Origin of the sequence: Klebsiella sp. RC2 (genome assembly GCF_014192815.1) — a bacterium.
Lineage (GTDB): Bacteria > Pseudomonadota > Gammaproteobacteria > Enterobacterales > Enterobacteriaceae > Klebsiella > Klebsiella variicola.
Genome location: NZ_JACHYL010000006.1, coordinates 343903 through 401246, shown reverse-complemented (window position 1 = coordinate 401246; position 57344 = coordinate 343903). Strand labels below are relative to the sequence as shown.

General features: G+C 58.4%; 53 protein-coding genes, 1 rRNA gene and 1 pseudogene (1 of these 55 running past the window's edge). 19 read left to right on the top strand and 36 right to left on the bottom strand.

The genetic code is table 11. From position 1 onward, the window contains the following. The 3 genes from rrf to FHW76_RS20090 all read left to right on the top strand — a co-directional run. Window positions 1-89: ribosomal RNA gene (rrf, locus tag FHW76_RS20100) — 5S ribosomal RNA — on the top strand; the annotation flags it as partial. Window positions 90-451: 362 nt separating this feature from the next. Then, window positions 452-727: a DUF2574 family protein gene (locus tag FHW76_RS20095; RefSeq protein WP_012542998.1), complete on the top strand. Its 276-nt coding sequence runs from the start codon at window positions 452-454 to the stop codon at window positions 725-727. A 323-nt stretch (window positions 728-1050) separates the two neighbouring features. Then, window positions 1051-1368 carry a hypothetical protein gene (locus FHW76_RS20090; protein WP_012969041.1) on the top strand — a complete coding sequence of 106 codons (318 nt, stop codon included), beginning with the start codon at window positions 1051-1053 and terminating at the stop codon, window positions 1366-1368. 40 nt (window positions 1369-1408) lie between these two features. Here the strand turns inward: FHW76_RS20090 and FHW76_RS20085 are convergent, their stop codons facing one another. The 3 genes from FHW76_RS20085 to FHW76_RS20075 are packed head-to-tail and all read right to left on the bottom strand — an operon-like array spanning window position 1409 to window position 6341. Next, window positions 1409-2533, bottom strand: coding sequence for an ABC transporter permease (locus tag FHW76_RS20085; protein WP_012542996.1), 1125 nt, complete (start codon window positions 2531-2533; stop codon window positions 1409-1411). Further along, a complete protein-coding gene (gene rbbA, locus FHW76_RS20080; protein WP_183476916.1) occupies window positions 2533-5277 on the bottom strand; it encodes a ribosome-associated ATPase/putative transporter RbbA in 2745 nt (914 codons plus the stop codon). Before rbbA ends, FHW76_RS20085 begins: the two co-directional genes overlap by 1 nt. Then, window positions 5274-6341: an HlyD family secretion protein gene (locus tag FHW76_RS20075; RefSeq protein ID WP_012542994.1), complete on the bottom strand. Its 1068-nt coding sequence runs from the start codon at window positions 6339-6341 to the stop codon at window positions 5274-5276. Before FHW76_RS20075 ends, rbbA begins: the two co-directional genes overlap by 4 nt. 403 nt (window positions 6342-6744) lie before the next feature. Here FHW76_RS20075 and FHW76_RS20070 point away from each other — a divergent pair, with 403 nt between their 5' ends. Beyond that, the gene (locus FHW76_RS20070; RefSeq protein WP_012542993.1) at window positions 6745-8139 is read left to right on the top strand and encodes a diguanylate cyclase; all 1395 of its coding nucleotides are present in this window, start codon (window positions 6745-6747) and stop codon (window positions 8137-8139) included. A 48-nt stretch (window positions 8140-8187) separates the two neighbouring features. On the opposite strand, the gene trpS is transcribed toward FHW76_RS20070, so the two are convergent. The 18 genes from trpS to FHW76_RS19980 all read right to left on the bottom strand — a co-directional run bounded on the left by trpS (window position 8188) and on the right by FHW76_RS19980 (window position 23766). Then, entirely contained in the window at window positions 8188-9195 is a 1008-nt protein-coding gene (trpS, locus tag FHW76_RS20065) for a tryptophan--tRNA ligase (RefSeq protein ID WP_032740388.1), read from the bottom strand. 200 nt (window positions 9196-9395) lie between these two features. Continuing rightward, on the bottom strand, window positions 9396-9725 hold the full coding sequence (locus FHW76_RS20060; RefSeq protein WP_004204123.1) for a multidrug efflux SMR transporter: 330 nt from the start codon (window positions 9723-9725) through the stop codon (window positions 9396-9398). Between the two features lie 17 nt (window positions 9726-9742). Then, the gene (locus FHW76_RS20055; RefSeq protein WP_104458080.1) at window positions 9743-10156 is read right to left on the bottom strand and encodes a multidrug efflux SMR transporter; all 414 of its coding nucleotides are present in this window, start codon (window positions 10154-10156) and stop codon (window positions 9743-9745) included. Window positions 10157-10187: 31 nt separating this feature from the next. Beyond that, the gene (locus tag FHW76_RS20050; protein WP_114500758.1) at window positions 10188-10871 is read right to left on the bottom strand and encodes a hypothetical protein; all 684 of its coding nucleotides are present in this window, start codon (window positions 10869-10871) and stop codon (window positions 10188-10190) included. 12 nt (window positions 10872-10883) lie between these two features. After that, window positions 10884-11504: a phosphate propanoyltransferase gene (locus FHW76_RS20045; protein WP_012969035.1), complete on the bottom strand. Its 621-nt coding sequence runs from the start codon at window positions 11502-11504 to the stop codon at window positions 10884-10886. Then, window positions 11501-11899: a BMC domain-containing protein gene (locus FHW76_RS20040; RefSeq protein ID WP_012542988.1), complete on the bottom strand. Its 399-nt coding sequence runs from the start codon at window positions 11897-11899 to the stop codon at window positions 11501-11503. The genes FHW76_RS20045 and FHW76_RS20040 overlap by 4 nt, the downstream gene beginning before the upstream one ends. Before the next feature lie 12 nt (window positions 11900-11911). Continuing rightward, the gene (gene cutD / locus FHW76_RS20035) at window positions 11912-12859 is read right to left on the bottom strand and encodes a choline TMA-lyase-activating enzyme (protein ID WP_064166361.1); all 948 of its coding nucleotides are present in this window, start codon (window positions 12857-12859) and stop codon (window positions 11912-11914) included. 85 nt (window positions 12860-12944) lie between these two features. Next, window positions 12945-16331 carry a choline trimethylamine-lyase gene (gene cutC / locus FHW76_RS20030; RefSeq protein ID WP_022065979.1) on the bottom strand — a complete coding sequence of 1129 codons (3387 nt, stop codon included), beginning with the start codon at window positions 16329-16331 and terminating at the stop codon, window positions 12945-12947. A gap of 131 nt (window positions 16332-16462) precedes the next feature. Continuing rightward, entirely contained in the window at window positions 16463-17644 is a 1182-nt protein-coding gene (locus tag FHW76_RS20025; RefSeq protein ID WP_110196619.1) for a 1-propanol dehydrogenase PduQ, read from the bottom strand. Between the two features lie 8 nt (window positions 17645-17652). Next, window positions 17653-17919, bottom strand: a complete 267-nt coding sequence (locus FHW76_RS20020) for a EutN/CcmL family microcompartment protein (protein WP_023339529.1) — start codon at window positions 17917-17919, stop codon at window positions 17653-17655. A 25-nt stretch (window positions 17920-17944) separates the two neighbouring features. Further along, complete coding sequence (locus FHW76_RS20015) at window positions 17945-19546, bottom strand: acetaldehyde dehydrogenase (acetylating) (protein WP_183476914.1); 1602 nt, start codon at window positions 19544-19546, stop codon at window positions 17945-17947. A gap of 53 nt (window positions 19547-19599) precedes the next feature. Next, window positions 19600-19878 carry a BMC domain-containing protein gene (locus FHW76_RS20010; protein WP_004146125.1) on the bottom strand — a complete coding sequence of 93 codons (279 nt, stop codon included), beginning with the start codon at window positions 19876-19878 and terminating at the stop codon, window positions 19600-19602. Between the two features lie 12 nt (window positions 19879-19890). Beyond that, window positions 19891-20175 (bottom strand): BMC domain-containing protein, encoded by a 285-nt coding sequence (locus FHW76_RS20005; protein ID WP_002442227.1) that lies wholly within the window; start codon window positions 20173-20175, stop codon window positions 19891-19893. A 17-nt stretch (window positions 20176-20192) separates the two neighbouring features. Next, window positions 20193-20471, bottom strand: coding sequence for a BMC domain-containing protein (locus FHW76_RS20000; protein WP_012542984.1), 279 nt, complete (start codon window positions 20469-20471; stop codon window positions 20193-20195). Window positions 20472-20917: 446 nt separating this feature from the next. Further along, complete coding sequence (locus tag FHW76_RS19995) at window positions 20918-21436, bottom strand: FidL-like protein (RefSeq protein WP_004182811.1); 519 nt, start codon at window positions 21434-21436, stop codon at window positions 20918-20920. Then, the gene (locus FHW76_RS19990; RefSeq protein WP_012542983.1) at window positions 21433-22236 is read right to left on the bottom strand and encodes a winged helix-turn-helix domain-containing protein; all 804 of its coding nucleotides are present in this window, start codon (window positions 22234-22236) and stop codon (window positions 21433-21435) included. The genes FHW76_RS19995 and FHW76_RS19990 overlap by 4 nt, the downstream gene beginning before the upstream one ends. Before the next feature lie 21 nt (window positions 22237-22257). Next, window positions 22258-22842, bottom strand: coding sequence for a TetR/AcrR family transcriptional regulator (locus FHW76_RS19985; protein WP_012542982.1), 585 nt, complete (start codon window positions 22840-22842; stop codon window positions 22258-22260). A 141-nt stretch (window positions 22843-22983) separates the two neighbouring features. Next, the gene (locus FHW76_RS19980) at window positions 22984-23766 is read right to left on the bottom strand and encodes an NAD(P)H-dependent oxidoreductase (RefSeq protein ID WP_183476912.1); all 783 of its coding nucleotides are present in this window, start codon (window positions 23764-23766) and stop codon (window positions 22984-22986) included. 86 nt (window positions 23767-23852) lie between these two features. Between FHW76_RS19980 and FHW76_RS19975 the strand changes: the two genes are divergently transcribed. From FHW76_RS19975 to FHW76_RS19960, 4 genes are all read left to right on the top strand, one after another. Continuing rightward, entirely contained in the window at window positions 23853-24761 is a 909-nt protein-coding gene (locus FHW76_RS19975) for a LysR family transcriptional regulator (protein ID WP_012542980.1), read from the top strand. Next, window positions 24755-25174, top strand: coding sequence for a FosA5 family fosfomycin resistance glutathione transferase (gene fosA, locus FHW76_RS19970; protein ID WP_032740393.1), 420 nt, complete (start codon window positions 24755-24757; stop codon window positions 25172-25174). Before FHW76_RS19975 ends, fosA begins: the two co-directional genes overlap by 7 nt. A 166-nt stretch (window positions 25175-25340) precedes the next feature. Further along, window positions 25341-25628, top strand: coding sequence for a BrnT family toxin (locus tag FHW76_RS19965; RefSeq protein ID WP_012542979.1), 288 nt, complete (start codon window positions 25341-25343; stop codon window positions 25626-25628). Next, on the top strand, window positions 25615-25917 hold the full coding sequence (locus FHW76_RS19960; RefSeq protein ID WP_012542978.1) for a BrnA antitoxin family protein: 303 nt from the start codon (window positions 25615-25617) through the stop codon (window positions 25915-25917). The genes FHW76_RS19965 and FHW76_RS19960 overlap by 14 nt, the downstream gene beginning before the upstream one ends. A 79-nt stretch (window positions 25918-25996) precedes the next feature. Here FHW76_RS19960 and FHW76_RS19955 read toward each other — a convergent pair whose 3' ends face one another. Then, window positions 25997-27409 carry a PLP-dependent aminotransferase family protein gene (locus FHW76_RS19955; protein WP_183476910.1) on the bottom strand — a complete coding sequence of 471 codons (1413 nt, stop codon included), beginning with the start codon at window positions 27407-27409 and terminating at the stop codon, window positions 25997-25999. Window positions 27410-27586: 177 nt separating this feature from the next. Here FHW76_RS19955 and FHW76_RS19950 point away from each other — a divergent pair, with 177 nt between their 5' ends. The 4 genes from FHW76_RS19950 to FHW76_RS19935 all read left to right on the top strand — a co-directional run bounded on the left by FHW76_RS19950 (window position 27587) and on the right by FHW76_RS19935 (window position 30509). Continuing rightward, on the top strand, window positions 27587-27751 hold the full coding sequence (locus tag FHW76_RS19950) for a DUF1127 domain-containing protein (RefSeq protein ID WP_008807599.1): 165 nt from the start codon (window positions 27587-27589) through the stop codon (window positions 27749-27751). A 165-nt stretch (window positions 27752-27916) separates the two neighbouring features. Continuing rightward, a complete protein-coding gene (locus tag FHW76_RS19945) occupies window positions 27917-28381 on the top strand; it encodes a MarR family winged helix-turn-helix transcriptional regulator (RefSeq protein WP_008807598.1) in 465 nt (154 codons plus the stop codon). Between the two features lie 6 nt (window positions 28382-28387). Beyond that, window positions 28388-29455 carry an HlyD family secretion protein gene (locus FHW76_RS19940; protein ID WP_008807597.1) on the top strand — a complete coding sequence of 356 codons (1068 nt, stop codon included), beginning with the start codon at window positions 28388-28390 and terminating at the stop codon, window positions 29453-29455. After that, entirely contained in the window at window positions 29445-30509 is a 1065-nt protein-coding gene (locus FHW76_RS19935; RefSeq protein ID WP_167341457.1) for a DUF2955 domain-containing protein, read from the top strand. Before FHW76_RS19940 ends, FHW76_RS19935 begins: the two co-directional genes overlap by 11 nt. A gap of 2 nt (window positions 30510-30511) precedes the next feature. On the opposite strand, the gene FHW76_RS19930 is transcribed toward FHW76_RS19935, so the two are convergent. Next, a complete protein-coding gene (locus FHW76_RS19930; protein ID WP_008807595.1) occupies window positions 30512-31426 on the bottom strand; it encodes a LysR substrate-binding domain-containing protein in 915 nt (304 codons plus the stop codon). Between the two features lie 363 nt (window positions 31427-31789). Here FHW76_RS19930 and FHW76_RS19925 point away from each other — a divergent pair, with 363 nt between their 5' ends. The 3 genes from FHW76_RS19925 to FHW76_RS19915 are packed head-to-tail and all read left to right on the top strand — an operon-like array spanning window position 31790 to window position 34057. Further along, window positions 31790-32473, top strand: a complete 684-nt coding sequence (locus FHW76_RS19925; protein WP_008807594.1) for a nucleoside recognition domain-containing protein — start codon at window positions 31790-31792, stop codon at window positions 32471-32473. Next, on the top strand, window positions 32466-32933 hold the full coding sequence (locus tag FHW76_RS19920) for a YjiG family protein (protein WP_038422074.1): 468 nt from the start codon (window positions 32466-32468) through the stop codon (window positions 32931-32933). The genes FHW76_RS19925 and FHW76_RS19920 overlap by 8 nt, the downstream gene beginning before the upstream one ends. A 20-nt stretch (window positions 32934-32953) precedes the next feature. Next, window positions 32954-34057 (top strand): M20 peptidase aminoacylase family protein, encoded by a 1104-nt coding sequence (locus FHW76_RS19915; protein WP_032732454.1) that lies wholly within the window; start codon window positions 32954-32956, stop codon window positions 34055-34057. A 134-nt stretch (window positions 34058-34191) separates the two neighbouring features. Here FHW76_RS19915 and FHW76_RS19910 read toward each other — a convergent pair. The 8 genes and pseudogenes from FHW76_RS19910 to FHW76_RS19875 all read right to left on the bottom strand — a co-directional run. Beyond that, a pseudogene (locus tag FHW76_RS19910) lies at window positions 34192-34443 on the bottom strand (DUF3343 domain-containing protein); the annotation flags it as partial. After that, window positions 34440-35207, bottom strand: a complete 768-nt coding sequence (gene yjiL / locus FHW76_RS19905) for a putative 2-hydroxyacyl-CoA dehydratase activator YjiL (protein ID WP_008807591.1) — start codon at window positions 35205-35207, stop codon at window positions 34440-34442. The gene yjiL and the pseudogene FHW76_RS19910, both read right to left, overlap by 4 nt. Window positions 35208-35216: 9 nt before the next feature. Further along, window positions 35217-36368: a double-cubane-cluster-containing anaerobic reductase gene (locus tag FHW76_RS19900; protein WP_023322019.1), complete on the bottom strand. Its 1152-nt coding sequence runs from the start codon at window positions 36366-36368 to the stop codon at window positions 35217-35219. A gap of 97 nt (window positions 36369-36465) precedes the next feature. Next, window positions 36466-36705, bottom strand: coding sequence for a DUF2164 domain-containing protein (locus tag FHW76_RS19895; RefSeq protein WP_008807589.1), 240 nt, complete (start codon window positions 36703-36705; stop codon window positions 36466-36468). Window positions 36706-36730: 25 nt separating this feature from the next. Then, window positions 36731-37978: a multidrug efflux MFS transporter MdtM gene (gene mdtM, locus FHW76_RS19890; RefSeq protein WP_012969015.1), complete on the bottom strand. Its 1248-nt coding sequence runs from the start codon at window positions 37976-37978 to the stop codon at window positions 36731-36733. Window positions 37979-38031: 53 nt separating this feature from the next. Then, the gene (locus FHW76_RS19885) at window positions 38032-39324 is read right to left on the bottom strand and encodes a DUF445 domain-containing protein (protein ID WP_008807587.1); all 1293 of its coding nucleotides are present in this window, start codon (window positions 39322-39324) and stop codon (window positions 38032-38034) included. After that, window positions 39317-39979 (bottom strand): LysE family translocator, encoded by a 663-nt coding sequence (locus FHW76_RS19880; protein ID WP_040972727.1) that lies wholly within the window; start codon window positions 39977-39979, stop codon window positions 39317-39319. Before FHW76_RS19880 ends, FHW76_RS19885 begins: the two co-directional genes overlap by 8 nt. Before the next feature lie 47 nt (window positions 39980-40026). Continuing rightward, window positions 40027-40842, bottom strand: a complete 816-nt coding sequence (locus FHW76_RS19875) for an AraC family transcriptional regulator (protein WP_049140015.1) — start codon at window positions 40840-40842, stop codon at window positions 40027-40029. Window positions 40843-41059: 217 nt separating this feature from the next. Between FHW76_RS19875 and FHW76_RS19870 the strand changes: the two genes are divergently transcribed. Both FHW76_RS19870 and FHW76_RS19865 read left to right on the top strand, forming a co-directional pair. Next, window positions 41060-41974 (top strand): Rpn family recombination-promoting nuclease/putative transposase, encoded by a 915-nt coding sequence (locus FHW76_RS19870; RefSeq protein ID WP_022065035.1) that lies wholly within the window; start codon window positions 41060-41062, stop codon window positions 41972-41974. 158 nt (window positions 41975-42132) lie between these two features. Then, the gene (locus FHW76_RS19865; protein ID WP_012542967.1) at window positions 42133-43503 is read left to right on the top strand and encodes an NAD-dependent succinate-semialdehyde dehydrogenase; all 1371 of its coding nucleotides are present in this window, start codon (window positions 42133-42135) and stop codon (window positions 43501-43503) included. Between the two features lie 49 nt (window positions 43504-43552). Here FHW76_RS19865 and FHW76_RS19860 read toward each other — a convergent pair whose 3' ends face one another. From FHW76_RS19860 to FHW76_RS19840, 5 genes are all read right to left on the bottom strand, one after another. Beyond that, window positions 43553-43873, bottom strand: coding sequence for a hypothetical protein (locus FHW76_RS19860; protein WP_016160232.1), 321 nt, complete (start codon window positions 43871-43873; stop codon window positions 43553-43555). Further along, window positions 43873-44418: a YfaZ family outer membrane protein gene (locus FHW76_RS19855; RefSeq protein WP_008807582.1), complete on the bottom strand. Its 546-nt coding sequence runs from the start codon at window positions 44416-44418 to the stop codon at window positions 43873-43875. The genes FHW76_RS19860 and FHW76_RS19855 overlap by 1 nt, the downstream gene beginning before the upstream one ends. Before the next feature lie 393 nt (window positions 44419-44811). Continuing rightward, window positions 44812-45768: a GTPase gene (yjiA, locus tag FHW76_RS19850; protein ID WP_008807581.1), complete on the bottom strand. Its 957-nt coding sequence runs from the start codon at window positions 45766-45768 to the stop codon at window positions 44812-44814. An 11-nt stretch (window positions 45769-45779) separates the two neighbouring features. Further along, on the bottom strand, window positions 45780-45983 hold the full coding sequence (locus FHW76_RS19845; protein WP_002887451.1) for a YbdD/YjiX family protein: 204 nt from the start codon (window positions 45981-45983) through the stop codon (window positions 45780-45782). A 110-nt stretch (window positions 45984-46093) separates the two neighbouring features. After that, window positions 46094-48244, bottom strand: coding sequence for a carbon starvation CstA family protein (locus FHW76_RS19840; RefSeq protein WP_008807580.1), 2151 nt, complete (start codon window positions 48242-48244; stop codon window positions 46094-46096). Window positions 48245-48784: 540 nt separating this feature from the next. On the opposite strand from FHW76_RS19840, the gene FHW76_RS19835 reads away from it, so the two are divergent. Continuing rightward, window positions 48785-50467, top strand: coding sequence for a ShlB/FhaC/HecB family hemolysin secretion/activation protein (locus tag FHW76_RS19835; RefSeq protein ID WP_110221240.1), 1683 nt, complete (start codon window positions 48785-48787; stop codon window positions 50465-50467). Window positions 50468-50600: 133 nt separating this feature from the next. Beyond that, window positions 50601-57344 carry the 5' portion of a hemagglutinin repeat-containing protein gene (locus FHW76_RS19830; RefSeq protein WP_409338965.1) on the top strand. It continues 849 nt past the right edge of the window, so the window shows 6744 of its 7593 coding nt (coding positions 1-6744); it begins with the start codon at window positions 50601-50603; its stop codon lies beyond the right edge, outside the window.

Below are 57344 nucleotides of genomic sequence, written 5' to 3'. Positions count from 1 at the left end.
CCTGACCCCATGCCGAACTCAGAAGTGAAACGCCGTAGCGCCGATGGTAGTGTGGGGTCTCCCCATGTGAGAGTAGGGAACTGCCAGGCATCAAACAAGTGAAGAGCCCATCCTTACGGATGGGCTTTTTGCGTTTCTGTGGACCGGGCAGCGTGCCGGTATGTCTCCCCGGTGGCGCTGCGCTTACCGGGGCTACGGATTCGCACCCGCCCTGCACGACCTGTAGCCCGGACAAGGTGCGCAGCACCGCCTCCGGGGAAACATCCGGCCCGACCGCCGGGTTCGTTAACATCAGTAATACCTATCACATTAATAGGTTATCCTGGAATTGTCCTTATTAATTATATGGATTATATTCCCTGCGTGATGAATCAACGCATCATCTCTCCCGAGGGAGAAAAATAGAAAGCAACTCGCTTATTTCTCATCCTGTTAACTGGTTATAAATTCAATGAAAAAACCGCTAATTGGGATTCTGGCTTTCGCTTATGGACTAAGCTTACCTCTGTTTGCTGCTGATACCGCCACATTAACGCTCTCCGGGCGGGTGGTTTCAGAAACCTGCAGTACCGATATCGTCAATAAACAACCTCAGCAGCGTTGCGGAAAGAATACCTATCTTATTGCTTCGCAAAATAGCGTGACGAATGCTCGCGGCGTGATCACGCGGACGGTGAATTTACCGGATGATGCAAGTCGGAAAATAATTATTAGTAGTTACGATTAATATGATCTCTCTATTTCAGCGCCATTTTATTGTGCCTCGGTAAAATAATGGCGCTGCCTCTTCCTCCCGCAAAATAACGCACTTACGATTCAGAAAAAATATTTCCGTGACTGAATACTTCGCTCCCGGATGTATTGTGCCAAACAGTATGCTTCTTCCCTGTTTTTGTCTTAATGAGCTACATCATTAACACTTTGTTAACTTGATCTGGTTTATATGGCGGAAAATTTGTTATACAAAGGGGGATGATTGCCTGTATGGATGCTGCCCGAAATACCTTGCGAGACATATGCAGGTTATCGGCTGGCAATATGAGAATAGAAATGAAAATCCTGCTTAACTGGTCGCCACTGCGCCAGCTCTTCACTTACATTCAGGAGCGCTTTACCTTTCTGGTGCTGCTCTGCTGGCCAGCGATTATCTGGCTGTTCTGCCGGGTCGGCGTATGGCTTATGGATAACGTTTATGAACTGCTGGGGAAATCACCCGCCCAGTCCTTCACCGTTTATCTGCAGCCGTTTATGACCCCCGGCACGCTGCTGCGCATCTCCATCAGCTGGATTGTCTTATTGTTTATCCTGTTTAGTATGGCGATGGCCTTCACCTGGGGTTTACGTCGCTTTATGAACCGCCACAAATAAATCCCTGGGCCGCCGTAAGTCGACGGCCCTTCTTAAGCCCTTACGCCATCTCGCCAATAGTCTTACGAAAACGCAGCAACGCGATAGTAAAGAACACCCCGCCGATAGCCAGCAAGGTTAAGAACTGCGGCCAGACGATGGCAAAGCTGGCGCCACGGTACAGTATCGCCTGCGCCAGACTGACGAAGTGGGTGGTCGGCATGGTCAACATAATATCCTGTACCAGCTGCGGCATACTTTCCCGCGGCGTGGATCCGCCGGAAAGCATCTGCAGCGGCAGCAGCACCAGAATCATCAGCAGCCCCAGCTGCGGCATCGAGCGGGCGAGGGTGCCCATAAAAATGCCGATTGAGGTCGTGGCGAACAGGCTGAGCGCCACCCCCAGCATAAACAGGGGAATCGACCCCTCAATGGGCACCTGCAAAATCCCCTGCACCATCAGTATCAGCGACAACCCGGAGACCACCAGCACCACCAGGCCCATCGACCAGATCTTGGCCATCATGATTTCAAACGGCGTTACTGGCATCACCAACAAGTGCTCTATGGTGCCATGTTCCCGCTCGCGGATCAGCGCCGAACCGGTGAGGACGATCGCCAGCATGGTGATGTTATTGATGATCGCCATCACCGCGCCAAAGCGCTCCTGCTCAAGGTTAGGGTTAAAACGCATCCTTACCGCCAGCTCTACCGGCAGTACGCTGTTATCCCGATAACGGGCGACAAAGCTGTTGACTTCGCCACTGATAATATTCTGGATATAGCCGTTACCGGTAAAGGCCTGGCTCATGCGCGTGGCGTCGACGTTGACCTGGATTTCCGGCTGCCGACCGGCCAGCACATCGCGCTGGAAGTTAGGCGGGATGTTGATGGCGAAAGTGTAGCGCCCGGCATCCAGCCCGGCGTCCATCTCATCAGCGGTGATCAGCTCCGGCTCGAGAAACCAGGGACGGTAGAAAGCGTTAATAATGCGTGAAGAGAGCTGGGATTTATCCATATCAGCAACCGCGATCGGCGCCAGGTGCAGCGAACCGGGCATCACCGTGGCCGAGGAGTACACCGACACGGTAAACGCAAACACGATCAGCGCCAGCATCGCTTTATCGCCGAGCAGGCTGCGCAGCTCTTTGACGCCAAGATTATAAATATTGCGTAATCCGCGCATCATTCCTCCTGTTTCTTCAGCAGCAGCACGCTCAGCCCGAGCACCAGCGGCACCGCAATCAATAGCGGAATGAACGAGCCCCACAAATCGCTGAGATTCAGCGCTTTGGAGAAGGTGCCGCGAGCGATAGTCAGGAAGTGGCTGGTCGGATAAATTTGCCCGATCCAGCGCCCGGGCCCTTCCAGCGACGCCACCGGATCGATCATCCCGGAGAACTGGGTTGCCGGGATCAGCGTAATGATCGCGGTACCGAAGATGGCGGCGATTTGGCTCTTCATAAAGGTTGAGATCAGCAGCCCCAGACCGGTGGCGATGGTGACATACAGCAGCGCCGCCAGGGTCAGCGTCAGGAAGCTGCCCTTATGCGCGACGCCAAAGACAAAGACCGACAGCGCGCACAGCAGGAAGAAGTTAAACATCCCCAGTACGATGTAAGGCAGCTGCTTGCCGAGCAGGAATTCGCTGCGGGTGGTTGGCGTCACGTACAAGTTGATAATCGATCCGAGCTCTTTCTCACGGACTACGCTCAGGGCGCTGAGCATCGCCGGGATCATCATCAGCAGCAGCGGGATCACCGCCGGGACGATGGCCGGCAGGCTCTTCACGTCCGGATTATAGCGATAGCGGGTCTCGATGGAGATGAGCGAGGTATCGCGCTGTGGGCTGCTCTGCCGGCCAGCCATCTCCTGCAGCCAGGCGAGATGCATCGCCTGCACGTACCCGCGCACGGTTTCCGCGCGGTTGGGCATCGCGCCGTCCACCCAGACGCCGATTTGCACCGGTGTGCCGCGGGCGATATCGCGACCAAAGTTCGGCGGGATCTCTATTGCCACCGCCAGTTCGCCGTCACGCATCCGGCGGTCCAGTTCGTCATAGCTGTGCAGTGGCGCCTGCTCGATAAAGTAGCGTGAACCGGCTATGTTCTGCGACCAGCCCTGGCTGCTGAGGGTTTGGTCGCGGTCGAGTACGGCAAAGCGCAGATCCTCAACGTCCATGCTGATCCCATAACCCATGATAAACATCAGGATCACCGTCCCCAGCAGCGCCAGCGTCGATCGCACCGGATCGCGGCGCAGCTCCAGCGCCTCGCGGCGGCTGTAGCTAAACAGGCGGCGTAGACTGAAGGCCTGCCGTGGGGCCGTGTGTTCCGAATGCGATGCGACAGCAGACGTGGGGTCCTCTGGTACTAGAGAGGACGGTTGGGCCTCTTTAAGCCAGGCGATAAACGCCGCTTCGAGGCTGGCGCAGCCGCGCTGCTCAACCAGCGCCTGCGGCGTATCGCTGGCCAGCACCTTGCCAGCGTGCATCAGGGAGATGCGATCGCAGCGTTCCGCCTCATTCATAAAGTGGGTGGAGATAAATATAGTAACGCGATCCTGGCGCGCCAGGTCTACCATCAGCTGCCAGAACATATCGCGCGCCACCGGGTCGACGCCGGAGGTCGGCTCATCGAGGATCAGCATCTCCGGGCGGTGGATGACCGCCACCGCTAACGACAGGCGCTGACGGATCCCCAGCGGCAGATCGGCGGGAAGCGCGTCTTTAACCTCGGTCAGCATAAAGCGCTCGCTCATCTCAGCGACCCGGTGGGCTATTTCGTCGTCCGGGATATGAAACAGGCGGGCGTGCAGCTCGAGGTTTTGCCGAACGCTCAGTTCGCTATAGAGCGAAAAGGCCTGTGACATATAGCCCACCCGCTGGCGGGTGGCGATATCCTTCGGGTCGACCGGCTGGCCGAACAGCCAGGCTTCACCTTCGCTGGCGGGCAGCAGGCCGGTGAGCATCTTCATGGTGGTGGATTTGCCGCAGCCGTTAGATCCAAGGAAGCCAAAGATTTCGCCGCGGGCGATGCGAAAGTTAACGTGGTCGACGGCAACAAAGTTGCCGAAGCGCATGGTCAGGCCGCGCGCTTCGATAGCGATCTCTTCCTCACGGTCGTCGCGCGGCGGGATAATTACCGCCTTATGCGCCTGACGTTGCGCTTCCGGCAGCAGGGCGATAAACGCCTGCTCCAGGGTCTGGCTGCCGGTCTGGGCTTTGAGCTCCGCGGCGCTGCCGGTCGCCAGCACCTCGCCGGCATTCATCGCCACCAGCCAGTCAAAGCGCTCGGCCTCTTCCATGTAGGCGGTAGCGACCAGCACGCTCATATCCGGTTGGCGCTGGCGAATACTGTCGATAAGCTCCCAGAACTGCGCCCGGGAAAGCGGGTCGACGCCGGTGGTCGGTTCATCGAGGATCAGTAATTGAGGGTCATGGATCAGCGCGCAGCACAGGCCGAGCTTTTGCTTCATCCCACCGGAGAGTTTTCCGGCGGGGCGATCGCGAAACGGCGCCAGCCCGGTGCTCTGCAGCAGCTCGTTGATACGCAGTTCGCGCTCGGCTTTATCGTGGCCGAACAGGCGGGCGAAGAAGTCGACGTTTTCATACACCGAGAGGGTGTGATAGAGGTTTTTCCCCAGCCCCTGTGGCATCCACGCGATTTTCGGGCACACGTCGCGGCGGTGATGCACATCACGCATATCGCCGCCAAGCACCATCACGTTACCCTGTTCAATGGCCCGTGCCCCGGCGATCAGCGAGAGCAGACTCGATTTGCCGACGCCGTCCGGGCCAATCAGACCAACCATACGCCGTGCCGGGATCGCCAGGCTGATATCCCGCAGCGCGATGGTGGCGCCAAACTGCTGGCCAACGTGTTCCAGCAGGGCGACGGGGGGCGAGGTATCCTGCGGCGTCAGTTTCATTGCGGCAACCTCACCGTTAGCGCCTCAGGCCAGGGTTGTTGTTTATCCACCCGCACGTAAGCCATGCCGGGCAGGCCGGTTTTGACATACTCCAGATGCTGCGTCAGCAGCTCCGGCGGGATGCGCGCTTTGACGCGGAACATCAGCTTAAGGCGCTCGTCGCTGGTTTCTACCGTTTTCGGCGTGAACTGGGCGACGCTGGCGACAAAGCTGATGTTGGCTGGGATCACCAGATCCGGCGCGGCATCAAGGATCAAGCGCGCTTCGCTGCCGAGCGCCAGCAGGCCAGCCTGTTCGGTTGGCAGAAAGAAGGTCATATAGACATCGGCGAGATCGACCATATTCAGCACCCGGCCACCGGCGGCCAGGACTTCGCCTGGCTCAGCGACGCGATACTGAATGCGGCCATCACGGGGTGCTTTCAGCTCGCTATCGTCAATATCGGCAAGGATCCGCCGTTCGGTCGCCTGGGCGGCTTCGACGCGGGTTTGCGCCTGAATAATGCTGGTGCGGGCAGCTTCGATGGCGGCGCGGGCGGCAGAGACCTGGGCTTTTGCCGATTCCAGCGCCGCGCGGGCACTCTCTGCTGCCGCGCGGTCGTCATCCAGCTGCTGGGCGGAGACGGCGCCGCGCTGCGACAGGGCATTCGAGCGGACATGGCGTTTCGCCGAGGAATCCAGCTCCGCCTGGCGCTGCTTCACCACTGCTTCGCTGGCGCGCATTTCACTCTGCCGCTGATCGAGCAAGGCTCTGGCGGCGAGCACCGCGCTTTCCGCCTCCTTGATTTGTGCGGCGGCTTCAAGACGCTGCTCGTTCAGTACGCGAGTATCCATCCTCGCGAGGACTTCTCCCTGACGCACAAACTGGCCCTCTTTGACCAAAATCGTGTCGATACGCCCGGCGATTTTACTGGCAATATCGACTTCGGTGGCTTCGATTCGGCCGTTGCTACTGGCAAAACCGTCCGGGAGACCTGGCGGGCGCAGCAGCCACCATGCGGCGGCGGCGAGCACCACCAGTAAGCCGACAAGATACCCTGCCCAACGTTTCTTTATTTTGTCCATACGCGACTCGCTTGATTCCCTTTGCTGAGTGGTGCGCGTGTTTCCTCCGCCGAGCGGAGCGTCCTCCTTGCGAGGGACGAAAAGGTGGGGATAAAGGCCGCTGACGCCGCGCTCTGCCGCGTCGATGCGCAGCCGATCGCTGTGCTACTTATGTGGTCATCATCAGCGATCCAGGCCTTAATGAAACACGCATAGTGAGAGCTACCGTCATCGCGATAGTAACATTCGTGGCGATGTTGTCCATACGAAGTGCATGGTCTTGTCGGTGCGTTAACAGAAATCCCCAATGTCAGGATAAAACCGCGAAAACAGGGCGCCTGTTTTGTTATCTGGTTGCCCCCCGGTAACTACGATATGATTCCGCTCCTGGCATTAAGAAACATCCGACGAGTGCTTTAATTTCATGAATGAAGAAAGCCAAAAATATATCGCCGTGATTTTTAAGGAATGGCTACCGCTGTATGACAGCCTGACGCCGGACGTCCGTGCATTGCTTAAAAAAATGGCTGATGAGCGATCGTCGATGTTAGCGACCCGCTTTTACGATTTTATTTTTCAGGATCCGGATATCGCCAGGCACCTCTCTTATGAGCTGGTTGAGGAACGTCTGAGCCGCTCTCTGGCGGGATGGGTACAGCAGATCCTGACCTGTGAAAAAGAGGATCTTCAGGCTCTTGCGGAGCGCCAGTATCAGATCGGCAGCATTCATTCGCGGATTGGCATCCCGGCAGAGGCGGTGCTGCGCGGCGCGCGGCAGATAAAATCCGGGCTGGTGGAGGCGATTCGTGACAGCCAGGTCGCGCGGGACACCGGGATAGCGGCTATCCATTACGCGATCATGGCGATGAATATGGCGGTGGAGATGATGTGTCACGCCTATACGCTGTCGCATTATCGGGCTACCAAAAATGAAGAAGCTTTTCGTCTGTACAGCCTGATGGATAACGTCCCGATGGAGTATGGCAAGCAGCAGGCATCGCTTTCGGGTTGGGAAAATAGTGCGATTTTTAATATCGTCAGTGAGAACAGGACGGACCTTAACGCAACGTTATTATCTGAATCCGAATTTGGTTTGTGGTTTCGCCATAAATGCGTTCGCTATTTTAACCACAATCCGCAGATGGGGGAGATTACTGAGTTGATCGGTCAGGTGGATGCGTTGATTACCGAATGGCGTACCGCGGAACAGGATGCTGGTTATAAAAATACTCAGAGCCTGCTGCAAAAGATCCATATCCATTGCCAGCACATCAGCAGCCAGCTGGGGGTATTGTTCAGTAGTCTGTCGCAGATGCAAAATGGCAAAGACGCGCTAACCAGCCTGCTTAACCGTCGCTATCTGCCGGTGGTGCTCAAGCATGAAGTCACCCTGGCGATTGAGTATGACCTGCCGCTGACGGTAGCGATTATCGATATTGATTTCTTTAAAGAGATCAATGACAAATGGGGCCATATGGTCGGCGACCGCGCCATTAAGCACGTAGCCGATCTGCTCAGCGATAATATTCGCTCCAGCGACTATCTCTTCCGCTACGGCGGCGAGGAGTTTCTGCTGGTGCTGGTGGAGACCCGCGCGGCAGAGGCTTTCCCTCTCCTTGAACGTCTGCGCAAAAAGATTGGCCAGCTGGCGTTTAACGTTGGCGGCGACACGCAGATCCCCATCACCGCCAGCATTGGCTTTGCCGCCCACACCGGTCACCCCGATTACAACCTGCTGCTGCGCGACGCCGATAACGCGCTGTATGCCGCCAAGCGCGAGGGGCGCAACTGCGTGAAGATGCACAAAGGCGGGGGATAAAACCGTAGCCCCGGTAAGCGTAGCGCGACCGGGGAAGGGCTCTGAAACTCAGAACAGCACCGGCAGCCCCAGCCCGCGCTTCACTTCATGCAGCGTCTGCTGCGTGAGCTGGTGGGCGCGTTCGCTGCCCTGGCGCAGCAGCTCAAGCAGCATCCCTTTATCCTGAATATAGGTAGCCCGGCGTTCGCGGATCGGCGCCAGTAGTTCCTGCAAGCAGGTTTCCAGTTCATTCTTACACTGGCGATCGCCCAGCCCGCCGCGCTGATAGTGGGCTTTCATCTCTGCCACCAGCGCCTTATCGCTATGGAAAGCGTCGAGATAGGTGAACACCACGTTGCCGTCGACATGTCCCGGATCGCTGACTCTCAGGTGCGTCGGGTCGGTATACATCGCGCTGACCGCGCGGTGGATCTCCTCTTCACTGGCCGATAACGTCAGCGTATTGCCCAGCGATTTCGACATTTTGGCATTACCGTCGACGCCCGGCAGGCGGCTCACTTCGCTGAGTAGCGCCTTGCAGTGGCGCAGCACCGGCTCGCCGGTGAGGCTATTCATCTTGTGGACGATCTCGTTGGTCTGCTCAATCATCGGTAGCTGATCGTCACCCACCGGCACCAGCTCGGCCTTGAAGGCGGTGATATCGGCCGCCTGGCTAATCGGATAGGCAAGAAAGCCCACTGGCAGCGAACGGGCGAATCCCTTTTGGGCAATCTCATTTTTGACCGTCGGATTACGTTCCACGCGGGCGACGGTGACGATATTCATATACAGCGCGCTGAGCTCCGCCAGCGCGGGCAGAGCGGACTGCAGGCAAATAGTGGTGAGCCTGGGGTCGATGCCGACGGCCAGATAATCGGCCATGACTTCGAGGATATGGTGGCTGATTTTTTGCGGGTTGCTGCCGTTATCGGTGAGCCCTTGCAGGTCGGCGATCAGGATAAACTGCTGGTGGTCGTGCTGCAGCGCGACGCGCTGGCGCAGCGAGCCGACGTAGTGGCCAAGATGCAGCTGGCCGGTCGGGCGGTCGCCGGTGAGGATGGTTTGCGAATGGTTCATCAGGGACTCCTTATCAGACTGTTCAGCCGAAAGACGTCCTGAAAACACCAAAGCCGCCTTCCGGCGGCTTTGAAAATGGAAACGTGTATCGTGCCGCCTGTTATGCAGGCAGCCACCAACGACGGGGATAGGTAACGATAACGTTTCTGTTCATCTTTTTATCCTGCCACGAAATCACGGCGGGGTAAACCCGCCTCGTATTACATGGTCGAGAAGACGTTCATGATCACGCCGCCGGAGATAATCAGCGCCATGGCGATAATGGCCGCCAGGTCCGGTTTCTGCTTATAGAGGATCATGGAGCAAATCGTCACGCCGACGATACCGAAGCCGCACCACAGCGAGTAGGCTACGCCCACCGGAATGGTGCTCATCGCGCGGGTGAGGGCGAAGTAACACAGGCCGTAGGCGCAGACCACCAGCACCGAAGGCGCCAGTTTGCTGAAGCCGTTGGTTTTTTTGATCATCGAGGTGCCGGTGATTTCGGAGCCGATAGACAGCGCCAGCCATAAAAATCCGAGATTAAACATAGGGTATTCCTTTCCTGTTAGTTAGCGATGTTCTTATCCATGGAGGCGACTGGCGCGGCGGGCGCGTCCTCTTCGCTCGCTTCGGAACCCATTTTCGAGAACAGGTTCATGATAATGATGCCGCTGGCGATCACCGCCATGCCGATGATGGCGGCGGTATCCGGGTGCTGGCCGTAGAATGCCATTCCCAGCGTCGAGACCACCAGGATGCCGGTGCCGGACCAGGTGGCGTATGCCAGGCCGACCGGGATATCTTTCACCGCCCTTGAGAGCGAGTAATAACAGGTGCAGTAGAGCGCAATCAGTAGCCCGAGCAGCAGCATTTTGGTGCTACCTTCGCTACTACCGAACATTTTTAACGTCGAGGTTGCCGAGGTTTCGGAGAGGATAACCAGCAGCATCCATAACCAGCATTTTGTTTTCGAAGACATCGTTAAGCTCCAGGTTCATAGTTGGGTAAGGTCATATCTTTCTGTTTTTTAAATAATCAATGGCCGCATCGGTCAGTTGCGCGTGCGGGGCCGCCGCCAGCGCCGGATTATTCACTATGTCTGTGACGGTGAGATAACGGCGCGGTTCGCTGCTGGCGGCAGGCTCGGCAGGCTCGGCAGGCGCGGTGGGCGCGTCCAGCGTCGTCAGCAGCTCATTCATGGTGCCGAGGAAGACGCCGCAGGCTTCCAGGCGAGTCAGCGTGGCCTGCAGATGTCCGGCGTAGGCGCTGTCGGCCTGCGCCCCGCGCAACTGGTTGAGTTCGCTGAGCGGATCGCAGTGGTAGCGCAGCGCCAGCACGGGGATCCCCGCCAGCAGCGCCTCGTGCGCGCAGCGGGCGAGCGGACTGCGCAGCGTGCCGTTCAGCAGATCCGAGGCCAGCGTATAATCGAGAAACGGTAGCAGTACCGCCCGCCACGGCGCTGACGGCAGGGCATCCTGCCAGGCCGATGACGGGATAATCTCGCCCACCTCCTGCCACGCGGCGGCGTCGGCGAGACCCTCCTCCAGCGCGAGGCGCAGCGGGTAGCCGCAGCTTGCCAGGCGCTGGCGGATTGCCGTGCGGTAGCCGTCAGCGGCGGTCACCATCACCAGTACCGGCGGGCGCAGGCGCTGTAAAATTCGCGCGACTAAACCTTCAATCTGTTCGTCGGTCATGGCGAGCCTCCGTTAGCCGATGAGCGTCACCTGCGCGCCGTTTTTCAACCCGGCGGCATTGGCTTCTTCGGTGTCAATGTGAAACTCCAGCGCGAAGTCATCGCGCACCCGCACCACCACTTCATCGAAAGTCAGCTGGCGCTCGCCGTTGCTGCGCACGCTGACCTTCTGGCCATTGCTGACGTTGAGTCGGCGTGCGTCCTGCGGCGACATATGAATATGCCGCCAGGCGCAGATCACCTGCGAATGGAGTTCAACGTGGCCTGCGGGCCCAATCAGCAGCGCGCTACCGGCATTATCCAGCTGGCCGGACTCACGAACCGGCGCCTTAATCCCGAGCGTGAAACAGTCGGCGCGCGATACTTCCAGCTGCGATACCGGGCGGGTCGGCCCGAGGACGCGGACGTTGGTCAGCGAGCCTTTCGGCCCGACAACGGTCACGCACTCCTGGGCGGCGAACTGCCCCGGCTGGCGCAGCGGTTTGAACGGCGTCAGGCTGTAGCCTTTACCGAATAGCGCCTCGACGTCCTGTTGCGCGAGATGGACGTGGCGGTTGGAGATCCCCACCGGGATCGCCGGCGCCGTTGCGCTCAGGCGGGCGGCGATTTTTTCGCGAACCAGGGTGTCGATCATGACTTCTTCCCTTTCTTCAGCGCTGGATGTTTATCTTCCGTTTCGTTCGGGGCGGCAGGGGGGACGATGGGTTCCGGGGCGGCGATAACCACCGGTTCGGCCGCTTTTTTCGCAGGCGGCGGGTTGCCTTTGAGGTTGCTTAACGCTTCAACCACACAGCGCTCCGGGCGGGCAATCACCAGCGACTTCACGGTGTGCTCGGCGCCGGCCACCGCCACGCCGCGTTCAATGGCGGTGTGGATGGCGCTGATCTCCCCTTCAAAGCAGACGCTCACCAGCCCGGAGCCTGGTTTGCGATAGCCAATGCAGGTCACTCCCGCAGCTTTACAGGCGGCGTCGACGGCCTGAATGGCGGCGACCCATCCTCGCGTTTCAATTACGCCTAAACTTTTCATGGTCGGCTCCTGTTAATGGCGGACTAAGCGAATATCAAAATCAAATTGCCGGAAGAAGGTTTCCAGCCGGTCCAGTTCGTCCGGTGAATAAGACGGGTCCTGGGTAATCGGGTAGGGCATATCCAGGCGTTCGTACTTTTTGCGTCCCAACTGGTGGTACGGCAGCATGTCGATGCGGCGGATATTTCCACGCTTCGCCAGCTTCTGTACGTAATCAATGGCGCCGGTAATGGCGTCGAATGAGTCGTTGTAGCCGCGAATGAGCGGCATACGCACAATGACGTTGGCGCCGGAATCCACCAGCCATTCGAGATTGCGGCGGATCCCTTCGTTGCCGATGCCGAGCATCGCTTTGTGGTGTTCGCTGTTAATCTGCTTTATGTCGAACAAGAAGGTGTCGGTGACCGGCGCCAGCTTCTGGTAGTTGGCAAGCGGGGTGGTGCCCTGGGTTTCGACGGCGGTGTTAATCATCATCTTTTTGCATTCGCTGAATAAAGCGACGGCAAAATCGGTCTGCAGGCTCATCTCGCCGCCGCCGATGGTCACGCCGCCGCCGGAGGAGATGTAGAAGTCGTAGTCCTGCATGATGATCTCCATCAGCTCGCTGACGGTGACGTCCTTGCCCATAATGTCCAGCGCGTTCTGGGTGCAAATCTCTTCGCATTTGCGACAGCCGATACAGTCTTTATTGCGGTCGACGAAGTGCTTCATTTCGCCGTTCTCTTCCGCCCGATAATGAATACCCGCCGGACAGACGCTGACGCAGTCGCCGCAGTTAATGCATTTGTCGTGCGAGAACATCACCTGGAACTGGCTGTTCAGCCCTTCCGGGTTGGCGCACCACGGGCAGCGAATGTTGCAGCCCTTAAAAAACACCAGCGTGCGAATGCCATCGCCGTCATAGATCGAATATTTCTGGATATTGAAAATTCGGCCCGTTAATTCTTGTTTTGCGATCACGCTTGCCTCCCGCTCCGTCCCGTTACGGGACGGAGAACTTCCGGTTATTTCTCAAATACAGCTCATTTAATTCTCTTTAAGAGAACTAGAACTTCTCAATCACCGTACGGCTGATGATCTCGTCCTGGACCTCTTTGCACAGCTCGACGAAGTAAGCGCTGTAGCCGGCGACGCGGACGATCAGGTCGCGGTATTTCTCCGGCTCCTGCTGCGCCTTCTTCAGCACTTCGTTATCGACATAGCTGAACTGCATCTGGCCATTGCCGAGAATCGAGGCGGTACGCAGCAGGGTAATCAAGCCGTGGCGACCTTCCGGGGTATCCAGCAGTCCTTTGAGGAACTTGAAGTTGTGCACCATGCCGATGTTCATGGTTTCCACATTCATCTTGCTGACCGACTTGATAATCGCCGTCGGGCCTTGTTTATCCGCGCCCTGGGTTGGGCTGATGCCGTCGGAGAGCGGCATCCACGCCAGGCGGCCGTTCGGCGTGGCGTTGGTCAGCTCGCCGATTGGCGTGTTGTTGGAGATAGACAGGGTGCCGTGGCTGAGGGTCGAGTAGAGCATTTTGTACTTACGGCACTCTTTCTCGGTCCATTCGGTAATATCCAGCGCGTACTGGTCGACGTAGTTATCGTCGTTACCGTATTTCGGCGCGTTCAGGCAGTCGCGGCGCAGCGCTTCGTAACCTTCAAAGTTGGCCAGCAGCGCATCGCGGATCTGCTCAAGGGTGTATTTCTTCTCTTCGAACACCAGCTTGCGGATCGCCGCCATCGAGTCGACGTAGGTCGCCAGACCGGAGAAAATCAGCCCCGGACCGTGGTTGACCATCGCGCCGCCGGCGGCGACATCTTTGCCGCTCTCCATACAGCCTTCCACCAGCAGCGACATCAGCGGCTTCGGCGCCACATCGCGGTGGACGCGCTGGCTGATGACGGTGCCGATGGCCGACAGGCGCACGATATGGGCGATCTGCTGTTTCACCGCCGCATCGAATTCGTCGAAGGTGCGCAGGTCGCGCAGGTCGCCGGTATCCAGCCCCTGATAGCTATCGAACAGCACCATCCGCCCGCGGTTGAGCACGAATTCGATAGCGATAGGCCACTGGGTGTAGCCGGTGGAGGTCCACTGGTAGATGCGCCCGGATTTCTGCGGCTCAACGCAGCCCATCAGGCAGTAATCGCGGGCGTCTTCAAAATCGAAGCCTTTGCGCAGCATCATCTTGATGTGGGAGTCATCGAAGTGGCAGGCCGGGAAGCCCATTCCCGCTTTCACCACGTCGACGATTTTTTCCATGTATTTCTGCGGCGACTGGTTGTGAATACGGCAGGCCAGCGACGGCTGGTAAACCTTCACAAAGCGCACGGCGTCCATAATCAGATAGGTCAGATCGTTACAGGCATCGCCCCCGCTACGTTTCTGGCCGCCAACGGTGAGGTTGATAAACGGCTGATAACCCGCGAAATATTTCGCGCCCAGCTCGCTCGACATCCACATCAGTTCGGCACATTTGATGATGAACGCTTGCAGCAGTTCCAGCGCGCTGTCGTGGGTCAGGCGGCCTTCGCGGATATCGGCTTCGAACATAGGGTAGCAGTACTGGTCGACGCGCCCCAGCGACAGCCCGGTCTGGTTCTCTTCGATTTCAAACAGTGATTCGACGGTCCAGATACTCTGCAGCGCTTCCTGCAGGGTCTTCGGCGGATTGGCCGGCACGTTTTCGTTGACGTCGGCGATGGTCAGCAACTCGGCGCGGCGCTGGGCGTTTTGCTCTTTAGCCGCCAGTTCGCGGGCGTGGGCGGCGATGCGGCGGGCGTAGTTGACCACCCCTTCACAGGTTTCAATCGCCGCTTTGTAGTAGTAGATACGGTCGATATCTTCCGGGTTTTCCATGCTCAGGCTGGCCAGATGCGCTTCGGCATCGGCTTTAATGCCGTTCATCCCTTTGGTGAACAGCAGCACGTCGTAGCCCGGACAGGTATCGCCGCCGCCGTTAATCTGGTGATAGGAGAGGTCGCTGACGAAGGTCTCGCCGCTGAAGGCCCAGACGCCGGCTTCACGGTATTGCGCTTCGCAAATCTCGTCCAGCGAACGGCCTTCCCAGAACGGGACGATCTCTTCGCGAATGGTTTTTTTATCCGCTTCGCTGATCTCAAACGGATCCTGCGGGCGGGTGCTCATGGTGTCGAGCTCGTCGCGCACCCAGCGCCAGGCGATATCCGGCGAGAAGGCACCCGCGCGCGGCTTGCCACACGGATGCCCGACGATCAGCTCATCGTCCTGAATCAGAATCGGCGCGGTTTCGCAGGCGTGGCGGAAAGCTTTCGCCCGCAGCAGAATGGTCGGCATGCCCGGGTTGGCTTTGACCACTTCGGTAAAGGCCAGCGCGCGATAGATAGAGACGCTCGGGCGTACCGTCAGGTAGTGGTTACGCAGGCGCTGCATGCGCGGGGTTAAGCCTTCCATCACCGGCGTGTCGGCGCAGGCGGCGAACGGCGCGTGGCTGACCGGCTGTACGCCGCTAAACAGACGTACCGGCAGATTCAGCGCGCTGAGGTTGCGCTGGGCGCTGATAAACATCGCCGAGAGTTCGTTTACTTCGGCATGGTCAAAAGCGGCGCCGCGCAGCATGGCGTCGAGCATCGGATAGCCGTCAATGGCGCAGGCGGCGCGGACTTCGCTTAGTTCCGCCAGCTTGAACCACAGGCACTCCACGATTTCATAGGCCTGCTGGGTATTCAGCGCGCCGCTGTTGATATCGCGTTGGAAGTAAGGCAGTAGCGCGATATCCGCCCCTTGCGGGTTAACCGCATAGCTGCCGTTGTCCAGCTGTAGCGCCAGCTGGAACAGATAGAATGCCTGGCAGGCTTCTTTGAAATTACGCGCCGGATGGGCCGGAACGTGGTGCAGAATGGCCGCGCTGTCGAGCAGCTCGGCTTTGCGATAAGCATTGGTTTCCGCGGCCGCCAGCTGTTCGGCGCTGTTGGCCAGATTTTGCGCCAGCGCCAGCAGGGCGTCGCAGGCGTAGATGGCGGCGCGGCAGCCATTGACTTCATCCATACCGCTGCGGCTAACGGCGCTACCGAGGGCGCGAGTTTTCTCTTCTAACTGGTGTTTAATCGCCAGCACGCCTTTTTCGACCACCAGTTTGTAGTCCGGTGAATCCAGATCGCTGTTGAGGTTGAGGAACTGGAACGCGGATGGGCGATGCGCGGCGCTTTCATCATGGAAAATCGCCCCGTGCGGTTTACGGGTCTGGTTACCGACGATCAGCTCGTCGGCGCTGATGGTCAGCGGCAGCTGGCGCATCAGTTCATAGAAGCGGCGCGCCGGTTTAACGGCGGCGGGAACGCCCGCGATGTCGCCATCAAGAGCGTTCAGCGTGGTGGCATGTTCGGTGCACAGCGTGCTTTTCTGGGCGAGTAAACGGTCTGCCAGCACTTTGACGCGCGGCGTTAAGTTGTAGTGTGCCATGAAGTATTCTCCAGATGTTCTTTTTCCGCGGCTGATGACAACCCGGTTGTGGATACAGTGTCCGTTTCTGCCGGGTGGCGGCTGACGCCTTACCCGGCCTGCAAATAACCCAGCGATCACCCGGTTATCTGTTACCCGTAGGCCCGCGCAAGCGGAGCGCCGCCGGGCGATTCCGGGCAACCGGACCACGCCTGGCGATAAAGTTCGGTTAACGCGATAGCGTCCGGCGCGCGTGGGTTGGTCGGGGTACAGCTGTCGCGCAGCGCCTGGCCGACCATCTCCGGCAGGCGGCGCTCGAATTCAGGCGCGTCAATGCCGGTGTCGCTAATGCCGGAGGGCATGCTCATCTCTTCTTTTAACGCCTGAATGGCGACCAGCAGGCTGGCGACGCCCTGGCGTGGCGAGGCGGCAGGCAGATCCAGCAGATGCGCCAGACGGGCATATTTATGCGCCGCGAGGGTGTCGCACTGGCCGTCGACATCGGCGTTCCAGGCGACGACGTGCGCCATCAGCAGGGCGTTGGCGCGGCCATGGGGCACGCGGAAGACGCCGCCGAGAGCGTGTGCCAGGCTGTGGGTTATCCCCAGCGAGGCGTTGGTGAAGGCCATGCCCGCCATGCAGGAGGCGTTGTGCATCTTTTCGCGCGCCAGCAGGTTGTCGCCGCTGCGCCAGCAGGTCGGCAGATAGCGAAATACCTGCTGCACCACTTTCTCCGCCAGCGCGTCGGAAAAGTCGCTGGCGGCGCGGGAGACGTAGGCCTCAAGGGCGTGACACAGCACGTCCATGCCGGTGTCGGCGGTAATTGCCGGCGGTACCGAAGTCACCAGCGCCGGGTCAAGAATGGCGATATCCGGCAGCAGCGACGCATCCACCAGCACCAGCTTCTCCGCGTTGGCTTTCACCACCGAAAAGGCGGTGACTTCCGAACCGGTACCGCTGGTGGTGGGGATGGCGACAAAGCATGGACGCGGCCGGTTAGCCTGCGGACGGGTTTGCGCCAGGGAGAAAATAACCGCTTTGGCGGCATCGATTACCGAACCGCCGCCGAGCGCGATAACCAGATCCGGATAGTGGTTATCCATCAGCTTCATGCCGCGCACCACGGTGGCGATATCCGGATCGGCCACCACGTCGTCCCACACCTGCCAGGCGATCCCGCGCTGGCGCAGCAGGGCGGTGACGCGCTCGGCGAGGCCAAACTTCACCATCGCTTGATCGGTCACCAGCAGCACGCTGCGGGCGGAGAGTTCGTTCAGCACCGAGAGGGCGTCCTGACCGAAGCAAATCCGCGGTTTCAGTAAAAATTCACTCATTGGGCTATTCACTCCTGTTCGGTGTCCCGAAACACCTTCTCGACAATGGCGACCACCGACATCGCTTTGTAGCGCTCTTTATTGAGCGCGAAGTACTCTTCCGCCAGCACGATGTCGTGCATGCCGGCGCCGACGTTATCGACGGCGACCCAGGTCTGGTCCTTCATCGGCTGCTGATTGTCATCCAGTCGGGTGACCAACAGCAGGTTGCTGCCGCGCAGCTCATCGCATTTCTGCGTGGCGACGACATGGCCGGTTACCTTTGCGAGAATCATCGTTTTATCGCCTTATATCAGTGCGTTACTTAGCAAGGCGCTCCAGCACCTGGCGGATAACGCGTTCCACGTTTTGCTCGTTGATTTCGCCTTCCATGCTGGCGGCGCCTGCGCTGGCGAAACGGTCATCGCTGCCTGCGGATCGCGCTGGCGCGGCGTTAGCCGGGGCGTTGAAACGCAGGTCATCAAGAATGCTGCGCTGCGGATCGCTCGCCGGAGAGACGATGGTCGGCTGTGGTTCAGGGCGGCTGCCCGGGGCGCGAAGCTCGTCGATCGACCGCACGCCGTAGCCGACTTTGCGGATATTGAGCAGGTTCATCGGGCCGACGTTGTCGGAGCTGGAACCGCCGCCGACCGCGCCGCAGCCGAGGGTCAGCGCCGGGGAGATGTTGGTAGTCGCGCCGATACCGCCGAGCGCCGCCGGAGTATTAATCAGAATGCGATTGACCGGTTTTTCGAGGCTGAACTGGCGGATGACGTCCTGATTACGGGTGTGGATCACCAGCGTATGGCCGAGTCCTTCGTTGGTCAGCAGCTCCACCACGCGGTGGCAGGCGGCTTTCCAGTCTTCTGCCACGTACAGGCCGAGCACCGGGCACAGTTTTTCGCGCGAGTAGGGGTTTTTCGGCGATACGGTGGTCTGTTCGGCGATCAGTACTTTAGTGCTGGCCGGGACACAGAAGCCCGCCATCTGGCTGAGGTACAGCGCGGTTTTGCCGACCACTTTCGGGTTGATGGTGCCGTTCGGGCGCAGCATCAGCGCCGCCATTTTCGCCGCTTCATCTTCATTCATAAAGTAGGCACCCTGCGCTTCCAGCTCGCGGTGAACCTCGTCGTAAATGCAGCCTTCGACGATGATCGACTGCTCGGAGGCGCAGATCACCCCATTATCGAAGGTTTTGCTGGTGATGATATCTTTCACCGCGTGGTGGATATCGGCGCTGCGTTCGATAAACGCCGGGCCGTTGCCCGGGCCGCCGCTGATGGTTGGGGTGCCGGACGCATAGGCCGCACGCACCATGCCTTCGCCGCCGGTGGCGAGGATCAGCGACACGTCTTTGCTGTGCATCAGCTCAGAGGTGGCTTCGAACGTCAACTGGGTGATGCCGTCGACGCAGCCCTCCGGCGCACCGGCCGCTTCCGCCGCGCGTTTGACGATTTCAATCGCCTTCCAGCTGCACTGACGCGCGCCCGGATGCGGGGAGAAGATAATGGCGTTGCCGGCCTTGAGGGCGATCAGCGCTTTGTAGATAACCGTGGAGGTTGGGTTCGTTGAGGGGACCAGCGCGCAAATGACGCCCAGCGGCACGCCCACGTCCATCACTTTTTTTACCGGGTCGTCATGAATGATGCCAACGGTCTTCATATCTTTGATGGCGTCGTAGACGCGCAGCGAGGCGAAGCGGTTTTTCAGCACTTTGTCCTGCCAGTTGCCAAAACCGGTCTCTTCCGCGGCCATTTTCGCCAGCGCTTCGGCGTGGTGCGCTGCTTCCTGGGCCACGTTTTTCACGATGGCGTCGATTTGCTGTTGCGAAAAGGTGGCCAGAATCGCCTGCGCCTTTTTGGCGTTGCGCACCAGTTCCCGCGCGTTCTGCCGGGATTGCAAATCGTTATCCAGTTCAATCATGAGTCTATCCTTCATCAGACGAAAAGAGTGGAGACGGGGCGCGCCCTGTCAGGTCATGCTTTGTGCTGCGCCGCGATTTTTTCGATGTCGTTATGTGGACGCGCAATGACGCGAGAGCTGACGACTTCGCCGATGCGTTTCGCCGCTTCCACGCCGGAGTCGACCGCCGCGTTGACCGCGCCGACGTCGCCTTTCACCATTGCGGTGACGAGGCCGGAACCGACGTTTTCATAACCGATAAGCTCGACGTTGGCGGCTTTACACATCGCGTCCGCGGCTTCAATACAGGCCACCAGACCTTTGGTTTCGATAAGACCAAGCGCTTCTTTCATCAGGTTTCTCCGTTAGTCCGCAATTTTGTAATGCGAGACGATTTTGTTGATGTCGTTATGCGGACGGGCGATAACCAGCGAGGTCACCACTTCGCCGATGCGTTGTGCGGATTCCACGCCGGAATCGACTGCCGCTTTTACCGCGCCGACGTCGCCTTTCACCATCGCGGTGACGAGGCCGGAGCCGACGTTTTCATAGCCGATAAGCTCGACGTTGGCGGCTTTACACATCGCATCCGCCGCTTCAATGCAGGCCACCAGACCTTTGGTTTCAATCAGACCTAATGCATCACCCATTTGCGTTCTCCTGGCCTTCAGGCCTTGTGTTTAATGACGATTTTGTTGATGTCGTTATGTGGACGCGCGATGACCAGCGAGGTCACCACTTCGCCGATGCGCTGCGCGGATTCCACACCGGAATCCACCGCCGCTTTTACCGCGCCGACGTCGCCTTTCACCATCACGGTGACCAGGCCGGAGCCGACGTTTTCATAGCCGATCAGTTCGACGTTGGCGGCTTTACACATCGCGTCCGCTGCTTCAATACAGGCCACCAGACCTTTGGTTTCGATAAGCCCCAATGCATCACCCATCGTGATCTCCTCCAGAACAGGTTTTGTTATTCGGGAAAACCGTCCGCGTAACGGCATCAACACGCGGAAGCGGCGTTCGGGGTTCACTATAGGGAATGGGGAAGGAAGTGAAATTTAAATCCGTGTAGATGAATATTTTAGGTTTTTACTCTGTGATTTAGCCTTATCCAGGCTTCTATTTATCTTTTCGTTCTGTTTTATGCGTATTGATTTTTATGATGATATGGCGCTTTTTTAGGGTATTTATCGGCGGGAGATGAATGTTAATAAGATGTTAATTACTTGCCAGCGGTTAGTAATATAGCCGCGTGATAATTGTGGGTATGCTCATGTTTTGGCGTCGAAGCTAAATGCAAAACGTGCGCTTTTAGCATCGTGGAAAGAGGGGGCAATAATGGAGCGTGAGCGAGGGCGCATTTTCCTCGCGGCGGTTCAGGGGGGACGGGTTAGTTAAGCGTGCTGCCGGACTTCAGCGTGCAGATGTAGAGCGGCGAGTTGATAGAGCTCAGCAGGATAGCTTTGTCGTTAAGCTTTTGTGCGTTGAGGAACAGGCCGTCATGGCTGTCGGACATTTCGCGCATGAAGTAGTCGAAGATGACATTCGGCGATTCGTCGATGGATGAGGCGCTGGATTCCCACTTTTTGATGCGGTAGTGGCGTTCGGTTGCCGAGATGCGTTGGCTGGTGTAGCTGAATTTGACGTAGCGCTGCAGGTAGAGCCAGCCGGCGGCAGAATCGGTATAGCCTTCCACCACCATCGAACCGTTGCCGTTAGCGGCAAAGTTAAAATGGATATTGCCGTTCACATTCTCTTTTTCCATGTTTTCAAAACGCATGATCGCTTTGGTGGAGCAGCTCATCACGCCATCGTTGGCATCTGGCAGCAGGCGCCAGACGCTAAAACCGGCGGCGGCGACAAACGTCAGAGCGGAAAGGGCGAAAAAGGTGCGGGGCGCGAGTTTCATTGCGGCTTCCAGGAGTAGTAAAAGTAGTTATCGCAATAGCTAAACGGGTTGTCCTCGTGCATCGCGCAGTGGGCGAGAAATACCCGGCCCAGGCCGTTAGTCTCCAGCCGGTCGCCGTAGAAGAAAACGAAACGCTCCCCCGGCTTGCAGCCGAGCTTCAGCCGCTGACGCACCTCATCGAAATTCTTAGCGTAGGCCGTGGCGGAAACCGAACGCAGCATTTCATCGCTGGCCAGCAGTTCGCACTGGCTGTGGTTCATCAGCGTCAGATTGATCGGTCGGGCGACGTGGGTACCGGCAAAAGTGAATGCCACCAGCAGCAGGGCGATGATCAGCAGACAGCCGCCGGCCAGATACCAGCACATTCCGCGCGCATGTGGCGAATCGGTGGGCGGCGTTGTCGCCGCCGGAGGGACGGTTTCAACAGCTCTCTGGGGTGGATTAGCACCCTCGGTAAGCGCCGGCCCGGCATCGAGCAGTTCAATGCTCAGATCCTGATTCAGCTGCAGCATGCCGCGCGATACAGTGACGATAATGTTATCGATATCGTAGTGGCGGAAGGTTTTACGCAGCATGCTCAGGTATTGATTGAGGTTGCTGTTGGAAGAGGTTAAACCATTATCATCCCAGACTTTTTTCAACACTTCATCGCGACTGACGACGCCAGTATGGCGGAGAAAAAAATAGAGTAGCGCGCTGGCGGTGATGGATAGCTGGCTATCCGGTTCATCGCTGCCGGGCAGGGTAAGCGTGCCGTCCGTTGCATCATAAATGAGACGGGCATTGATGTTGTAGCGCATCGCGGCCTCACTCTATTCGCTTCACGCGGGAAGCGTCATTTTGGTCAGATCGTTCACCAGCGACTGGCGGTGTTCACTGCTCATGGTGCGCCCTTCGGTCAGTTCCGATAACCAGATGCCGTCGGCCGCGTAGCGTACCAGCGTGCCGGTCGGGCCGTTATCCAGCGCATCGCCCTGCGCCAGGTGACCCAGCATCCAGTCGCGCCAGCATTTTCGCAGCACCGGCTCGTCCGGCATCGCCAGCGACAGCACCATCAACTGGCGGCTTTCGTGAGTGTCCGTCAGCTCCGGGTTGGACAGATAGCGCAAATAGGCGCGGGTAAAGCGCCCGTAAGCGATGTTATCGGCGGCCATCAGTTCGCTAATCGCCTTTTCCATGATCGCCAGCAGCCGGGCGAACAGGGCGAAAATCAGCGCCTGCTTATTGGGAAAGTGATGCAGGAGGCCACCTTTGCTCACGCCAGCCTCGCGGGCGACGGCGTTCAGCGACAGGGCGGCGATACCATCCCGGCCGGCAATCATCGCTGCCGATTCAAGCAACTGACGGTGGAGACGGACGGGATCTTTTTTACGATGCTGGGCTTCCATATTCATGGCCGGAATCATACCGACCAGACGGTATGATTATTCTTGATCGCTATCAATATGAGAGGTGGCTTCGTGCGACGGGATACCGTTAATGCGTGGAGGCTCACAAATTGTCATATTAATGAACGCGATAACCCGGATGGGCTATCGCGTTGAGGTTTATTTCGTTGCCAGATGCACCGCCAGGCCGCTTTGCCCCGGCGCCAGCTCCGGGCGCAGCGTCAGCGACGGGATCAGATAATCGCCATGATTCTGCCGGCGGAATGGAATGGGCTCGGTTTGCCACAGCGTGTCCAGCCGCTCGGCCAGCGTGGCGCACTGGTCGGCGAATTGCCCGGCATCGGTTTTATCCGTGCGGTAGAACACCAGCGGCGGAAGCACCTCAAAGCCGGGATAGAACAGCATACCGTGCTGAATGGGGAACAGGATGTCGTCGATGGGGCCATTGATCCCGCGCGGTGAATAGTGTTCCGCCCAGCCGCCGGCGGTGACGATCAGCATCGCCCGCTTGCCGACGAAGGTGCCTTCCCCATAGCGATCGCCCCAGTGGCGGTCGCTGTGCTCGCCGACGCCATAGGCAAAGCCCCAGGCGTACACCCGGTCGATCCAGCCCTTCATGATGGCGGGCATTGAGAACCACCACAGCGGGAACTGGAAAATCACCGTATCGGCCCACAGCAGCTTTTCCTGCTCGGCTGCGATATCCGCACTTTGGGTGCCCTGGGCAAAGGCCTGTTTGGAATCGAGGATCGGCCGCCAGAACTCGCCGACCGGCGGGGCGCCGCTGTCATCGGCGTCATACCCGGCCTTCCAGCGCATGGCGTAGAGATCGGAGACTTGCACTTCATGCCCGGCCTGCTGCAGATGGCGGACGGCAAAATTTTTCAGCGCGCCATTAAGCGAGCGCGGTTCCGGATGGGCGTAAATCAGCAGTACTTTCATAACATCACCTCTGGCGTATGGAGAGCTGCAGAGTAGGAAAGCTGACGTTATAGTAGAAATTAATTACTTAAATTCCAGGTATAGCCGTGATTAATTTACATCGTCTGGATCTTAATCTGCTGCGCACGCTTGATGTGCTGCTCAGTGAAAATAATGTCACCCGGGCGGCGCAGCGGCTGAATCTGTCGCAGCCCTCGGTGAGCATTCAGCTCGCCAGGCTGCGGGAGATTTTCGCCGACCCGCTGCTGATGCCGGGTCCGCGCGGCATGCAGCCCACCGCCCGCGCCGATGAACTTCGCCAGCCGCTGCGCGCAGCGCTAGCCGCACTGGAGCAGGCGGTGGCGCCGGTGGCGCCTTTTGATCCGGCGACGGCGGCGGAGACCTGGCGGGTGGCAGCGACGGACTATATGGCCTCGGCGATCCTCCTGCCGATGCTGGGCAGGCTACGGCTGGCCTCTCCCGGCAGTCGGCTGGCGGTGTTCGAGCTACAGCCAGCGCGGCTGGAGCAACAGGCGGCCAGCGATACAGTAGATCTCTTCTTTCATACCCGCGAGGGCGCGCCGCCGGGGCTACATCAGCGCCTGCTGTTTCGCGAACGCTATGTGCTGGCAGGCCGGGCGGAGCATCCGGCGCTGCGGCCTGGGCTTAGCCTGGAAACGTTCTGTCAGCTGGAGCACGTGATCGTCTCCCCGGACGGGGGCGGCTTCAGCGCGGCGACCGATACCGCGCTGGCGAATCTTGGCCTGGCGCGGCGGGTTGTCCTTTCCGTGCCACATTTCCTGTTTATGCTGGAGACCCTGCGCAATAGCGATCTGGTGGCGGTGCTGCCGGAGCGGCTGGTGCGCGGGCAGAGCGGGCTGGAAGTCGTCGAGCCGCCGCTGGCGGTCGCCGGCTTTGAGATGCTGATGCTGTGGCACGAGCGCTGGCACCGCGACCCGGCGCATCAATGGCTGCGCCAGTTCATCGTGAATTCACTGGAGGAACAGACATGCTGAGTGGACTGAATCACCTGACCCTGGCAGTCAGCCAGCTGGCGCCGAGCGTGGCGTTTTATCAGCAGCTGCTGGGCATGACGCTGCACGCCCGCTGGGACAGTGGCGCCTATCTCTCCTGCGGCGATCTGTGGCTGTGCCTGTCGCTGGATCCGCAGCGGCGCATCACCCCGCCGGAAGAGAGCGACTACACCCATTATGCGTTTAGCATTAGCGAGGCGGATTTCGCCAGCTTCGCCGCCCGCCTGGAGGTTGCCGGCGTGGCGGTCTGGAAGCTAAACCGCAGCGAAGGCGCCTCGCACTATTTCCTCGATCCCGATGGCCACAAGCTGGAGCTGCACGTCGGCAGTCTCGACCAGCGGCTGGCCGCCTGCCGTGAGCAGCCGTATAAGGGAATGGTGTTTTTTGACCAGTGAAGCTGATTTGCGGACGCGGGGTAACCCGTAGCCCGGTAAGCGCAGCGCCACCGGGGAGATGCCTTTACAAATTACTCACTCAAAATGTGAGGTTTTTTCCAACGCTGTCACTATTATCACCGGATAATCGTATATACTTTTTTGTATATACAAAAGGATGAATAGTATGCCAATGGAGTTTGAGTGGGATGCAAACAAGGCATTAAGTAATCTACGAAAACATGGAGTCCGGTTTGAAGAAGCGGTATTAGTCTTTGACGATCCGCGGCACCTTTCCCGCCAGGAGCGGTTTGAGAATGGTGAATATCGCTGGCAGACCATCGGTCTTGTGCATGGGATCCTTGTTATCCTGGTGGCGCATTCGGTCCGTTTTGAAAGTGGAACTGAGGTTATTCGTATTATCAGCGCCCGGAAGGCGGACAGAAAAGAGAGGAATCGTTATGAGCATGGTTAAACATAAACGCGACAATACGGCGGCGCTTACCGCTAAGCGTGATGCCGAACTCAAAGCGCTAGCGAGCAAAGCCGATGAGGATATCGATTACAGCGATATCCCCGCTACAGACGATGCGCAATGGTCAGATGCCGTTCGCGGCAAATTTTTTCGACCGCTAAAAACACAGGCTTCTGTGCGCATTGATGCCGATGTCATGGAGTGGCTCAAACGTCCAGGAAAAGGCTATCAAACTCGACTGAATGCGATTTTAAGAGAAGCGATGATTCGCGATCTTAATAAGAAATAGTTGCTGGTAGCGGCGCTACGTATTTTCGGAGCCCGTAGCCCCGGTAAGCGCAGCGCCACCGGGGAGAACAGGTTAAACTTCACTCCATCGCCACCTTCACCGCTTCCCCCAGCTTCACCATCACCGCTTTATGTTTCTCGGTCGGCGGCAGGGCGCAGTTGATCCTGACGCAGTTGCGATACTTGCCCGCTGCCGAAAACAGCGAGCCCGGCGCGACCTGGATCTTCAGCCGGCACAGCTGTTTGGCGACGCAGACCATATCCACCTGCTCCGGGAGCTCCACCCACAGCATAAAACCACCTTTTGGCCGGGTGACGCAGATCCCGCAGGGGAAAAATTCCCGCAGCCAGCAGGTGTAGATCTCCATATTACGCTGATAGATCTGCCGCATCCGCCGCACGTGACGGTGGTAGTGGCCTTCGCGAATAAAATTGCAGGCCGCCAGTTGGGTTGAAGGGACGTTAGTGCCGCTGGCGGCGTACTTCATCTGTAGCAGCTTGTCGTAGTAGCGCCCGGGCGCTATCCAACCGATGCGCAGGCCGGGGGCGATGGTTTTGGTAAAAGAGCTGCAGAGCATCACCCGGCCGTCGATATCCCAGGAGTGAATGGTGCGCGGGCGCGGGTACTCGGTGGCCAGCTCGCCGTAAATATCATCCTCGAAAATCACGATATCGTGGCGCTGGGCCAGGTTCAGCACCGCGCGCTTGCGAGCGTCCGGCATGATAAAGCCCAGCGGGTTATTGCAGTTTGGCACGAGGATCACCCCTTTGATCGGCCACTGATCCAGCGCCAGCTCCAGGGCCTCAATGCTGATCCCGGTTTCCGGATCGGTAGGGATCTCAATGGTCTTTAATCCCAGTCCGCGCAGCATCTGCATCGTGCCGTAGTAGCAGGGAGATTCCACCGCCACGATATCGCCAGGCTGGCATACCGACAGCAAGGCCAGAGACAGCGCGCTATGGCAGCCGCTGGTGAGCACCAGATCGTCAGCCGTCACTACCGAGCCGCCGTCAAGCATCAGACGGGCGATCTGCTCCCTCAGCTCGCGGCGCCCGGCCAGCTCGTCATAGTTCAGCACTTCGCTGAGGTTATGCTGGATCGCCCGGCTCAGTTCGCGCCAGATAGGCTTCAGGCTTGGCTGTGTGACATCCGGCGAGCCGCCGCCGAAGGGGATAATCGATTTATCGTAGCGGGCGTCGAGCATGGTCAGCACCTGATCCCACTGGGTGATCTCCACCGGGCGCTGTACCGGACGCGACATCGGCGGCACCGGCGGCTGGGCCTTGCGGGGGGCAACGAAATAGCCCGATCGCGGCTGCGGTACGATCATCTGCTGCTGCTCAAGCAACTGATAGGCCTGCTGGACGGTGCTGATGCTGACGCCATGTTCCTGGCTCAGGCTGCGCACCGACGGCAGTTTTTCGCCGTGGCGATACAGGCCCTGTTCGATGCGTTCGGCCAGCAGCGTAGCGAGATATTGGTAGCGGGTCATGCTGTATCCTTAATTTCCGCCATACAGATGGAATAACCAGTACAGATTGGCGTAAAAATTGGGCTCTGGTGTACGTTTTAGCTAATCTGTATGTTAAAGAAAAGCGTTTTGTGAATCTGTATTCCTTGGCCCCAAATCCGTGAAGATAAAGCCTCTGGCAAGGTGAGGAGGTAGAGGATGGAATTTCACGAGAACAGGGCAAGACAGCCATTTATCGGTTTCGTACTGCTGGTGCGGTTTATCAAAAAATGGTGGCTTCAGGAGCAAACGCGCAGAGCTTTGCAGCGAATGAGCGACGAACAGCTGAAAGACATCGGCCTGCGTCGGGATCAGATCAATTAAAAAGTGCGGTTTTTTTCAGGCATCATTCCTTCTTTGCCCCGGTAAGCGCTGGCGACGCCGGGGAATACATTCACGAAATTTATCAATTGATGCGGCGCGATCGTCCGTTTCTTGATACTTACCCTGATAAGTATTATTTTCTTCTCAACAATGAGAGGAAAACCTGTGACCGAAGACGACCTGTTTGCCCGCCGCCCGTTGGGGATGAGAATGGCCATGGTGGTGCGCCAGTGGCGCGCTATTATTGACTCCGCTATCACCGATACCGGACTCACCCAGTCCAGCTGGACGGTGTTGATGCAACTGCATCAGCTGGGAGACAACGTCTCGGTCAGCGAACTGGCGGAGGTGCAGGGGATTGAACTGCCGCCGCTGATGCGCACCCTCTCGTTACTGGAAAAGCAGGGCTATCTGGTGCGTTCTACATCGCCATATGACAAACGCATTCGCCTGCTGACGCTGACCGCCGAGGGGCGGGCGATTCTGGAAAAACTGAGCTGCGTGATCGAGACCTATCAGGAACGCGTGACTCAGACCATCCCGGAGGCCGACCTCGCCACCTTCAGCGCCACATTAAATCAAATCGCCTGCCGTTTGCGGAATATCCGCGAAGAAGATAACAAGATCTAACACGCTATGATGACGCCTGAACAAAAATTTGCCCGCTGGGTACGGGTGAGTATTGCCGCTTTTCTGGGAATATTCGCCTGGTTTATCGTTGCCGATATCTGGATCCCGCTGACGCCGGACTCCACCGTCATGCGCGTGGTGACCCCGGTTTCGTCGCGGGTCTCCGGCTATGTCTCGCACGTTTACGTGCACAACAACAGCCAGGTGAAAAAGGGCGACCTGCTGTATGAGCTCGACCCAACGCCATTCATTAATAAAGTTGAAGCGGCGCAGATCGCCCTCGAGCAGGCGAAACTGAGCAACCAGCAACTGGATGCACAAATCGCCGCCGCCCGCGCCAACCTGCGCACCGCACAGTACACCGCCCGTAACGATAAGGTCACGCTCGATCGCTACCAGCGCCTGAGTACGATGCAGAACGTCTCGCAGTCCGACCTCGATAAGGTGCGGACCACCTGGCAGACCAGCGAGCAGTCGGTCTCGGCGCTGAACGCGCAGATCCAGAACCTGCTGATCCAGCGCGGCGAGCGCGACGATAAGCGCAACGTCACTCTGCAGAAATACCGTAATGCGCTGGAGGAGGCGCAGCTGAACCTGGCCTGGACCCAGGTGCGTGCCGAAACTGATGGTATGGTCAGCAACCTGCAGCTTAACCCGGGGATCTACGCCACCGCGGCGACGGCTGTGCTGGCGCTGGTCAACAACAACACTGACATCGTCGCCGACTTCCGTGAAAAGAGCCTGCGCCACACGGCGGTAAACACCGATGCAGCGGTGGTCTTTGATGCCCTGCCGGGGCAAGTCTTCCCGGCGCACGTCACCAGCAGCGATGCCGGGATTCTGGCGGGGCAGGAGGCGGTGAACGGCCAGCTGTCGCAGCCGGAGCAGTCCACCCGCTGGGTGCGCGACGCACAGCGCATGCGCATTCACGTCGCGCTGGATCAGCCGCTGGCGAAACCGCTGCCGACCGGCGCCCGCGCCACGGTGCAGCTGTACAATAGCGAGGGACCTTTCGCCCGCACCTTCGCCGGCCTGCAGATCCACCTGGTGAGCTGGTTGCACTATGTCTATTAATACCCTGGCGCACGTCTTTACGCCGCACGGCAATATCGTCTACACGGTGAATGATTTTCGCCAGACGGTGCGTATCGCCGTGGCCGGGACGATTGCGCTCAGTATCTCCACCTTCTACGACGTGCAGTACGGCGTATTTTTTGTGGTGTATCCGCTGATGCTGATGTCGCTGGTGCCGGTGTTCAACCGCCATGTCGCCCGCCAGTTTGTGTTCAGCGCGGCGGTGAACTGCGTCGAAATGGTATTGATTGTCGGCTATTTGTCACAGTGGCCGGTGATCATGACCCTGGTGGTGTTCGCCCTGTACGTGATGCGTTTTCGCTTTATGAGCCAGGGGCCGCTGTTTCTGCTGGGGTCGATGGGCGTGGTGTGCCAGAGCACGATGCTCAACTTTATGAGCTATCCCACCAGCAACTGGCACACCCTGATGTTCTCCAATATGGAAGCCTGCGTGCTGGCGGTGGCGCTGAGCGCGCTGCTGCATTACCTGATCCCGGACGTCGAACCGCGCAAGCCGCCGCCGCGCATTGAAAAAGACGCCGCCCGCATTCGCCACGAGTCGCTGCTCTCCGGTACGGTCGCGACGATCATCTTTGTGGTGTTCCAGATCTGCGATCTCAGTGACTCGCTGTCGGCGCTGATGGCCGGGATCCTGATCCTGTTTCCGATGCACTATCGCGGGGCGGTGATCAGCTCGATCTGGCGCGTCGTCGGGGTGGTGCTGGCCTGTCTCTATATTCTGGTGGTGCAACTGATCATCTATGATTTCAGCAACCACATGATCCTGATGATGCCGCTGATTGGTCTCGGGCTGGCCTTCAGCGCCCGCCTGCACGTGATGGAGAAAGTGGGCGCCGGGGTGGGCTTCGCCAGCATCACCACCATCGGCATTATGTTCGGCCAGAATCTGCATCCCTATCAGGATCTGGTATTCAGCGACCTGTACCGCATCACCTCGGTGACGGTCTCGCTGGTGGTGACGCTGACTCTGGTCTTTCTCATGCACCGTCTGCTGAACTGCTTTGCGGCGACGCGCTTTGTGGTGAGCGAATAGGGTCACACCGTCATCGCCCGCTGCGCATCGCGAAAGGCGTTATGGAGTAAGCGCCACATATGGTGCGCGGCGGGGGGAAAGCGGCGGTTCGAGTTGCGTAATAAGTGGCATTGGGCGCTGCTGGCGATCGGATGATCGATGGGGACCGCCTTTAGTATGCCGTGAGCGATTGCTTCCCGGGCGGCGAATTCGGTCATGAAAGAGATCCCCAGACCGGCCTGGCTCAGGCTCATGGCGGTGGAAAAGAGGTTGCAGCGATAGGCCGGATGAAACTGCCGCCCGGCGGTTTTAAACATGGCGTTCATATGGCGCTGTAGGCCAAAGCTTTCTGTCAGGGCGATCAGGCGATATTGCGTCAGCTCATCGATGGTCACCATTGACTGTCGCGCGATGGGATGCTGCGGAGAGACCACCGCGCAGATGGGCCCCCACTGGAAGCTGTGGCGTTTAAGCTCCGGATTGCCGATGGGGCCGAAGGCGACCGCCATATCCGCTTCACCGCTGGCGATATCGTTGAGCATCTCCTGCATATTGCCGACGCTAATATCAACGAATACGTTCGGCCACGACTGCGAAAACGTGCTCATCACCGACTCGATAAAGGTCGTCACCAACCCCCCGCCAATTCTCACAGAGATGGTGCCGCCACGCATATGGCGTAAATCCTTTAGATGACTCTCCAGCTTTTCCCGCCGCTGGCGGCTTTCGTGGTAATCCTCGGCCAGCAAACGTCCGGCTTCAGTGAGCGCCACATTGCGCCCCTGTCGCTCCAGCAGAGGGAGTTCCAGCGTTCGCTCCAGCTGCGCTATCTGGCGGCTGATAACCGACGGATTAATCCCCAGAATATCAGCGGCCCGCCGAATGCCCCCCTGGATCCCCACTTCGTACAGATAGCTCATGGGACGTTCGTGCAACATCCTGTCTCCCTCCTTTGTTGACTTCAGGTCAACAATAACATCCTTTACCAGACATTTATCATCCCGGCTAGTTATAGATAATCGTGATTCAGGTACATAACAGACAAGGGGAGTCACGGAACGGATTAACTGCCATGGCAATAAACCAGTACCACCGGTGGTTGCCAATAATAAGATATCGATATGCCAGTAAAAAGATAAATAAGTGAGGTATATGCCAGTTGCCGGCTTTTCGGGAAAAGAGAGGCACCTTATTTATTGATGGGTGTTTTACGTCAAAATAATCAATGCCAAAACCAATACATTGAAAAGCGTCCAAATGGCAAAAGACCAATAAGATATTTCATAATGTGAGGACAGGGTATGAGTGAAAATAAAACGTTGGAACGTTCCTCCGACGACGCGACAAATGAGTGGCGGGTAGGACCTGGGGCATGGATCTCGCTGGTGGTGGTGTTATTAGTCTTCTCCGGGCTGCTGTTTAAAGTGGAAGGGATGGCCTGGCTGGGGGCTTTCGACTTTACCACCCTCGGCGGCGCATTTGGTACGATGAAGACCCCGGAAACTAACACTTTTATCGGCAGCGGCGGCATCAGCGCCAAGGCCGGTTTCTTGTTTGCGCTGTCGCTGGTCCCTACGGTGATGCTGGCGCTGGGGTTGCTGGAAATCTTTACCCATTATGGCGCGATACGTGCAGCGCATAAGCTGCTGACGCCGTTGTTACGCCCGTTACTGGGGATCCCGGGTTATACCGGTCTGGCGTTAATTACCGACCTCCAAAGCACCGATGCCGGGGCCGCGTTGACCAAAGAGCTGTATGACAGCAAAAAAATTAGTCGGAAAGATGTGGTGATTATGGGGGCATGGCAATATTCCGGCGCCGGTCTGATCAATAACTATTTCTCCATTGGCTCAGCGCTTTTCGCGTCGTTAACCATCCCTATTATTATTCCGCTGCTGTTAATGTTTGTGCTGAAATTCGTTGGCGCGGCAATCACCCGTCTGGTTTTGAATACGGCCTATAAAGGGGATTTTGATAATGAGTAATTCGGAAAAAGTGGCCAGTAATCCGTTTGATATTTTTGTTATCGGTGCACGTAAAGGATTTAATATCGCCATCAACAACCTGATGCCGAATGTATTAATGGCATATGTGATCGCCGAAATGCTTAATTTGCTCGGGGTGATGCAGTTGATAGGCCAGGTCTGCGCGCCGCTGATGGGCCTGTTTGGCTTACCGGGCGAAGCGATTACCGTGCTGCTCACCTCCTGGCTTTCCGCCTCGGCGGGGACGGGAGTGGCGGTGAGCCTGTTGAGTAAAGGCACCCTCAACGTGGCGGACGTCACCATCCTGATCCCGGCCATCTTCCTGATGGGTTCGCAACTACAGTATATGGGGCGGCTGCTTGGGGTGGCGGATGTACCGAAAAAATACTGGCCGCTGCTGATGGCGGTGAGCATTATCAACGCCGTCATCGCCATGCTGGTCATGCGCGTGATGGCATAATGAAAGGCAAGGAGTCAGTTGTGTCGCGAACGTTAGAGCATTTCAATTATCTGCACCAAATACCTGAGCTGGGCTTTGAGGAGTACAAAACCTCGGCTTACATCGGCGACGCCCTGGCGGCGGCAGGGTTCCGGGTTCACCGCAACGTTGGCGGGACGACCGGGATTGTCGCCGAAATCGATAGCGGGGAACCGGGGCCAGTGGTGGCGCTACGGGCAGATATGGATGCGCTGGGCCATATTATCGATGGCCGCTTAGAGGCCCGTCATACCTGCGGTCATGATGGCCACTCTTCGGTGGTATTAACCGCCGCCGAAGAGATCCTCGCCGAGGGGCTGGTAAAGCGTGGAAAGTTAAAAGTGCTTTTTCAGCCTGCTGAAGAGCTGGGGACGGGCGCGATCGCTTTAACGGAGGCCGGGGTACTGGATGACGTAGAGATGCTGTTCGGCTTCCATCTCCGGCCGCTGGAAGAGTGTCCGATGGGCCAGGCGGTACCGGCAATGTACTATTCCGCTTCGGCGACGGTGATGGTGGATTTTCACGGCAAAGCCGCTCACGCCGCTCGTCCGCATCTGGGCATTAACGCGCTGGATGCCGCCTCGCATGCAGTACAGGCGGTGAACGGTATCCATCTGGCGCCGTCGCTCACCTGGAGCGCGAAAGCGACGCGCTTTCTTTGCGATGCGGGCGTCACCAATTCGGTGCCGGCGAAAGCGCACGTCTGTTGGGATCTGCGCTGCGAGGAAAATGACGGCATGGCGACACTCAAAGAACGCGTGGTCAGGGCTATCGAGAGTAGCGCAGCAGCATATGGCGCCAGCGTCGACATCCGGGTAGTCAAAGAAATGCCGGCGGCGATTATCGACGCTGAAGCCACGGCTATCATAAGCCAGGCAATATGCGAAACCTTTGGCGAGGCGGGCTTAACGGCCGCGAAGAGTACGCCGGGCAGCGAAGATTTTTTCCACTATTTGCGTCTGCGCCCGGCGGTGAAAGGTGGCTTCTGGGGACTGGGCTGCAACCTGCTGCCGGGCCTGCATCATCCGGAAATGCATTTCGATCGCACCGCGCTGGCGGATGGCGTGCGGGTATTCAAATCCTGCGTTCGCCAGCTGTTGGGCTGAGGCTAAGCTGTCAGCCCCCGGGTAGCGGCTTACGCCTTACCCGGGCTACGGTTGGGCATTTTGTCGGTAGCCCCGGTAAGCGTAAGCGCTACCGGGGAAGCGTCCCGGATGTCGGCTAACGCCTCATCCGGACTACCGCGGTGCGCATAGGTCGCCAACCGGTGATAGTCAGTTCCGGCGACGCGAAACAGGGCTGCCGTTTCGCCGGGTATAACCCATCGTTGCTCATCGCCTGGCATGCAGCTCAGGTAAATGCACAATCCGCAGCCGCTGCGCAGCTGGCGCGGAATATCCTTCACCTCGAAGGTCATTCCCGCCGCCTGCAGGGCTTTGCGCATCCGCACCACCCCCACCGTGGAATGAAATAAAAACAGGAAGGTTGTCATCCGCGCCTCCGCTGGCGCTGGCCGATCAGCGCCGCGCCGATCGCCCCGGCAAACTGGGCGTCGGGATGGGTTGTCACCGCCATGCCGACATGGCTTTCCAGCATCCGGGCAAAGGTGGCGCAGTGGCTGACGCCGCCGGTAAACAGCAGTGGCCCCTGCGCCGATAAGCGGCCAATAAAGTTCGCGCTGCGCCGGGCCATGGCGTTAATCACCCCGGCCAGAATCGCCTCTGGCGCGACCCCCGCCGACCGCAGACTAATGACCTCCGATTCGGCAAACACCGTGCACATGCTGGTAATCGCATGCGGCTCGACGCCTGCGGTGATGCTGTCGAGTTGTTCGACGCTGGCGCCAAGCGTCCGTGAAATGACCTCCAGGAAACGTCCGGTACCGGCGGCGCATTTATCATTCATCAGGAAGTCGCTGAGATTGCCCTCAGTGTCCAGCTGGATAACTTTGCTGTCCTGGCCGCCGATGTCAATCACCGTGCGGGTGTCCGGCGCCAGCAGGCGAGCGCCGAGGCCGTGACAAGAGATCTCCGTCACCTGCTTATCGGCAAAATCCACCAGCTGGCGACCATAGCCGGTGAGGGTTAAAAAAGGCGTCTCCGTGAGGCCAGCGCGTAGCGTTTCCCAGGCCTTATGGATGGCGTCGGCGGGGCGAAAGGGAGTGGGGCAGAGGAAGCGGCGTACAATGACGCCGTCCGCCAGCAGGATGCCTTTTGTGGCGGTGGAGCCGGAATCAATGCCAACCGTATAGTTCACGCCAGCTCCTTACAGCATTTCGATAAAGGCGGCGACGCGGGTGCTGAGCTGGCCGAGGTCCGCCGTCGAATAGTCTGTTTCTATCGCCATATAAGGAAGGTCGTGCTGCTGGCGCAGATGGCGTTTAATCGCCAGCGATTCCACGGCATAGGTATGGCAGGCCTGCAGAATGACGTCGATCACCCCGTCGGCCTGATACTCCTCCACCATCTGGCTCAGCAGCTGCAGACGCTGGTCGTTGGGGGAGATACAGGAGCAGCCGATGGCGAGATATTTATCGGTTAAGGCGTCGTAGACGTCGCCCTCTTCCGCCACGCAGCGCTCGGTGGCTTTCGCGCCGGTGCAGTTTTCATAGCCGACCACCCAGCCGCCGTTTTCCTCGATGGCGCGGACCACTTTTTCCGCCGCGCCGCCGATCGGGCAGCCGGTGATCAGGATCCGCGGACGAGGTTCCAGCCGTTTACCCTGCCGCCACTCCTGATGGATGCGGTCCGCCATGGCATGCAGTTCATCAATCAGGGCGGTTTTGTCGAAACGGAAGGTGGCGCCATACACCACTTTCAGGATGTCGCCGCCGCTGAGCGCCGGCGGATTGAGTTGCCCGAGACGATAAAAGTGGGCCAGCGCCCGGCGCTCGCGATTTTTCAACACGATGGCTTCGCGTAGCGCCGCCTCGCTAATCGGCGTGCCAAACCGGGTCTCAATCACCTGCTGCAGGCGCAGGATCTCCGTTTTCCACAGCGTGCGGGAAGCGGCGTCGCTGGCGCTGTTCGGCAACTGCATGACGTGGACCGCCTTGAACTCGGCCATGTACTCGTACATCTTCTTTTTACCGTCGCAGGTGGTTTCCCCAACCACCAGGTCAGAGAAATAGAAGTACGGGCATTTATCGGTTTTGCCGAAGCCATAGCTGCTTTTGATAAGCGGGCAGAGGTTGCGCGGCAGATCTTTTTCCGCTTCCTCGATGGTTTCATCGGAGGTGGAGCACAGTGAAACGACAATGGCGCCCGCCGCCATGGCGATCTCCTGAGGCATAAAGGTGCAGTAGGTGCCCACCAGCGGCACGTTCTGCTCTTTAAGATCCATGACGGTGAGAAAGCCCTTCTGGCGAGCTTCTGAGAACTGGTCAAAAATGGCGGGTAGATCGGTGATAAGCGACATGATTTTCCTTCCCCGTACACGGGAGATGCTGAAAGAGTCGCCATTATAGCCCTGTTGTTTGTGAGCTTTTATTGATCTCCTGCGTCTGCGCGCGGCGTTAATAGACCTTCTTCAAATCCATCTCTTCCTGGATCCGCTCGCTCCACGCCAGATGGGTGCGGATAGCCTCTTCGATACCGGCGTTGTAAAACAGCGGCCCCAGCTCTTTGGCGATAAAGTCGACAAAAAACTCGGCGTCAAACTGCTCCAGCTCGAGGTTGAAGGTCTCTTCGCAGTACTTGCTGAGCTTATCGCGCAGCAGGTCGCGCTGTGCCGGGCTGAGTTCAATGTCGTTCATGATGGAGCTTTCTCCGTAAAAGGGCTCACGACTGCCGGGCTTCGATCACCGCTTGCCCACACTGGCGCTGATGGCGTAACAGTCCGGCCAGGCAGCAGGCGGCGACGATCCCGGCGGCCACCGCCAACAGGTGGAAGGGGAGTCTGCCGCCATGGAACCACAGCCAGCGCGCGCCTTCAATCGATAACGCGCTGACGCTGAGGATCACGATATTCAGCGAGGCGGAGACCGTGCCTTTCGGCAGGTCGTTGGAAAAGAGGGTAAAGCGAAACAGCGTCGGGAAAATCAGCCCGATGCCGAAGGCGTAGAAGCAGGTGCCGAGCACTGACCACAGCCAGACGTGCGGCCATATCAGATTCCCAACGATCAGGATGGCCAGGCCGAGCATTTGTATCGGGACCGCGCTGAGCACAAAGCGCGGGCGGGTGGGATCTTTTACCCAGCGCGCCACCGACAGATTAGCGATGATGACGGCGCTAAAGACTGGTACCTGGCTCCAGGCGAACTCGCTGGTGGTCAGCCCGCCGGCGTCCATTAAAATCACTGGCGATACCGCCACCCAGCTCATCAGCGGAATATAGCTCAGAGACAGCGTGGCGGCGCCGAGTAAAAAGATGCGGTTACGAAAGACGGCGCGGAAATCGCGCAGCACGCCGGGCAGGCTGAATGGCACATCGCCGCGGCGCACCGTCTCCGGCATGGTCAACAGCAGGCCGAGCCAGGCCACCAGCCCCATGGCGGCGATGATGCCGAACAGCGCTTTCCAGTGGATGAAATGCATCAGCGCCGCGCCGGAGAGCGGGCCGACGATCGGCGCCACCAGCACGACGGAGGTGATCACCGCCATCAGCCTGATCGATCTTTTTTCCTCAAAGGCCTCCTGCACGGTGACGTAGCCGACGGTGGCGATAAAGCAGATGCTGGTGCCCTGCACGAAGCGGGCAATCAGGAACTGGGTCATGGAGGTGGTGAACAACGTCGCCAGGCACGCGAGGGTGAAAATCAGCGCGCCGGTGAGCAGTACCGGACGCCGTCCGATCCGGTCAGAGAGCGGCCCCAACAGCCATTGCAGCGCCATGCCGCCGGCCATATACAGGCTCACCGAGGCAGGAGCCAGCGCCACATCGGCATTGAAATCCCGCACCACGTGGAGGATCCCCGGCTGGATCAGGTCGGTAGTAAGATAGGCTGAAAAATCATACAGAATGAGCGCCGCCGGGAAGAACAGCGCGGCGGCGTGGCGGGTCAGCCAGTGGGAAATCCGGTGCATCATTTCTCCCTCCCTGTGGAATATTTATCAGCGCTATTGTTCGGATAGTATCATTGCTAACCAATATGCAGATGCAGCAGCGAGGGGATCTGCGAGAACAGCCACAACATCAGGCCGATGGTCCCCCCCACCAGGGTGCCGTTGATGCGGATAAACTGCAGATCTTTACCGATATTGAGCTCGATCTGCCGCGACATATCGCGGGCGTCCCAGCTCTTCACCGTGTCGCTGATATGGCGGGTGAGGAAGGCGGCGAACTCCGGCGCCACCCGGTGCGCCGCCTGTTCCAGGTGTTCGTTAAGCGATTCGCGCAGGGCGTCGTCGCGGAGTAAGGTTTCACCGAACCACTGGCCAGCCTCGGCGATGCGCTGCTTAATACGTGAGTCATCGCTGCTGATATCGTTTTTTACCCAGCTGCGCAGGTCGCCCCACACTTCACCGAGATAGCGGTTAAAGGTCTCATCATTTTTCAGATATGCTTTGATGTTCTCGGCCTTCTGCGCCATGAGCGGGTCGGATTTCAGGTTGTCGATAAGCTTCTGCACCGCGTGGTCGAAGGCCTGGCGGATCTGGTGGGTACGGTCATGGCTCACCTCGTCCAGCAGGGTATTCACCGCATCGGTGACCATCTCGGCGCTGTGCTCGCCGAGCCACTCGGTGGGTAACAGTTTGGCCTTCAGCGGGTGCTCGGTCTCCAGCCAGCGCACGATGCCGCGGGCGATAAAGGCGCGGGAGTTGTCCCGCTGCAGCAGGGCGATAAGCTGGCTTATCAGCGAATCCAGCAGCTTCTGGTGGCGATTGTCGCGGGTCATTCCCTCCAGCATCATGGCGCTGGTCTGCGTCAGGTCGACTTTATCGATCGCCTTATGTACCGCGCGGCGCAGCAGGCGCTGAATGCGTGCGTCGTCGGTCAGTTCAAGAAAACCGCTCATCACCTGCAGCAGATGCTGGCCGACCCGCCGGGCATTCTCCGGCTGGCTGAACCAGTTGCCGAGCATCAGGGCTGGCTCATAGCGGCGGATCAACGCGACCAGCGACGGGGTATCGAGGAACTTCTCCTCGACAAAGCGGCCAAGATTATCGGCGATGCGGTCTTTGTTACGCGGGATAATCGCCGTATGTCGGGCGACAAAGGGCAGCGGAATACGACGAAACAACGCGACCACCGCAAACCAGTCGGCCAGCGCCCCGACCATCGCCGCTTCGGAAATGGCCTTTAGCGCGCTGACCCACGGCGTCGGCGGCAGCAGCAGGGTGGTGATAAATAGCGCGGCGGCGATCAGCAGCAGCGACAGCGCCAGCAGTTTGGCGCGTTTGAGTTCAGCGAGTTTTTCCATAAACTTAAGCATATAACCTGACGGCGAGGTCGTGCAAAAATCGCCAGATAATCCACAGACCGAAGATCATCAGGACCGCCCCTGCCGCCCGCTCGACTCGCCAGACGATGGCGCCCAGGCGGCGCTGTACCTGCGGCAGCGCAATCGCACTCACCAGCAGTAAATCCCAGAAGAACACCACGCTGACCATCCACAACCCGCTCACCGTTTGCTGCAACAGGGTGACCGCCGGCCCGAGCAGGGAAGTCATCAGCGCCAGATAAAACAGAGCGTTTTTGGGGTTGAGCAGCGATGACCCCAGCCCGAGCAGCAGCTGCCTGCCGAACCCCGGACGCGATGCGCGAATGCTCTCCACCGCCAGCGTCGCGGGACGGCTGCGTATCAGCAGGCTGCCAACCCACAGTAAATAGCCCGCCCCCAACAGCTCAATGAGCAAAAACAGCAGCGGCGCCTGACGCAGAAGCCCCCAGCCGACGATGGCGAGAACAATATATAGCGCATTGCCGGCGGCGATGCCGAGACATAGCCCGATGCTGCCGCGGATCCGGTAGCGCACGGCGTAGCCGACTAACAGAAAAAAATCAGGGCCCGGGCTGAGCAGAGCGACAAAGTGAGACAGGGCTAGCGCCGGGAAGACGGCGGGAAAGAGCGTCGATAAGGTATGCATAGTGGCCTCGATAATGGTACTGAGGCCACCCTAAGCGAAGTGCCGTATTACTTATTGTCGGATATTGATCTGCGATGCGCATATTGCCGCGGCGTGGCGGCGGTATAGCTGACAAAGGTTTTATGGAAATGGCTCTGATCGGCAAAGCCAGCCTGATAGCCGACATCGGCAATAGGGTCCCCGGCGCGTAAGCGCGTTTTCGCATATTCGATGCGCGCCATGTTGATCAAACTGGCGGGTGTCAGGCCGGTATCCTGTTTCACGGCGCGGATAACGGTCTCTTTACGAAGCGCGCTGTCGTGGGCCAGCTTATCCAGCGACGGCGGCGCTGGCAGATCTGTCGCCAGGCGCTGAAACAGCAGGGCGCTGGCGTGATGTGGCGCCTGCGGCGCGGCGGCGCACAGCGGCAGCGCGTGCAGGAGTTGCGCCAGCCGGGCGGGCAGTTGTTCAAGGCTCCCGCGGCTCATCAGGGCGACAACCTGCTGGAAACAGGCAAAGAGAGGGCTGTCGCGCAACAGTGGCTGCGGCGAGGCGATACTGGCGCCAGGGGGAATATCCGGGCGCTGCGCGTGGCACCATGCCGCCTCCAGGTACAGCATATGATAGCTGCGCGGCCTGTCATGCAGCGGATTACAGCTATGCGGCGCGTGCGGGGGGATCACGATCAGATCCCCGGGCTGCAGGAGATATTCCTCACCATTGCACAGGCAGCGCGTTTCCCCCTCGATAATCGCCCCCACCGAGAGCTGCGGGTGGCTGTGGCGTTTGTAGGCCTGGCGGCTGCGCCAGGTGCTGCGCAGCTCCAGCCACGGTAGACGATCGTCTCGCCAGAAGGTTTGGGGGATATCTCGGGTATGGTTCACCGCATCGACCTTTGCTGAGGAGGGAGAGGTCGTTTATAGCATGCTGCGCGGAGGCTGTCGCCCGCCTGGATTTGCGTACCGCCTCGAAAAAGGATGTCGCGCTTGCAGTCCGGGGAAATCTATTTTCGTGGCGGTGCGTAAAGGTTGTATTGCCCGGGTGTCAGAAACATTCCGAGCGCGTAGAGTCCCTGCAGGATAAGCAGGCAGGGATGAGCCGATGGCAAAGGGTACCACCTCGACGCCGCATGATGCGGTGTTTAAACAGTTTCTCACTCAGGCCGACACCGCGCGTGATTTCCTGGCGATCCATTTACCGCCTGCGCTGCGTCAGCGCTGCGACCTCGATACCTTACAGCTGGAATCGGCAAGCTTTATCGAGGAGAGCCTGCGGGCCTGGTACTCCGATGTGCTGTGGTCACTCAAAACCGCGTCTGGCGAGGGCTACATTTATGTGGTTATCGAACATCAGAGCTCGCCGGACGCGCAGATGGCTTTTCGCCTGATGCGCTATGCCATCGCCGCGATGCAGCGCCATCTTGATAGTGGTCATACCAGACTGCCGCTGGTGGTGCCGATGCTGTTCTACCACGGGGCGACCACGCCATACCCGTGGTCGCTCAACTGGCTGGACTGCTTTACCGATCCGCAACTGGCGAGGGAGCTTTATATCTCGCCCTTTCCGCTGGTGGATATCACGGTGATCCCCGACGATGAAATCGTTAGCCATCGGCGCGTGGCGCTACTTGAGCTGATACAGAAGCATATTCGCCAGCGCGATTTAATGGGGATTGTTGAGCAGCTGACGACGATTTTACTTAGCGGTGACGCTAATGACAGACAGCTAAAAACGCTGTTTAATTATCTGCTGCAAACTGGCAACGCGCGCCGCTTTGGCCGGTTTATCCACGAAGTGGCGCAACGGGTTCCTCAGCACAGGGAGAGCTTAATGACCATCGCCGAAAGATTACAGGAAGTGGGCCGCAGAAAAGGCAAACGGGAAGGCCGGCAAGAAGGACAGCATGCCGAGGCGCTGCGCATTGCACAGAGGATGCTGGACGACGGTATTGCCCGCGAGACGGTGGTGAAAATCACTGGCCTGGCCGCCGACGAGATCGCCACGCTGGCGCATTGATAACGCCGGGGCGGCCTGAAGGTAGCCCCGGTTAGCCTCTTTATGGAATATTCCGGATATACCTAACTTTACCCGCATCGCCAGCCATCTCGACTACCCTTAATATCCTTAACGGCATTTTTGACTGCCTTAATAGCGATAACAAGGAGACATGCGATATGGCCTATCAGACGGTGAATCCTGCGAACAATCAGCTTATTAAAACGTACCCGGCGCACAGCGACGCGGACGTGGAGGCGGCGCTGCAGCAGGCGGATGCGCTCTACCATTCAGCCTGGGCAAAAGGCGATATTGAACCGCGGCTGGCGGTACTGCATAAGCTGGCTGATCTGATCGACAGCCGGGCGGAGGAACTGGCAAAAATCGCCAGCCAGGAGATGGGGAAACTCATTAAGCAGAGCCGCGGCGAAGTGAAACTTTGCGCGCAGATCGCCCGCTATTATGCCGATAACGCCAAATCGTTGCTGGCGCCGGTGAAATATCCCTCCGAACTCGGCGACGCCTGGGTTGAGCATCATCCCATCGGCGTCTTAATGGCGGTGGAGCCGTGGAACTTCCCCTATTACCAGCTGATGCGCGTCCTGGCGCCAAACCTGGCGGCCGGCAACCCGGTTATCGCCAAACACGCCAGCATTGTGCCGCACTGCGCGGAGACCTTTGCCCATCTGGTGCGTGAGGCCGGCGCACCGGAGGGGGCGTGGACCAACCTGTTTATTTCCCAGGATCAGGTGGCGAAGATTATCGCCGACGATCGCGTGCAGGGCGCGGCGCTCACCGGGTCGGAGAAAGCCGGCAGCGTGGTGGCGGCGCAGGCGGCGAAGCATATTAAGAAATCGACGCTGGAACTGGGCGGTAACGATGTATTTGTGGTACTGGACGATGCCGACCTGGAACGCGCGGTGAAAATCGGCGTCCAGGCGCGGCTGAATAACGCCGGCCAGGTGTGTACCGCTGCCAAGCGTTTTATCCTGCACGAAAATATCGCTGAGTCGTTTCTGGCGAAATTTAGTGAGGCGTTTCGCCAGGTGAAAATCGGCGATCCGCTGGATGAAAGCACCACGCTGGGGCCGCTCTCTTCCAAAGATGCGCTGGACACCCTAAGCAAACAGGTGGACGAGGCGGTGAAAAATGGCGCTACGCTGCATCTGGGCGGCAAAGCGGTGGCACGAGAAGGCAATTTCTTTGAACCCACCATTTTGACCGGTATCACCCGTGACAACCCGGCGTACTTCGAAGAGTTCTTTGGCCCGGTGGCGCAGATCTACGTGGTGAAAAATGACGAGGAGGCAATCCAGCTGGCCAATGATTCCCACTATGGTCTGGGCGGCGCGGTCTTCAGTCAGGATATCGAACGCGCCAAACGGATGGCCTCCGCCATTGAAACCGGGATGGTTTATATCAACTGGCTTACCGATACCGCGCCGGAGCTGCCGTTTGGCGGCGTGAAGCGTTCCGGTTACGGACGGGAGCTCTCCGATCTCGGCATCAAAGAGTTTGTGAACCAGAAGCTGGTGGTGGTGCGCCACTAAGCCCGGCCATAAAAAAACCTGCCATTCGGCAGGTTTTTTTATAATAGATTCATTGCACTTCGACTTTATCCCAGCCGCTTTTGAACATACAGCTGTCGACTAAGGTCTCCCGCTGATATTCATTCGCGTCTTCTACCGTATAGCTTGTTTCAACATCCTGTTTCTTATGTTTTTTGTCCGTTTTTTCTGAACTGGACCCGGTCACCACGTTATCCGGAGGGAGATCGACCAGGGCCTGCGCTTCACATTCGGTGAGCTTTTTATGCATTTCGGCATCGCTTAAACCCGGCTTCACCCAGGTATACTGAGTGCAGCCGGTCAGCAGCAACGCCAGGCTCAGCGCAGAGAGCGCGGCGAGACGTGGTTTCATCAGAAGGTGACTCCGCCGCCCACGTAGGCGCCATCAATCAGGGTGTGGTTTGGGCGACCCTCTTTGCCGTCAACGCTCACGTGACGGTAACCCACTTTCAACGTCACTGGACCAATCGGGGACCAGCTTACGCCGCCGTTCGCTTCGACATAGTTTTTTACGCTGTTGTTCAGGCCGTCCGGCGCGACATACCCTTCGCCAAACACGTGGATGCTGTCGGTCAGGGCCACGTTCACCCCGCCGCCGACCGGAAACGCGACGCCGTTATCGCCTTTTTTCGGCCCGAGGTAGATAGCTTTCGCGCCAGCGTTGAGCATAACCGGACCTACTTCCAGATTGTAACCCGCGCCAACGCCGCCGGTCTGGCTACCATCATCGGTATTCTTCAGCCAGTGGCTTTCGGCGTACAGGCCAGAAGAGGATTTACCCATTTCCATATTCAGATTGGTGAAGTTTTTACCTTGTTCAACGGTAAATCCCATCGCCATGGCGGAACCAGAGACCGCGGTCAGGGCAGCAACAATCAGGATGTTAAGCTTTTTCATGGTTTGCTCCTCGTCATTAAATTTGTCTGAGCGCACCTTAACAATCGATGTTTACCTCTGCAAATGTGACTTACGTCAATTTTTTATGCTGGGTTTGTCAGGGCGGTGTTTTGAAAATGTTGTAATGACGTTGGGTTACGGCGAGGTCAATCATCAAATTTGGTCTGTTTAGCCGCGGTTTAATGGGTGGGCTAAACAGAAACTGAACAGGGCGGGCATTAATTATTAAGGATCCTATTCATTTAGTTTCTTATTATTTCCAAAAGTGTTTCTGCTGTTACTTATTAAAACGTTGCTTTACATTTTTCGACGCGCTGCCGACGTTTGGTCCCTGTTTTTGGCGAGGTGTCAGAGAGAGGATGGTGCCTGCGCCTTGGGGCGCAGGCGGGCAGGTTAGCGTCGTAACCCGGCAAATGCGGCGCGAATTTCCTCTTCCGGCAGCTGAATGCCGATAAATACCAGCGTGCTGTGCGGCGTTTCATCGCCCCACGGGCGATCCCAGTCGGCGCTGTAGAGGCGCTGCACGCCCTGGAACAGCAGGCGATTTGGCTCGCCGTCGATCCACAGCATGCCTTTATAGCGCATCAGTTGCTCGGCGAAGGAGAGCAACAGATTCTCCATTACCCGTGAAACTTCACTGATATCCACCGGATAGTCGAGCTCGACCACAATCGACGAGACGTCGTTCTGCTTTTCTGCAACAAAATGAAAACGCGGTGTGGCGCTGACAACCTTTTCTTCCAGCATAAAGCCGCTGGTGTTAAACAGCTGGCTTAGATCGATATCGCCGTGAATGACGGTATATACCGGCGCCCGCGCATTGATGCGCGCCAGCCGTTCGCGCAGCTTCTCGGTGTCGCCGGCAACGTCGGTTTTGGTTAGCAAAATGCGGTCCGCATAGCCGACCTGCGACTGGGCGATGGTGAACTGATCCATCTGCTGGTCGGCATGGACGGCATCCACCAGGGCGATCACGCCGTCCAGCAGATAGCGCTCGCAGAGCACCTCATGGGAGAAAAAGGTCTGGATAATCGGCCCCGGGTCGGCCATGCCGGTGCACTCAATCACCAGCCGGTCAAACTCGATTTCGCCGCGATCGCGACTGTCGAGGAGATCGAGCAGGGCGTCTTCCAGTTCGTTGGAGCGCGTACAGCAGATACAGCCGTTGGTCAGGGTTTTGATCTGCGTGGCGCGGTCGCCGATCAGCTGATCGTCAACGGAGACTTCGCCAAATTCATTTTCAATCACGGCGATTTTGAAACCGTGCTGCTCATTCAGGATATGGCGCAGGAGGGTGGTTTTTCCTGCGCCGAGAAAACCGGTGAGTAGGGTGACTGCAATCGGTGCCATTATTGCCTCCATTAACAGCAGCGTACGCCGCCTTTGCCGTCTCCGCCGTAGCGGGCCTGCTGGCGTTCGCGGAAGAATTCTTCATAAGTCATGTAGGGCTGATCCGGATGGTTGGTTTGCATATGCGTGACGTAGTTGTCGTAATCCGGAATGCCAATCAGCATTTTTGCCGCCTGACCGAGATATTTTTTTGCCTGACCTAAGTTACCAAACATTGTAAGTTCCAGATAACGAATAAAGCCGGATGGCGGCTAGCGCCTTATCCGGCCTACATTGATGCACTTTTCTGTAGGCCGGATACGCGTAGCACTATCCGGCATCAGGGTTAATGATGTGACGAGGTCTTCACGCCGCCTTCCGGTACCGGCACGTACGGGGTCTCTTTGTCGGTACGCACCTTATTGTTGCGCACGTTGAGCCAGGTTTTGATGCCGTAGAAGATGATGCTGTACACCACCACCAGGAACAGGATACTCAGCCCGGCGTTGGTGTAGTTGTTGACCACGATATGATTCATGTTGGCAATCTGCTGCGCGGTCAGCTCGCCGCCGGCGGCAATCTTCTCTTTATACTGCTGAGCCATAAAGAAGAAGCCTTCCATCTGCGGATTGCTGCTGAACAGCTTCAGACCCAGCGCCCAGGTGGTGCACAGCAGCAGCCACGCTGCCGGGATAACGGTGACCCAGATATATTTGGTGCGCTGCATTTTGACCAGCACCACGGTGCCAAGCACCAGCGCCACGGCGGCCAGCATCTGGTTAGAGATACCGAACAGCGGCCACAGGCTCTTCACACCGCCCAGCGGGTCGACCACGCCCTGATACAGCAGGTAGCCCCACAGCCCGACGCAGCCCGCGGTACCGATAATCCCGGCGACCAGCGAGTCGGTTTTTTTCAGGAACGGCACGAAGTTACCCAACAGATCCTGCAGCATAAAGCGGCCTGCGCGGGTACCGGCATCCAGCGCGGTGAGGATAAACAGCGCTTCAAACAGGATACCAAAGTGGTACCAGAAGCCCATATCCGCCATCGGGATGATTTTATGGAACACATGGGCGATACCGACGGCCAGCGTCGGCGCGCCGCCGGCGCGGTTCAGTACCGAAGGTTCGCCGATATCTTTCGCCGTCTGCAGGATCTGCTCAGGGGAGATCACGAAGCCCCAGGAGCTGACGGTCGCCGCCGCATGGACGGTCACTTCTTTCAGCTGCGCGGCGATCATCGCCGCGTTTTCACCGCCCATTTCATGCAGGTTCGGCATGACGATGCCAAGGCCCGCTGGCGGGGTGTTCATCGCGAAGTAGAGACCCGGTTCGATAATCGAGGCGGCGACCAGCGCCATGATGGCCACGAACGACTCCATCAGCATCGCACCGTAGCCGATAAAGCGGGCATCGGTTTCGTTGGCCAGCAGCTTCGGCGTGGTGCCGGAGGCGATCAGCGCGTGGAAGCCGGAGACCGCGCCGCAGGCGATGGTGATAAACAGGAACGGGAACAGCGCGCCTTTCCACAGCGGGCCGGTACCATCAATGTACTGGGTCACCGCCGGCATTTTCAGGTCCGGGTTGAGGATAACGATCCCCAGCGCCAGGCCGACGATCACGCCGATTTTCAGGAAGGTGGCCAGATAGTCACGCGGCGCCAGAATCAGCCATACCGGCAGCAGCGCGGAGATAAACGCGTAGCCAATCAGGGTAAAGGTGATGGTGGTGTCTTTAAAGGTCAGCGCCGGGCCCCAGTATGGGTCGTGGGCAATGATGCCACCAAACCAGATGGACGCCACCAGCAGCACGATACCGATAACCGACACTTCACCCACGCGGCCAGGGCGCAGGAAGCGCATGTAGATCCCCATAAACAGGGCAATAGGCACCGTCGAGCAGACGGTAAAGACGCCCCACGGGCTTTCCGCCAGCGCTTTCACCACGATGAGCGCCAGCACCGCGAGGATGATGATCATAATCAGGAAGCAGCCGAACAGCGCGATAGAGCCCGGAACCGGCCCCATTTCCTGCTTGATCATCTCACCCAGCGAGGCGCCGTTACGCCGTGAGGAGATAAACAGCACCATGAAGTCCTGTACCGCGCCCGCCAGCACCACGCCGGCCAGCAGCCACAGGGTGCCCGGCAGATAGCCCATCTGCGCGGCCAGCACCGGGCCAACCAGCGGGCCGGCGCCGGCAATGGCGGCAAAGTGGTGGCCAAACAGCACGTAGCGGTTGGTCGGCACATAGTTCAGGCCATCGTTATTAATGACCGCCGGCGTCGAGCGCGTTGGGTCAAGCTTCATCACCTTCTGCGCGATGTACAGGCTGTAATAACGGTAGGCGACGAGGTACACAGAAACCGAGGCGACGACGATCCACAGGGCACTGACGTGCTCACCGCGGCGCAACGCGACGACTGAGAGGCAAAATGCCCCGATGATTCCGAGAATCACCCAGGGTATGTGCTTGAATAGTTTTTTGGTATCCATAGTAAAACCTGGCGTTAATTAGATGAATAATTGGCCGAAGCCGTCTGGTTTTAAGTAAGGGTTGATGGAGGTATTGATTAGCTAGGCTGCCTCCGATCTTGCCAGAACAGCGCGCGCGTAAAGTTGGGTAAATCGGTGAGTGGTTGTATGGAAGGTTAAGCGGTCGCTAGCTGAAATAAGCGGTTGGCCATCAAGTGAACAAGAGATAATTATGTGATTGAGATCACGGCATATTTCAGCCCAGTGCGATGGGGGAGCGGCAGAATCTAAAAAGAGGTCGCGCTAATGCTCTCAGTGTGAATCGATATTAATTCATAATCTCATATTCTTATTTCATGATGATTTCATATTGTCTTTGGCAGAACTTAGCGGTGATTCATCCATATCATTAGAATGGAGTAATGATCGCGTTTATAATTTTAAGCAATAATTTTTGAAGTGGCTTGAATAATATGTGTTGATATTGATATGGGTTTGGTTGTATTAAATGCCACGCTTCGCTTTTTATTACTCGACATGGAACGTTGTGACTTAACTATAATGAATAAATGGAATTTCGTTCATAAAGTTTTAATTATCTGTATATTGCCTGCCTGGGCATGGGCTGCGCCTGTGGATACCGTACGTGAGCAGCAGTTCATCAACCAGCAGCAGCGCCAGCAGGCGCTGGAAAACCAGCTCGCGCCGCCGTCACCGGATATTCATTTATCAGCGGAAGAAATAAATACCGATGATGGTTTATTTCCCGTGGAACAACCTTGCTTTGCTATTTCTCAGGTTATTTTGCAGGGCGCTGAAGCCTTACCGCATTGGCTTCCGCTCCAGCGCCAGACAAATAAAGCAATTGGGCGTTGTCTGGGAGGGAAGGGCATTAATCTACTGATGGCCCAGTTGCAGAATATATTAATCGATCGCGGTTATATCACCAGCCGGATCCTTGCCCCGCAGCAGGACTTAAAAAGCGGTGTTTTGCGCCTGGTGGTGATGCCGGGTTATATCCGTGAAGCCAGGCTTACGGAGGACAGCGATGATTATCTGTGGCTGGCGAGCGCGTTTCCGGCGACTGACGGGAAACTACTGGACCTGTGCGATATTGAACAGGGGCTGGAAAACTTGCAGCGCCTGCCGACGGTACAGGCCAGCATGGAAATTATTCCGGGCGATACGCCGGGGCAAAGCGATATTGTCATTAACCGCCAACAGGAACGCTTCTGGCGCGTTGACGCCTCGCTCGATGATTCCGGCTCTAATGCCACCGGCCGCTATCAGGGTAACCTGACGTTGTCCCTGGATAACCCGTTAGCCTTAAGCGATCTTTTTTACCTTTCCGGCTCACATAACCTCGATGGCAATGGCGGTAAATCCTCAAAGAACCTGACCGGCCACTATTCGATCCCGCTGGGCTACTGGCAGCTCGGATTAACCGCCAGCCAGTATGATTACGTGCAAACCGTGGCGGGGGCCAACGGCGATTACCAGTACAGCGGTAAAAGCAAGAACGTTGATTTCCAGATGAGCCGCGTACTGCACCGGAGCGGTAGTCAGAAGACCACTCTTAGCGCCGATGTGTTAGCCCGCGAGCAGCGCAACTTCATTAACGACACCGAGATTGCCGTTCAGCGGCGGCAGACGGCGGCCTGGAAGCTTGGTCTGCAGCATCGCCATTACCTGGGCAACGCCACTCTCGATGCCGGAGTGAGCTATCAGCGCGGTACCCGTTGGTTTGGCGCTCAGCCCGCGCCGGAAGAGCAATGGGGGGAAGCAACCGCCCTCAGCAAAATCCTGCAATTCAATGCTCAGCTCAATTTGCCTTTTGCCCTGGGCGGGCAAAATTTTCGCTTTACCAGTCGCTATCAGCGGCAGATGAGCAGCACGCCGCTGACTTCGCCGGATATGTTTTCCATCGGCAACCGTTGGACGGTTCGCGGCTTTGACGGCGAGCGCACCCTGACCGCCAGTCACGGCTGGTACATACGTAACGATATCGCCTGGTCGACCCCGTTACCGGGGCAAGAGTTTTATCTGGGGGCGGATTACGGCGAAGTCGGCGGCGCGGGCAGTGAAACGCTGGTGGGCAAACACCTCGCCGGGGGCGTGGCAGGGCTGCGCGGCCATTACCACCGCGCCAGCTACGACCTGTTCGCCGGTATCCCTTTAGCCAAACCCGATGGCTTTAAAACCGATCCGGCAACTTTTGGTTTCAGCGTTAGCTGGAGCTACTGATTTTCACTCATGCGCCGTTTGGCGGCGCGTGCTGCGCACAGGGATGATTTTCCGCGCCGCGGTGGACAATGGATGACGAGTAACGGCAATGAATAAACGCTTTTATCGAATCGTATTTAATAAGGCTCGCGGGATGCTGATGGTGGTGGCGGAAACGACCCGCTCTCATCGGGCGGGCGTGTCGCCGCAATCCGGCGCCGACGCGCGAACCGGGTCGATGCTGACCTCCACCCTGGCGCCGCTGGCCTTTAGCTTTCTGCTCGCTTTTTCCTGTCTTACCCCGGCTCAGGCGGCGATTGTCGCCGATAACCATGCGCCAGGCGGCCAGCAACCGCAGATCGCCAATAGCGCTAATGGCACGCCGCAGGTCAATATTCAGACACCGAGCGGCGCAGGCGTTTCACGCAACGTTTACAGCCAGTTTGACGTCGATGGGCGCGGCGTGGTGCTGAATAACAGCCGTGCTAACACTTCAACCCAACTGGCCGGGATGGTCGCCGGGAACCCGAATCTGGCGAAAGGGGAAGCCAGAGTGATCCTCAACGAGGTGAATACCCGCGATCCGAGCCGGCTGAATGGCTATATCGAGGTTGCCGGACAAAAAGCGCAGGTGGTTATCGCTAACCCTGCCGGAATTAGCTGCGACGGCTGCGGGTTCATCAATGCCAACCGCGCAACGCTGACGACAGGCCAGGTACAGTACGGTAACGGGCAGATTAGCGGTTATGATGTTAATCGCGGCGAAATTCTCGTACAGGGCGGCGGCCTTGATGCGAGCTCGGTAGACAGTACCGACCTGCTCGCCCGCGCGGTGAAAATCAACGCCGGGGTTTGGGCGCAGGAGCTAAAGGTCACCGCAGGGCGTAATCAGATCGATGCGGCGCACAGCCGGACGACGGCAAAATCAGCCGACGGCAGTGCGCTGCCTGCGGTGGCGATAGACGTCAGCGCGCTGGGCGGGATGTACGCTCATAAAATTCGTCTTGTCGGTACCGAGCGCGGCGTAGGCGTTCACAATGCCGGCAATATCGGCGCGGCGGCGGGGGACGTAGCAATCAGCGCTGATGGCGCGCTCAGCAACCGCGGCGTGATTCAGTCCGCGCAGAATCTGCAACTGTCCGTTAAGGGCGATCTTCACAACCAGGGCCAGCTGTACGCCGGAAAAGATAGCGTGGTGACGGCCAGCGCGACGCTAACCAATGACGGCATGATTGCCGCACAAGGCGATACGCGGATTGCCGCCAACGCTTTGCGTAGCGCGCAAAACAGTACGCTCGCCGCCGGATTAAATAGCGATGGTTCTACCGCGAGCAGCGGCGCGCTGACGCTGAATAGCCAGAGCGCGCTGGCGCTGAATGGCCGCAATATGGCGGCAGGAACGCTGACGGCGCAGGGCAGGACGGTGGATCTTGATAACAGTCGAACCTCGGGGGCGCGGATCGTGGTCAGCGCCGCGACCGGGGATATCACCACCCGAGATGCGGTGGTGGTGGCCAGCGAAAAACTCCAGTTGGCCGCCAGCGGCAAACTCAACAACCACAGTGGCCTGTTGACGGCCAGCCAGCTTGAGCTGAAAGCAATGGCGCTGGATAACCAACAGGGCGTAATCCAGCAGACGGGCGAGGTCGATCTACGCCTTGATTTTCGCGCGGGGTTGGATAACCGCGGCGGTGAGATTGCCAGCAACAGCCATGCTTTGACGCTCAGAACCAGCCAGTTGTTCAATCAAAACGGAACGCTGCTGCATACCGGCAGCGGCAGCATATCTATTACCAGCGAAGGCGCGCTGGACAACGGCGAAGGCACTATTGCCGCTAACGGCAATATCGTTTTGTACTCCGATAACATTAATAATCGCAGCGGTAAAATCAGCACGACGCAGGGCAATGCTCAGCTCATTACCCGTCACGAGCTGGAAAATTCGCAAGGGAATATCGTTGCTGGCGGTAGCCTTTCTCTACAAATGGCCAGCCTTCGGAACCTGCAGGGGCAATTGATTGCGGCGCAGGGCGACCTGGCCATGAGCACTGAAGGAGGGCTGGATAACCGCGAAGGCGTTCTTGCCGCAAATGGCAATATCAAGCTTGACGCCGACAATCTGAACAACCATGGCGGAAAAATCAGCGCGGCGCAGGGCGACATTCAGCTCACTGCGCGCCATGGGGTGGATAACTCGCAGGGGAATATCATCGCCAGCGGCGATATCCAACTCCAGGCTGAAAATCTTACTAATCGTCACGGGCAGGTAGGCACGGCGCAGCGGGGCAGCGTCAACCTGACGACGAGCGGTTTGCTGGATAACCAGCAGGGAACAATTACCGCCTTTGATGCCCTGGGTATTCAGAGCGCCACCGTTGATAACCGGCAGGGAGAACTGCAGTCCGGCGGTAATCTCAACATCACCATTCACAACCGGGGGCTGGATAACCGGCAGGGGCAGATCGTCTCCGCCGCCGCTCTGGAAATAGCAGGCGTCAACCTGGCGCTGGCTAATACGGGCGGGACGTTACTTGCCGCGAGCAAACTTAGCCTCGATGCCGATTCCCTCAGCGGCGATGGCGAGGTGCTCTCTCAGGGCGATATGTCGCTCACGTTGCGTCAGGCGTTTCATAACGCCGGGAGGATCATCGCCAACGGCAACCTGCAGTGGAATCTTTCCGGGCTGGGGCTGATTAATCAGGGGGTTATCAGCGCCGGCCGGGCGCTCAATCTCTATGCGGCAAAGCTGGATAACCGTCAGGAAGGTGAAATCAGCGCTGGCGAGAACCATTTGACGGTCAGCGGCGAGTTGGTCAATCGGGGGCTGATTGACGGTGGTTTAACCCATATTGTCGCCACGACGTTAACCAATATCGGCAGCGGGCGCCTGTACGGCGACGCCGTCGCGCTGCAGGCGGCAACGCTGACTAACGCCGCGGAGAACGGCGTGGCGGCGACGATTGCCGCACGGGCATCGCTGGCAATGGGCGTCGGCACGCTCAATAACCAGGATCACGCGCTAATCTACAGCGACGGTACGCTCGCCATTGGCGGCCAGCTTGCCGAAGACGGTTCGCTCAGCGGCCGGGCGGGAGTGTTTAATAACCACAGCGCAACGCTTGAGTCCGCCGGTGATATGGCGCTCGATATCCAACAAATCAATAACTACAACGACCATCTGGTGACGAAAGATGTGATGGTCGAGCAGTCATGGCGCCATGAAGCGGCGCTGAAAGGATCGGTACAGCGCTTCGACTGGTCGCTGGTCGATACCAGCTATAAAAACAAATACGGCGTTCACGACGCCATCATGCCGGACGGTAGCCGCGGCGATGAGTTCTATGAATACCAGTACCAGCGTACCGTTGTGGAAACGCAGGTGGTGGAAAGCGATCCTGGCAAAATCCTCTCCGGCGGCCAGCTCATCATCAACAGCGATAAGCTGAATAACTACGATAGCCAGATTATCGCCGGAGGAGCGCTCGGTGGCGTGATTGGCGAACTAAACAACGTCGCCACGACCGGTAAACGGGTGACCACCGACGTCGGCACCCAGACCCGTTGGTATGAGAAAAAGACCAGCCGCCCGTTTGGCGGCACCAAAACCAGCCAGGGGAAAAAAAGCAGCGAATATGAACCGACGCCGACGGTTCAGACCATCGATTTGCAAACCATGAAGTGGCAGGGCAATACCCAAATTGATGGCCATAGCGGTGTGATTAATCCGCGCGATCGCGCCGATGAAACAGGCGAAATACCCGCCGGACGACTGGCGGAAGTGACGCCGGTTAACGCTGACGGAACGGTTATTCGCGTCGTCACGCCGGATACCCGGCTTCCTGTCAGCAGTCTGTATCAGATCGACCCGCAGGCTAAAGCAGGCTATCTGGTGGAAACCGATCCGCGTTTTACCAACGGTAAAGCGTGGCTCGCCAGCGACTACATGCAAAATCAGCTGGGCGTTGATCAGGCGATGAAGCGGCTTGGCGACGGCTATTACGAACAGCGGCTGGTGCGTGAGCAGATCGTTAAGCTGAGCGGCGGGCGCTACCTGCAGGGCTACAGTAACGATGAAGAGCAGTACCGGGCGCTGATGGACGCGGGCGTCGCCTTCGCCAAACAGTACAACCTGACGGTCGGGGTGGCGCTGACGCCAGCGCAGATGGCGCTGCTGACCAGCGATATGGTCTGGCTGGTCGCCAGAGAGGTCACGCTAACGGATGGCTCCGTGCAGCAGGTGCTGGTGCCGCAGGTTTACGCGCGGATTAAAGCGGGCGATCTCGATGGCAGCGGCGCGTTGCTCGGCGGTGAAAACGTGGCGTTCAGCGTGAGCCGTGATGTGACCAACAGCGGGCACATCCAAAGCCGCGGCGTGACGCAGCTAACCGCGGAAAACATTCATAACAGCGGCTATATCGGCGGCAACCAGCTCACGCTAAACGCGCGTACTGATATCAACAATATTGGCGGAACGCTGCAGGGCGGCGATAGCCTGATCGCGCAAGCCGGGCGTGATATCAACAGCGCCAGCACCCTCGGCGGCGCGGTGGCGCTGTCCGCAGGCCACGATATTCATGCCCGTGCCGCCAGCGTGACGGCGACCAGCAGCCTGACGGTTGCCGCCGGCAATGATATTAACCTCAGCAGCGGCGAGTCCTCATGGCACCTGACGGAAAACAGTCATCAAAGCAGCAGCGGCCTGCTGGCTCGCCGTTCGCTCACCACTCACGATGAAGTGTGGGCGCAGAACGCCATCGGCAGCAATTTTAGCGGTGACAGTATTGTGATGCAGGCCGGGCGCGACCTGCTGGTGTCCGGCAGCAGTGTTGCCGGCACCCAGGACGTTAACCTTGCGGCGGGGCGTAACCTGACCATCACCACCGCCGAGGAGCGTCGCCAGGAAAACCATCTACGTAAAGAGAAACATAGCGGCTTTTCCGGCACCGGCGGTGTCGGCTTCAGCGTCGGCAGTTCGTCGCTGAAAGCCACCGATGTAACGACGGCGCTGAGTAGCGCCGCCAGTACCGTCGGAAGCTCACAGGGCAACCTGAGCCTGAGCGCCGGTAATGTATTGACGGTTCAGGGATCTGACCTGGTGGCCGGCAACAATATGGCGTTGACCGGTAAAACCGTGAATATTCTGGCAGCGGAAAACCAGAGCACCCAGACCCATACCGTGGAGCAGAAAACCAGCGGCCTGACGCTGGCGTTATCCGGGATGGTGGGCAGCGCCATTAATACCGCGGTTTCCAGCGCCAACCAGGCCAGCACCGAGAGCAATTGCCGTCTCGCCGCGCTGAGCGGGCTGCAGTCGGCATTATCGGGCGTACAGGCGTATCAGGCATCGCAGATGCAGACTGCGGATTCCAGTCCGGAGAGCATGATAGGGGTCAACCTTTCCTGGGGTAGCCAGTCCTCGAAATCCACTCAGCGACAAACGCAGAACACCAGCCGCGGCAGCAGCCTGATGGCCGGCAACAATCTCAGCGTTATCGCCACGGAGACGGATATCAACGTTGAGGGTAGCCAACTGCAGGCCGGCGGCAGCGCGTTGCTCAATGCCGCGCGCGATGTGAATTTATTCTCTGCGGAGAACGCCAGCACCCTGAGCGGTAAAAACGAGAGCCATGGGAGTTCGTTTGGCGTCGGTATTAACTTCGGCCAGGGCGCGAACGGGCTGACGGTCAGCGCCAGCGCCAACGCCGGGAAGGGCCACGAGAAGGGTAACAGCCTGACGCATAACGAAACGACCCTCAGCGCCGGTGAGCGGGTGACTATCGTCAGCGGTCGCGATACGACGCTGACCGGGGCGCAGGTGAGCGGCCATCAGGTGACAATGGACGTCGGGCGTAACCTGACGCTGAGCAGCGAGCAGGACAGCGATAACTACGATTCGAAGCAGCGTAGCGGCAGCGTGGGGGCGAGCGGCAGCATGGGCGGTGGTTCGGGTTCTCTTAACCTGAGCCAGAGCAAAATGCACAGCACCTGGGCGTCGGTGGAGGCGCAGACGGGGATTTTTGCCGGCGAGGGCGGTTTTGATGTGAAGGTGGGCGGGCATACGCAGCTGAACGGCAGCGTGCTGGCGAGCACGGCGGCGGCGGAGCTGAACCGGCTGGATACCGGGACGCTGGGTTTCCGGGATATTAAAAACTATGCCGAGTACAGCGTGGAGCAGCAGAGCGCGGGGGTGAGCACGAGCGGTAGCGTGGCGGGGCAGTTCCTCGGGAATGCGGCCAGTGGACTGCTGATGGGGGCGAACGGCAGCGGCAGCGACAGTTCGCTGACGCGGGCGGCGGTGAGCGAGGGCAGTATCGTTATCCGCGACGGCGCGAATCAGCAGCAGGACGTGACGGGGTTAAGCCGGGATGCGGCGCATGCGAACCAGACGCTGAGCCCGATATTTGATAAGGAGAAAGAGCAGAACCGGCTGGCGACGGCGCAGAAGATAGGTGAAATCGGGCGCCAGGTGAGTGATGTGCTGGTGACGCAGGGCAAGCTGAACGCGCAGGCGGCGCAGAGCGACCCGGCGGCGCGGGCAGCGGCGCGGGCGAAGCTGGTAGCGGGAGGGAATGGCAGTCCGAGCGAGGAGCAAATCAACGCGCAGGTGAGCCGAACGGCGACGGCGGACTACGATACGGGCGGAAAGTACCAGAAGGTGGCGCAGGCGGTAACGGCGGCGATGCAGGGTCTGGCGGGGGGCGACCTGGCGCAGGCGGCGAGTGGCGCAGTGAGTCCGTATGTGGCGGAAATCATTCACAGCCAGACGACGGACAGCGCGACGGGCAAGGTGAATGTGGAAGCCAATGCGATGGCGCACGCGGTATGGGGAGCGATAGCGGCGGCATCGGGAAATAACAGCGCGCTGGCGGGAGCGGCAGGCGCAGTGAGTGGCGAGCTG

Bases quoted from the DNA above. Each gene is read 5' to 3' on its own strand.
- mdtM (WP_012969015.1), bottom strand. From the start codon at position 37,978: ATGATGCACCGGATTTCCCACTGGCTGACCCGCCACGCCGCCGCGCTG.
- FHW76_RS19880 (WP_040972727.1), bottom strand. From the start codon at position 39,979: ATGCATACCTTATCGACGCTCTTTCCCGCCGTCTTCCCGGCGCTAGCC.
- FHW76_RS19920 (WP_038422074.1), top strand. From the start codon at position 32,466: ATGAGTAATTCGGAAAAAGTGGCCAGTAATCCGTTTGATATTTTTGTT.
- FHW76_RS19930 (WP_008807595.1), bottom strand. From the start codon at position 31,426: ATGTTGCACGAACGTCCCATGAGCTATCTGTACGAAGTGGGGATCCAG.
- FHW76_RS20085 (WP_012542996.1), bottom strand. From the start codon at position 2,533: ATGCGCGGATTACGCAATATTTATAATCTTGGCGTCAAAGAGCTGCGC.
- FHW76_RS19940 (WP_008807597.1), top strand. From the start codon at position 28,388: ATGATGACGCCTGAACAAAAATTTGCCCGCTGGGTACGGGTGAGTATT.
- fosA (WP_032740393.1), top strand. From the start codon at position 24,755: ATGCTGAGTGGACTGAATCACCTGACCCTGGCAGTCAGCCAGCTGGCG.
- FHW76_RS19965 (WP_012542979.1), top strand. From the start codon at position 25,341: ATGCCAATGGAGTTTGAGTGGGATGCAAACAAGGCATTAAGTAATCTA.
- FHW76_RS19985 (WP_012542982.1), bottom strand. From the start codon at position 22,842: ATGATTCCGGCCATGAATATGGAAGCCCAGCATCGTAAAAAAGATCCC.
- FHW76_RS19870 (WP_022065035.1), top strand. From the start codon at position 41,060: ATGGCAAAGGGTACCACCTCGACGCCGCATGATGCGGTGTTTAAACAG.
- trpS (WP_032740388.1), bottom strand. From the start codon at position 9,195: ATGAACCATTCGCAAACCATCCTCACCGGCGACCGCCCGACCGGCCAG.
- FHW76_RS20050 (WP_114500758.1), bottom strand. From the start codon at position 10,871: ATGACCGACGAACAGATTGAAGGTTTAGTCGCGCGAATTTTACAGCGC.
- FHW76_RS19955 (WP_183476910.1), bottom strand. From the start codon at position 27,409: ATGACCCGCTACCAATATCTCGCTACGCTGCTGGCCGAACGCATCGAA.
- FHW76_RS19860 (WP_016160232.1), bottom strand. From the start codon at position 43,873: ATGAAACCACGTCTCGCCGCGCTCTCTGCGCTGAGCCTGGCGTTGCTG.
- FHW76_RS20040 (WP_012542988.1), bottom strand. From the start codon at position 11,899: ATGAAAAGTTTAGGCGTAATTGAAACGCGAGGATGGGTCGCCGCCATT.
- FHW76_RS20025 (WP_110196619.1), bottom strand. From the start codon at position 17,644: ATGAGTGAATTTTTACTGAAACCGCGGATTTGCTTCGGTCAGGACGCC.
- FHW76_RS19995 (WP_004182811.1), bottom strand. From the start codon at position 21,436: ATGAAACTCGCGCCCCGCACCTTTTTCGCCCTTTCCGCTCTGACGTTT.
- rbbA (WP_183476916.1), bottom strand. From the start codon at position 5,277: ATGAAACTGACGCCGCAGGATACCTCGCCCCCCGTCGCCCTGCTGGAA.
- FHW76_RS20055 (WP_104458080.1), bottom strand. From the start codon at position 10,156: ATGTCTTCGAAAACAAAATGCTGGTTATGGATGCTGCTGGTTATCCTC.
- FHW76_RS19895 (WP_008807589.1), bottom strand. From the start codon at position 36,705: ATGAACGACATTGAACTCAGCCCGGCACAGCGCGACCTGCTGCGCGAT.
- FHW76_RS20045 (WP_012969035.1), bottom strand. From the start codon at position 11,504: ATGATCGACACCCTGGTTCGCGAAAAAATCGCCGCCCGCCTGAGCGCA.
- cutC (WP_022065979.1), bottom strand. From the start codon at position 16,331: ATGGCACACTACAACTTAACGCCGCGCGTCAAAGTGCTGGCAGACCGT.
- FHW76_RS20060 (WP_004204123.1), bottom strand. From the start codon at position 9,725: ATGTTTAATCTCGGATTTTTATGGCTGGCGCTGTCTATCGGCTCCGAA.
- FHW76_RS19885 (WP_008807587.1), bottom strand. From the start codon at position 39,324: ATGCTTAAGTTTATGGAAAAACTCGCTGAACTCAAACGCGCCAAACTG.
- yjiA (WP_008807581.1), bottom strand. From the start codon at position 45,768: ATGGCACCGATTGCAGTCACCCTACTCACCGGTTTTCTCGGCGCAGGA.
- FHW76_RS19935 (WP_167341457.1), top strand. From the start codon at position 29,445: ATGTCTATTAATACCCTGGCGCACGTCTTTACGCCGCACGGCAATATC.
- FHW76_RS19855 (WP_008807582.1), bottom strand. From the start codon at position 44,418: ATGAAAAAGCTTAACATCCTGATTGTTGCTGCCCTGACCGCGGTCTCT.
- FHW76_RS20070 (WP_012542993.1), top strand. From the start codon at position 6,745: ATGAATGAAGAAAGCCAAAAATATATCGCCGTGATTTTTAAGGAATGG.
- FHW76_RS19840 (WP_008807580.1), bottom strand. From the start codon at position 48,244: ATGGATACCAAAAAACTATTCAAGCACATACCCTGGGTGATTCTCGGA.
- FHW76_RS20090 (WP_012969041.1), top strand. From the start codon at position 1,051: ATGAAAATCCTGCTTAACTGGTCGCCACTGCGCCAGCTCTTCACTTAC.
- FHW76_RS20020 (WP_023339529.1), bottom strand. From the start codon at position 17,919: ATGATTCTCGCAAAGGTAACCGGCCATGTCGTCGCCACGCAGAAATGC.
- FHW76_RS19950 (WP_008807599.1), top strand. From the start codon at position 27,587: ATGGAATTTCACGAGAACAGGGCAAGACAGCCATTTATCGGTTTCGTA.
- FHW76_RS19900 (WP_023322019.1), bottom strand. From the start codon at position 36,368: ATGTCGCTTATCACCGATCTACCCGCCATTTTTGACCAGTTCTCAGAA.
- FHW76_RS19960 (WP_012542978.1), top strand. From the start codon at position 25,615: ATGAGCATGGTTAAACATAAACGCGACAATACGGCGGCGCTTACCGCT.
- FHW76_RS19865 (WP_012542967.1), top strand. From the start codon at position 42,133: ATGGCCTATCAGACGGTGAATCCTGCGAACAATCAGCTTATTAAAACG.
- FHW76_RS19925 (WP_008807594.1), top strand. From the start codon at position 31,790: ATGAGTGAAAATAAAACGTTGGAACGTTCCTCCGACGACGCGACAAAT.
- FHW76_RS20005 (WP_002442227.1), bottom strand. From the start codon at position 20,175: ATGGGTGATGCATTAGGTCTGATTGAAACCAAAGGTCTGGTGGCCTGC.
- FHW76_RS20010 (WP_004146125.1), bottom strand. From the start codon at position 19,878: ATGAAAGAAGCGCTTGGTCTTATCGAAACCAAAGGTCTGGTGGCCTGT.
- FHW76_RS20095 (WP_012542998.1), top strand. From the start codon at position 452: ATGAAAAAACCGCTAATTGGGATTCTGGCTTTCGCTTATGGACTAAGC.
- FHW76_RS19845 (WP_002887451.1), bottom strand. From the start codon at position 45,983: ATGTTTGGTAACTTAGGTCAGGCAAAAAAATATCTCGGTCAGGCGGCA.
- FHW76_RS20015 (WP_183476914.1), bottom strand. From the start codon at position 19,546: ATGATTGAACTGGATAACGATTTGCAATCCCGGCAGAACGCGCGGGAA.
- FHW76_RS19835 (WP_110221240.1), top strand. From the start codon at position 48,785: ATGAATAAATGGAATTTCGTTCATAAAGTTTTAATTATCTGTATATTG.
- FHW76_RS20075 (WP_012542994.1), bottom strand. From the start codon at position 6,341: ATGGACAAAATAAAGAAACGTTGGGCAGGGTATCTTGTCGGCTTACTG.
- FHW76_RS19990 (WP_012542983.1), bottom strand. From the start codon at position 22,236: ATGCGCTACAACATCAATGCCCGTCTCATTTATGATGCAACGGACGGC.
- FHW76_RS19980 (WP_183476912.1), bottom strand. From the start codon at position 23,766: ATGAAAGTACTGCTGATTTACGCCCATCCGGAACCGCGCTCGCTTAAT.
- FHW76_RS20000 (WP_012542984.1), bottom strand. From the start codon at position 20,471: ATGGGTGATGCATTGGGGCTTATCGAAACCAAAGGTCTGGTGGCCTGT.